Raw genomic sequence first — 55,647 nt, 5'->3', positions numbered from 1 at the left:
TCCCCGGCCACCAAAGCGTAGGTGACGTAGCGCAAAAACCAGCTCAGATCCCGCAGCGATTTGCGCATGTTGGCAGCTCCGTAGCGGGAGATGTTGATGGGGCGGAAATTGGGGGGAATCTCCACACCGCTGGCGCTAAAGATGTTGCGGATGGCCTCAATGAATCCGCCGGTGGATTCCACGTAGAAGGCAGTACCCAGCTTGAAGGCTTCTTTCTCGTCTTGGGTCGCTTCTGGCCGCTCCAGATAGGCCATGGGCGAGCCCCCTGTGAAGATGCGGTTGGCTGCCCGGCTGACGATGATTTCCGAATTGGCCGCAATGACCTCGGCAATCTCTAGCCGTTTCAGGCCGCTGGAGAAAAAGTCCTCGAGGCGATCCAGCTCGGTGCGTCCCAGATAGCGATCCTGCTGTTCCGCCTGGGAGATGGTCGATACAGGCACGGTTTGGTAGAGACGGGGGTTGGAAACGACTGCGCCAGCGGATACGTTGATACCCATCGATCTTTTAAACTCCGTTTTGATCGAAAAAACTGCCGACAAAGGCCGAGGACAGTGCCATCGAAGGGGGTGAAGAGGCTGACCCACGACTGGAGGAGCATCCCTCTCTGAGCTGAGAAGGATCGATGCCCGATCCCTGAGGGGGAAGCCAAGCCTAGAATACTAGGGGCACGGGCCCAGAGTGGGGAGGTTGTTGCAGTTTGTAACACTGTTTCTCATCCACAAAGACATGGCTCTCAACCCAGCTCTACCCTCCCATCTGTTGTCTTCCGCTTTTCTCCTTGAGGATTGGGAGCAGGGACATTACGAACGCGTTACCCAGGTTTTACAGCAACAGCTCGAGCAGGGATCCCCCTCTCCAGAGCTGTATTGGGAGCTGGGAGCCGCTTATCTCCTGCTGGGTCGGGAACTGGAGGCGCAGCTGGTGTGGCAAGAGGGCTTGGCGATGCTGCAAGCGGGGGGGGTGGCCGAATCCGAGGCCGTCTACCACCTGCTGAGGAGCTTGCAGGCTTTGGCGGAAAGCCTGTGGGAGAAGGGCCATTGGCCGCAGGCAGCAGCTCTGTATCGGCAGCTTCTGGAGTTGGGGGATGGGCTTTCTGGGCTGGAGCTGTCTTCTGGCCAGGCTTTGGCTGCTCACCGCATTGGCCTGACCCAAGAGCGGAGCCGGCTGTGGGCTGCGGCAGCGGAGTGGTTTGAGCGGGCTTGCCAGCAGGATCCGACGGCGGCAGAGAGTTTTTGGCGCTGGGGCTTGGCCCTGATGAAGCTGGGCCGTTTGCGAGAGGCGATTTCCCCTCTGCAGGAGGCTGCGCGGCTGCGCCCTGAGTGGGGGGATCCCTGGGTACAGATGGGCCTGGCGTGGCTGGATCTGCAGGATCCAGTTCAGGCTGTGGGGTGTTTCCAGGTGGCTGAGGCGCGGGGCACCGGGACAGCGCAGCTCTACAGCTACTGGGCGGAAGCGGAAGTGCGGTTGGCTCACCCTGAGGCGGCTTGGGAGAAGGTTTGCCGAGCGGTGGCAGCGGAACGGAATTGGGTGCAGGCGTGGTGCGAGGGCAGTGGCAGAGAAAGCCCTCTGCGGTCTGGACTGGAGCAGGCATGCAGGGGAGAGGGATCTGCGAGGATCCCCGATTTCCTGTATTCGGCTTGGCGGCAGCGTTGGGCTCCAGAAGGCGTTGCCCTTCAAGCGGACTCTTTTTCCCAGAACCCCCCCCCTACAACCGACTTCTGGCCGGTGCCAACCCAAGGCTACCTCACCACCCGGCAGTGGCATCAGGCCACGGGCGAAGGGGACTACCAACTGCTGGATCCAGGGGGGGTTCTCTGTCTAAAAGCGCCCCCTGCCGCTGATCCCGACATTTTGCAAAAGTTGCGCCCGCAGCGCATCCCCTTGGCAGAGACCTTTGTCGCCCAGATCCCCCGAGGATCCGTCCACGTGGGCCACTATCCCCGCCACCTCTACGCCAGCTTTGCCAGCGGGGTGCTCACCCGCCGGGGAGAATTGCTCGCCGATCTATCCCTGAGCTTGCCGCCGCCGGAGTTCCTCGACTGGGACTACAGGCCAGATCACCTGCGACACCACCCCCTGCTGGGCTTGCCCCATCTCCCCCCACCGATCCCACTGGATGGCCCCGTTGCCCTTTTGCCCTTGGGGGCAGTTAATTACTTTCACTGGATGGTGGATATTCTGCCGGCCCTCGATATCCTGCAGCGGTCGGGCGCCCTGGAAAAGGACATCCCCATCTTGATCCACGGGTATCAAAGAAAGCCCTTTCAGGTGCAGAGCTTGGCTGCTTTGGGGATCCCAGCCGAGCGCATCCTCAGCTTTGAGCAGTTGGGGGGATCCCATCTGCAAGCCCAGAACCTGATCGTGCCCTCGGCAGGCGCTCCGGTGGGGTGTTTGACGCCCAGGGGATTGGAGGTGCTGCGGCAACTGGCCCAGCCGAGTTTATCCATTGACCCCTTACAACCGCGGCGAATTTACATCAGCCGTCGGTCTGCCCGCTGGCGGCGGGTGATCAACGAAGCGGAGGTGCTGGCCTGCTTGCGCCCCTGGGGATTTGCACCGGTGCAGATGGAAACCCTTTCTCTTCAAGAGCAAATAGCCCTAATGCAAGGGGCAGAGGCGGTGATCGGGATCCACGGGGCGGGCCTAACCAACCTCGCCTTTTGTCCACCCGGCACCACCGTCATCGAGATCTTGCCCAGCAATGCAGTGCTTCCCTATTTTTGGAGTATTGCTCAGGTGGCAGGGTTAAGGTATTTCCCCTTGGTGGCGCCTGTTTGCGATCCGGCTTTGGTGGCTCTTCTTTCCAGCCCCGATTTGGATCGAGAAGATGCCTGGGTTCGGATCCCGGACTTGCTGAATGTGCTGGAACAGACAGGGATCAGGGGATAATGGGATCGGAGGGACTCGAACCCTCACGTTCTTGAGGAACAACGGATTTTAAGTCCGTAGCGTCTACCATTCCGCCACGATCCCAATCTGTCGGCAATAGCCGTACTACTCTATCAAACTGCTCGCCTTGGGGGGGCAAGTCTTTAAGTTGGTTCACCCAGCCCTGCAGTGGAGGGTATGAAGTAGGGGATTGCTGCCCCTGCTGATGGGATCCCTGCTGTGCCCGCTGGCTTGAAGCTCCTACAACTTCTCTTTCAAAAAAACGTTGGCCACCCAGATCCCCACCACCGCCAAGGCGGCCATCCCATAAAAGGTATAGCTATAGCTGCCCAGCCTATCGCGAATTTGCCCCGCGATCATCGTTCCCACCAAGGCCCCAACTCCATAGGCGGTAAACACAATGCCGTAGTTCTGGGCGTAGCGTTCGGGATCAAACAAGCGCAGGGTCAGGGCGGGAGCCATGGCCAGCCACCCCCCCAGGCAAAACCAAAGCAAGGAAAAGGCTACCCAATAGCCCAGAAGGGATCCCTGGGGAGGCAGGAGCATTAGCCCACAGGCCAGCAGGATCAGCCCATAGGAGCCCGTAGTGACCTGATGGGGATGTAAGCGATCGGCCAACCAGCCAAACAGAGGACGGCTGATCCCGTTGAAAATGGCGAAGAGAGCCACGCTGTTGGCAGCCGCAGTGGGATCCAGGCCGATCAGCTCTTCCCCCACGGGGCCGGAAATCCCAATGGCGCTTAAACCGATCAGAGTGCCGATGGCGTAGCAGATCCACAGGCCATAGAAGGAGGGGTTTCTCAGCAGAGGGAGAGAGCGCCTAGAAGCCGGTAGAGGGTGATCTGGGCTGTCCGTGGATTTTCTTGGAAAAGATGGGGAAGGGATCCAATCGGGGGGAGGAAATCTCAGTTGGGTTGCGATCCCCAAGATCACCGCTGCAAAGAGGATCCCCAAAATCAGCAGCGTAGGTCGAACCCCCAGCGCCTCGATCAAGCGGTTGGCTAGAGGAGCGGTAAGCAGGGGGGATAGGCCAAAGCCGACAATGGTGGATCCCACCGCCAATCCCTTGCGATCCGGGAACCAACGGGCTGCCACGGCCATTGGCACTCCATAGGCTATTCCCACACCGCTGCCGGCAATGACTCCATAGCAGAGGGCAATCCACCCAATGGAGGGGGCGAAGCTGGCCAGCCCATAGCCCAAACCCACCAAGCTGCCCCCCAGAGCCAGTACTCGGCGGGATCCCCAGCGGGGGATGACAAACCCTGTGATGGGCATGAGGGTAGCGTAAAACACGAGGGCAACGGTGTAGGGCAGCAGGCTCTCACTGGCCCCGATCCCCAGCTCTGTTTCCAGAGGCTTGCGGAAAATGCTCCAGGAATAGACGGTTCCCAGGCAAAGAAGAACCAGGAGCCCCAGGAGGATAAAAAGCCATCTCCCCATATGGGCCGGTTGTCCATACAAAGTAACGGGGGATCCAACCCTTTTCATGGGTATTTGGAGCTTGTTAGCTTGTGGGGGCGTGGGGTAGCTAAGCCCCGCACTGTAACCGTAGCATCAGTGTCGGGATACAGATACCCCCACATGGTGTATGATGGGAGTAGTTGTACAAAACGGCGTTGCCGGAATCTGGTACAACTACGCGGTAGGGCATTCCGTGTCTGCGCGTGGAGGGTTCTTGCGAAGGCTCCCCGATGAAGCGCGAAGCCCACGCTGTACCTGTAGGGTCAGCGATGGGAGTATGTCACAGCTGAGTTCAACCCATTCTCTCAGCCCTTTCGAGGATGAGCCGATAGGAATAGAATTGCTTGAATTGTTCAGCCAACCGTTGGCTAGAGGCGTTTGGCCTCTACCGTCTTGGGCAGAGACAAAGGCTCCGGCAGCTCCGGGATGGACAATTCCCAACCGTTGCTCAAGGTGAAAATGGTTTCCCCGGCCTCTGAACGGGTGGCCACAACCGATTCTTCCAGATCTTTTTTGGGAACGTAGACCATCAAATGCCCGTAGGCACTTTCGTGCAGGATGACTTTCATAGCCCTTTCTCCACAAGTTCCAGCTCTTGGGCACGGCACCCCACCACCAAGCCTTTGGCCAAGCAGTGGACGGCATAGACGTAAAACCGTTGTAGAAAGGTGCCAATGGAAATCACGTAACCTTCGTCGCCCGGAACGGCCAAGATTTTCCCCACCGGCTGGCCGAAGAAGGTGCCATCGTTGCGGATGACCTTACGGATGCGGACTTTGTCGCCCAGCTCAAATTGGGGAGGGCGATCCAGCTCCAGTTCGTCGCTCATGGGGTACCTCCTGTGATTTCTGCCAGCACCTGACAAAGCTCTTGGCGGGTTAGGCTGCGGCCTACTTGGCGCGCCCGTCGAGACACGGCTGCCAAAATGGCCTGAGATTTGGAAGTTTCCTTTCCGGACAAGCGGTTAGACAACATCGGGATGGCTCTCCTCTGGGATGGGTTCTGGAGTGTGTTGCGCCCATTGCGTCAGCGTTGCGCGGCAATAACGGGCCAGTTCCGCCGGTGGGATCGGATGCTTGCAGTGGGTGACGTGCTGCCGCACCTGTTCCAGGAGCTTTTCCAGCTGGCCAGGCGGGATCTGCTCGACAGGGATCCCCTGTTCCTTGAGGATTTGCAGCAGCAAATGCCTGCCGGAGTGTTTGCCCAACACCAGCCGCCGCTGGCTGCCCACGGCTTCTGGTGGGAAAGGCTCATAGGTCTGGGGATCCCGTAGCACCCCTGCAGCGTGAATGCCCGACTCGTGGGCAAAGGCGTTGTCACCGACGATGGCCTTCCAGGGGGGGAGGGGAGCACCGCTGGCCCGTGCCACCTGTTGAGACAGCTCCCGCAGACGGCAGGTATCCACCCCAACGTCGATCCCCAAGGTGTAGCGCAAAGCCATCACCACCTCTTCCAAGGGGGCATTGCCGGCCCGTTCCCCCAAGCCGTTGACGGTGGTGTTTACCGACTGAGCGCCGGCGCGGATTCCGGCCAAGGCATTGGCAGTGGCCATGCCCAGGTCGTCGTGGGTATGCATCTCCACAGGGATATCGATGGCCCGCACCAGACGGCGAATCTGCTTGTAGGTGCTAAAAGGATCCAAAACGCCCACCGTATCGCAGTAGCGGAAGCGCCGACAGCCCCAGCTTTGGGCCATTTGGGCCAACTCGATCACCTGCTCCAGGGGGGTGCGGCTGGCATCTTCTGCCCCCACCGAGACCCACAGCCCTTGCTCCAAGGCCATCTCCACGCATTGGCGCAACTGTCGCAGCAGCCGAGGGCGATCCCCTTGGAACTTGGCAGCGATTTGCCGATCCGAGACCGGCACGGAGATGTGGATCCGCTTGAGGCCGCAACGAATAGAGGCGAGGATATCGCTGGGCACAGCCCGGTTCCACCCCAGCAGCTGAGCCCGCAGCCCCAGGCTGAGCATGGCGCGAATGGCTTCCGTTTCCACGGCGCCCATGGCCGGGATCCCCACCTCAATTTCGGGTACGCCAATGGCATCCAAGAGGGCGGCAATGGAGATTTTCTCGGGGATTTGGAAGGCTACCCCTGCCGCTTGCTCCCCATCGCGCAGGGTGGTGTCGTTGATGGTGATAGAGGAATTCATGGGATCCATCCTCCAAGGCCTACGGCCTGACAAGGCAATCGGTAACCGTCGATGGTGCTCCGCACCGCTGGCGCGACCCCGGTTGCGTCAGGGCAATCATGTCCAGGGTAGAAAGCTCAACCGAAGTTCTGGCAGAATTCATCAGATTCCTGTAAGGCTTGGCTGTTCCTCTTAGCGGGGTGGAGTCTTTGGAGCAGGGGATCCTTGACAAGATCTATCTAGCCTCTGGGATCCCCCTACTCCGGAAGCTAACGAATTAAGTCGAAGGAAAAATCGGTTTTGCCGGGGATGATGCTGCGCCGATCTGCCTCATCCAGAATGGTGTTGACAATCCAGTTAAGGAGGTTGAGCGCCCCCACATAGCCATAGGTGGGATAGCGATGCAGATGGTGGCGGTCGAAGATGGGGTAGCCGATGCGCACCAAAGGCGTGCCCGTATCCCGCCACAGGTATTTGCCGTAGGAATTGCCGATCAGCAGATCCACCGGCTCGGTGAACATCAGAGAGCGCAGATGCCAGAGATCCTTGCCCCCCCAGACGGTTGCCCCCTGTCCATAGGGACTGGAGGCCAGCAGTGCCCGCGCCTCGGCTTCGAACTCCTCGTTGCTGTTGGTCACCACCACATGGATCGGCTCCGCTCCCAGCTCCAGCAACAGGCTGAGCAAGCCCATCACCAGATCCGGATCCCCATACAGGGCTACCCGCTTGCCGTGGATCCACGCTTGGGAGTCCGTGAAAGCATCCACCGCCCGGCCCCGTTCGATCTCCAGCTCGGCGGGAATGGGCTTGCCCGTTAACTGGGATAGCTGCATCAAAAACTCATCCGTGCCCCGAATACCCACTGGCCGCGCCGTCAGGGTGGGCCGACCCGAGGCCTCTGCTAGAAACTCCAGGGTCTTGGGCGTGGTGTAGCGCTGGAAGGAAAAAGTAGCCTCGGCGTTGAGGCATTGGGCGGCCACCTCCAGAGGGGTTCCGCCGGGATACATGTGGAAAGTGCCGTCGTTGGGCGAATCCAAATAGTCGGAGTTGTCCGCCAGCAAAGTCAGCGGGATCCCAAATAAGCCGAAGATGCGCTTGATCTCCCGCAAGTTGCCCACGTAGGTATCGAAGCCAGGGATGACGTTGATGTAGCCATTGCTACCCGTGCGGCCCACCGGCTCGGTGAGGGTGCTGAGAATGCTCTTGAGCATGTTGTCGTAGCCGGTGATGTGGGATCCCACAAAGCTTGGCGTGTGGGCATAGGGCACCGGGAAGTCGCGGGAAATCACTCCCTCATTTCTGGCCGTGGTGATGAAGGCCCCCAGGTCATCCCCGATCACCTCCGCCATGCAGGTGGTGCACACGGCGATCATCTTGGGCTTGTAGAGGGCGTAGGCATTTTCCAGTCCCTCGATTAGGTTTTTGAGGCCGCCAAACACCGCCGCATCTTCCGTCATCGAGGTGGAGACCGCCGAAAAGGGCTCCTTAAAGTGGCGGGTGAGATGGGTGCGAAAATAGGCCACACACCCCTGGGATCCATGGACGAAGGGCAAAGTTCCCTCGAAGCCGACAGCGGCGAAGATGGCCCCCAAGGGTTGGCAGGCTTTGGCAGGGTTTATCGTCAAAGCTTCCCGCTGAAAGTTTTTCTCCCGGTATTCCCAAGATTTTGTCCATTCGGCCACCCGGGCCACTTCTTCCGGGGAAGGGAGATCTTCAAAGGTTTGCTTGCACTGCAGAAGCGCCTGATATTCCGGATCTTGAAACAGGCGGGCATGATCTTTGATGTCTTGGATATCTTGCGGCATGGTCGGTCTCCTAATGAGGGGCAGGGGAAGGAAGGGCCGTTCGCGTCTGGGATCCCGGCGGCAAGCTAGGATTTCCAGGGGGCTTTGACCAGATCCCAGGTGGGGCTATTCAAAGCCAAATCCATATCGCGAGCGAACACGGCAAAGCCGTCGTAGCCGTGGTAGGGGCCGGAGTAGTCCCAAGAGTGCATCTGGCGGAAGGGCAAAGCCATCTTTTGAAAGACGTACTTCTCCTTGATGCCGGAGGCGATGAGATCTGGCTTCAACCTCTTGGCAAATTCTTCAAACTCGTAGCCGGACACGTCATCGTAGATGAGGGTGCCATCATCGATGTACTGGGTGGTGCGCTTGTAGTCGTCGCCGTGGCCGAATTCGTAGCCGGTGGCAATCACCTCCATGCCCAGCTCCCGGAAGGCCGGGATGACGTGGCGGGGCCGCAGTCCGCCCACCATCAGCATCACCCGCTTGCCCTCCAGGCGGGGACGGTACTTGGCAATGATGGCCTCGCTCTGGGGCTTGTACTTGGCGATCACCTGCTCTGCCTTGGCCTGGATGGTCTCGTCGAACCGCTGGGCGATGGCCCGCAGCGACTTGGCAATTTGGGTGGGGCCAAAGAAATTGAACTCCAGCCAGGGGATCCCGTAGGCTTCCTCCATGTGGCGGCAGATGTAGTTCATGGAGCGGTAGCAGTGGATGAGATTCAGCTTTACCCGGGGGGCAAGCAACATCTCGTTCCAGGTGCCATCGCCGGAGAACTGGGTCACCACCCGCAGGCCCATCTCTTCCAGCAAAATCCGGGAAGACCAGGCGTCGCCGCCGATGTTGTAGTCCCCAATCAGGGCCACATCATAAGGGCCGGGCTCAAAGTTGAGGGATCCCTCCTTGGCTTTCTTGTCAGCAATGGGCAGAACCCAGTCCCGCACTGTATCGTTAGCAATGTGGTGGCCCAGGGACTGGGAAACCCCCCGAAAGCCCTCGCAGCGCACCGGCACCACCGGCTTGCCAATTTCTTTGGAAACTCTCTTGGCCACTGCCTCGATGTCATCCCCGATCAAGCCGACGGGGCATTCGGACTGGATGGTAATGCCTTTGGCCAAGGGGAAGAGTTCGCTGGCTTCCACCAAGAGTTTGGCCAGTTTTTTGTCCCCCCCGAACACCACATCTCGCTCCTGAAAATCGGAGGTGAACTGCATGGTAACGAAGGTATCTACCCCGGTTGTGCCGACGTAGTAATTGCGCCTTCCCGACCAGGAGTAGTAGCCGCAGCCCACGGGGCCATGGCTGAGGTGGATCATGTCTTTGACCGGCCCCCACACCACCCCCTTGGAACCGGCATAGGCACAGCCGCGAGTGGTCATGACGCCGGGGATCGACTTGATGTTGGACTTTACTCCGCAATCCGTTTTGCCCTTGTCGTAGACGTTGAGGTGTTTGGCTCGCTTTTGCTTGGCCTTTTCCGGATAGGTTTCCAGAACTTCTGCAATAACTTTTCGGTTTTCCTCTTTGAGGGCGCTTTTTGGAGTAGTCATGGGAAGAGCCTCATCTACTGGATTTTTTTGAGAAAGAAACTAGGGGGAACCGAGGGCCGAGGGAGGAAGGGATCCACCCCCAGCCCATCTTTAAGTTCACACTGGGGCCAACTCTTTTTCGGTTTTGCCGATGAGGTGGGCGATTTTCTGGTCGTCGTCCAAAACGCCGAACTCTATCAACAACTGTTCCAGCTCATCCATAGAGATGGGGGTGGGGATCCTCAGATCCGTGTTGTTGATGATCTTTTTGGCCAAGGCCCGATACTCGTCAGCTTGGTTGCAGTCGGGGGAGTACTCGATCACCGTCATGCGGCGCAATTCTGCGTGCTGAACCACATTGTCGCGGGGGATGAAGTGCAGCATTTTGGTGTTGAGCTTTTCGGCCAGAGCTTCGATCAGCTCGATCTCGCGATCCACTTTGCGGCTGTTGCAGATCAAGCCACCCAAGCGCACGCCGCCGGAGTAGGCGTATTTCAGCACGCCGCGGGCGATGTTGTTGGCCGCATACATGGCCATCATTTCGCCGGAGCAAACAATGTAGATCTCTTGGGCCTTGCCCTCCCGAATGGGCATGGCAAAACCGCCGCAGACCACGTCCCCCAGCACGTCGTAGCAGACAAAGTCCAGATCCTCGTAGGCTCCGTTTTCTTCCAAGAAATTGATGGCGGTGATGATGCCTCGTCCGGCACAGCCAACACCAGGCTCGGGGCCACCGGATTCCACGCAGCGCACCCCTCGGTAGCCGGTGAGAACCACTTCTTCCAGCTCCACGTCTTCTACGGATCCCCGCTCAGCAGCCAGGTGAAGGACGGTGGTCTGGGCTTTGCAGTGCAACATGAGGCGGGTGGAATCGGCTTTCGGGTCGCAGCCGACGATCATGATCCGCTGTCCCAATTCGGCCATACCGGCAACGGTATTCTGACAGGTAGTGGATTTGCCGATACCGCCTTTGCCGTAGAATGCAATTTGTCTCATGGTTCAGTTCTCCTAATGAAGACTTGAGGAAAAACTTGAGGGCGACTTAAGGGTTAGAAATCTCTTGCCAATGGGCGCAACTGGTCGCATTAGCGAGACGGGATCCTTACTGCAAAGGATTTCAGCTCGCGGGAAGGCAGCCTTGGATCCCTTGGAATCCAAAAGCAAACCGGTTGAACGGTGGGGCTCTCCCGAATCGAGGCAGGAGATGGGGGAAGCGACGGGGAGTAACAGTGGGGCAGATCATAGGGCTCTCAGGCTTATCGAGAATGGGGAACTAGAGGGCATGCACGGTTAAAGTGGGCCACACCTGTTCTTGCAGGCGGGTTTCGATGAGCAACCGCAGGGTGTTTTGCTGGCTGGGGCAGGTGGTGCAGGATCCCTTGAGGCGCACCCACACCTGATCCCCTTCCAGGTCGTACAGCTCCACATCGCCGCCATCGGCCAACAGCAGCGGGCGAACTTCCTCCTCCAGGACGGCCTGAATGCGGGCGATCTTTTGCAAGGTGGTGAGGGGAGAGGGAGCAGCGGGAGAGGGCTCTGTCTGGTTTTGGGAGTTCCCTTTTGAATTTCTTGAATCTTCTGAAGGGGTTGCGTCAGTCTCGGCCAGAACGGCGGCAATCAGGTCTTCAATCTGGGCCAGGCAGGAACCACAGCCACCACCCGCTTTGCTGTAGGCTGTTACTTCCTCAGCGGAGGTGAGGTGGTTTTCCCGGATCAAGCGGCGGATCTTTTGCTCGCTGACGCCAAAGCAGGAGCAGACCAAGGCGCTGTCATCATCCGTATGGTCAGGTAGGGGAAGGCCGCGATAGCTGTAGATGGCTGCCTCCAGAGCCTCTTGCCCCATCACCGAGCAGTGCATCTTGGCGGGGGGCAGGCCGCCTAGGTAGTCAGCGATTTGGCGGTTGTCGATCCGCAGGGCTTCATCCAGAGTGAGGCCGGTGATCAGCTCCGTCAGGGCCGAGGAAGAGGCAATGGCGCTGGTGCAGCCGAAGGTTTGGAAGCTGGCAGCCAAGATGCGCTCGCTGGCCTCGTCCACCTTTAAGTAGAGCCGCAGGGCATCGCCACAGGTGATGCTGCCCACTTCTCCCACCACCACCCGAACACCAGGCTCGGAGCTGGGATCCATTGCCCCTTGGTTTTTGGGGTGGTAGAAGAGTTCCAAAACTTTTTCGCTGTAGTCCCACATGGCTGGATCCTGAGTTGAGGATGCTAACGGTCGAGGGAAGATGAGTTTGAGGGGGGTCAGCGGCGAGCCAGTTCCCGTTCCTGCTGTTGCAGCCAGTCTTCCGCCTCGTGGCTGAAGGGGGAGATGGCCCGCAAATGCTCAATGATCCCCGGCAAAACCTCCAGCACCCGCTCCACCTCTGCCGGCTGGGTAAAGCGAGAGAGGCTGAAGCGGATTGAGCCGTGCAAAACGGTGTAGGGCAGGCCCATGGCCCGCAGCACATGGGAGGGCTCCAGGGATCCGGAAGTGCAGGCGGAGCCGGAGGAGGCGCAGATGCCGTATTTGTTCAGCCAGAAGAGGATCGCTTCCCCTTCCACGAACTTGAAGCCCAAGTTGGTGGTGTTGGGCAGCCGCTGAGTGGGGTGGCCGTTAACCTGGACATCCGGGATCCGCTGTAGCAAGCCCTGCTCCAAGCGATCCCGCAGCAGCCGCTCATGGGGATCCCCGAGGTGGGCTTGGGCCAGCTCAGCCGCTTTGCCCAGGGCGATGATGCCCGGCACATTTTCCGTTCCGGCGCGGCGGCCTCGCTCCTGATGCCCTCCCAGCAGCAACGGACGGAAGCGCAAGCCCCGCCGCACATAGAGAGCGCCGATCCCCTTGGGGGCATGCAGCTTGTGCCCGGAAAGGGTGAGGAGATCCACCGGCAGGCGCTGCAGATCGAGGGGGATTTTGCCCACCGCCTGCACTGCGTCCACATGGACAACAGCCCCGTAGCTGCGGGCCAGGGATCCCACCGCCTCGATGGGGAAAAGCACGCCCGTCTCGTTGTTGGCGGCCATGCAGCTCACCAGGGCAGTATCGCCGGTCAGGGCTGCTTCCAACTCCAGCAAGTCCAGGCAGCCTTGCTCATCCACCGAGAGGTAGGTGACGCGGTAGCCTTGTTTTTCCAGGTGCTTGCAGACGTTGAGCACCGAGGCGTGCTCTACCTGCGTGGTGATGATGTGGCGCTTCTGGGGTTGGGCTGCCAAGGCTGCATAAATGGCCGTGGTGTTGCCTTCGGTGCCGCCACTGGTGAAGACAATCTCCGTCGGATCCGCTCCCAGAAGGGCTGCCACCTGTTCGCGGGCTTGGTTGAGGGCACGCCCCACCTGGCCGCCAAAACTGTGCATCGAGGAGGGGTTGCCGTAGAAGGTCTGCAAATAGGGCAGCATCGCCTCCAGAACCAGGGGATCCACGGCGGTGGTGGCGTTGTTGTCCAGGTAGATCACGGGGTTCATACAGGCTCCGAATCGATACAAGGTAGGGGTTGGGCAACGTTAAACGGCTTGCGGAGCGTGGGAATGGCACTGCTTTGGGCAAATGCGGGCGCAAGCCTGACAGCCGATGCAGAGGGCGGCATTGAGGATGGTCATCACTTTGCGCTCACTTTCTTCTTCCTCTTCGTTTTCGACAAACTCGCCGTCTTCGTTGAGGGCTCTGAGGGCGAACACACCCCGGCCACAGACCTTGAGGCAACGGCTACAGCCGAGGCAGCGGCTGATATCCAAGCTTTCGATAAACTGTGGGATCCAGGGCAGTCCGCCTTTGGTGAGAGCAGTTGCAGTAGCCATAGCCGCGTCTCCAAAAGATGAGGTCTCAAGATCGGGAAGATTTGCTGTCCAGGGCCTGGTTGACCAACCAGGTGCGGTAAAACTTGAGGGCCACCGTTTCAATGAGGTCGTAGTCTTCCACCACTTCGATGCCGGCCTCGCGAATACGCTTCATGGGGCAATCGCCAATCTTGGAGACCAATACAGCTCGGCAATCCCGGATGAGATCCAGAATTTGCTCTAGGTTGTTGTCCTCGCCGGATCCCCCGTGGCAGTACTGCGGGATCTTGCGGTGGCCGACAAACTGCGCCCCACGGGCGTTGACCTCGTAGATCAAAAACTCCCGCGCATGGCCGAAGTGGCGATTGACCAAGCCACCGCCTTTGCTGGCCACGGCCACCAGGATGGAGGGGCTGTCGGGAGGCAGGTCGGCTGTCCAGTGGGTTGGGGTTGACTGCTGCTGAGCTTGCAGTTGGGCAATGCTTGCCTGGACCTGGCGGCGTTTTTCGGGGTCGTACTCGGGGGTCATCTGCATAAAGCGCTCCTTGGTGAACTCTTGGCTGCGGTCTTCCCCCAGAAGGCCCACCGCGTCCGCCCGACACTGGCGACAGTGGCGCATCATCCGCATGTTGCCGGAGCACCGATCTTGCAGGGCTTTCAACTCCTGAGGGGTGGGGCCCCGCTGGCCGATAAGGCCGAAGTAGGTGCCGTGTTCAGGCGCAGAGATCAGGGGCATGATGTTGTGCAAGAAAGCCCCTTTCTCCTGGATCACCCGGTTCACTTCCAAGAGGTGGGTGTCGTTGATGCCGGGAATGAGAACGGAGTTGACTTTGCAGAGGATGTCTGCCTCCCGCAGCAGATCCAGGCTTTCCATCTGCCGTTCGTGCAGGATGCGGGCTGCCTCCACCCCTCGAATGCGCTTGCGCCGCCAGCGGATCCAGGGGTAGATCTTGGCTCCGATCTCTGGATCCACCATGTTGATGGTCAGGGTGACGTGGTCGATGTTCAGCCGTTTGATCTCGTCGATGTAGTCCGGCAACATCAGGCCGTTGGTGGAAAGGCAGAGCTTGAGATCCGGGGCTTTCTCGGCGATGCGGGCAAAGGTTTCGAAGGTTTGCTTGGGGTTGGCCAAGGGATCCCCAGGCCCAGCAATGCCCACCACCGTCAGTTGCGGGATCTTGCCGGCAATCACCAGCACTTTGTGGGCGGCTTCCGCCGGGGTAAGCAGCTCGCTGACCACACCGGGCCGGCTCTCGTTGGCACAGTCGAACTTGCGGTTGCAGTAGTTGCACTGGATGTTGCAGGCGGGGGCTACCGCCACGTGCATGCGGGCGTAGTGATGGTGAGCTGCTTCGCTGTAGCAGGGATGGGTGGCGATGCGTTGCTGCAGATGAGGGGGGAGGGCCTGGCGGGGGCTGCTGCTGCAAGCGCAGGCCGATGGGGAAGGGGATCCCTGGCGGGGCGGAGTTGAAAGGGGCGGCATAGTGGGGTCAACCAGGGGATAGAACGTTACTGGCGGTTATATCAACCGCCCTCTGCCCGCTCCGTTGCACTCAGCCCGGTAGAACTGATCGAGTTTATTGGCTTTGTACTCAAGACCTGCAAAGCCTGATGGCAGGCCAAATCCAACTTTTTTTAGGGGTCAAGGGTCTGGTTTTTCAAGGCCGGGGATGCCGTATTTTGACCCAAAGGGGCGGGGGATCCGGCTGTGGGGAGGATCCCCGGAATCCCTGATTCGACAAGGGCTTGGGGCAATGCTTAAGAAATACTAAAAATCTGCTCAGGTGCACTCAAGCGCCGCAGCCTCGGCTGCGTTTTGCATCAATTGCTACGATTTAATATCGTATCAGCCCAAAAGTGTATTGAAAATAGCCGTTTGAGTTTGAGGAAAGATCCCCCTGGGGCAAAGTCCTCGCCAAGGAAGTGAAGACTATTGCGGCGGCAGGCCGTCGGACTTTCTTGTTGTGACAGGGGGGATGTACTCGCTCAAATACCCATACCCTTCCCCAAAAATACCGGATCCCTGCGGGCAAAAGACTCAACCCCCTGCCCTCAGAAAAACTTTTTTTGCCCTCTGGGCCAAGCTTCCAGGGTTTGAGTACATCGGCAATAACTCAATCAATCCTGATCGCCCGCTGCCAAGCCTGAGCCACCGCAGCCGCTTGCTATAAGCGGGGGATATAAGCGGGGGAACAGAACCCCAACGGTTCTGCCCCTCTGTTGAGACTCGCCCCCTGCTTCCCAACCGGTGAGCTTATGTCCCCCCTTGTTTCTCCCCCACCGAAAACGGCTGAAGTGCTGCAGGTGCCCCGTTGCGATCGCTGGCGGATTCTCTACCGTCTGCAGGAGCTGGATTTGACCTGTGGCTGTACCCCGACCGGCCAACTGTGGGTGATGATTCGCACCCCCACCGAAGCCCTCCTCGTCCACAGTGTGCTCCGCCTTTTCACCCTCAACCGCTCTGGCTGGCTGAGTTGGTTGGATCGCTGCTGGTCTCTCCAGACCTGGGATCCCCCTGAGAGATCTGCAGGAGGGGATGACCACCCCTGAACCTCTGCCGTTTGCCTTCTTGCTTCTCCTGTTCACCTCGTTTTGGTAGCGCCAATGACCACTCCATCCCCCTCAACTCGCTCCTTCCAACAAGTCCGAGACAACCCCGTTCACCTGGGACGGGAGATCACGGTTCCCATCTGCGAGGGCCTCAACCTGGCTTGGGCCAGTCTTCAGGGGCTGTATTTGCAGTATCTGAAGCACCATCTGGTTGTCGAAGGAGCAGAGTTCTACTCAATTCATCAATTTTTCAACGAAAGTCTACAGGAAGTTCAGAACCACGCCCATGAGGTGGGGGAGCGCCTGAACGGCCTGGGTGGGATCCCGGCCTCCAGCTTTGCCAAGCTGGCGGAGCTGTGCTGCTTCAGCCCAGAAGGGGACGATGCGTTGGCTGTGCGGCCCATGCTGGAAGCGGATTTGCGGGCCGAGCAAAGCCTAATCGATCTGCTGCGTCGCCAGGCGGCTCTGGCGGAAAGTGTTGGGGATCGCGCCACCCGTCAACTCTACGAGCAGATTTTGCTGCGGACGGAAGAACGGGCCTTTCACCTGGCCCACTTTCTGGCTGCCGACAGCTTGGTTTTGGGCTTGTCCCCATCCTAGCTTGCCCATCTACGCCCACCCCTTGTTTTGGGAGACTCTGCCATGCTTACCCCCGATCGGGCGCCGCTGCTGCAGTTTTTGCAAGTTGAGCTTGGGATCCCGGAATCCGCCCTCACCTTCGCCCTGAAACGGCATGGGTGTGAACAGGGCCCTTTGCCCATGATTCTTTGGCATTACGGGCTGATTTCCTTGGAGCAACTGGAGCAGATTTTTGAATGGTGTGCTCCCCCTCCTCTTGTTACCAATTCTACCCATTCGGAGGTTTAAGCCATGACTTATCCCTACCCTTCTCTTCCCTTTCCCAGAGTCGGCAACCCTTTGGGATGGCTCGGCCTGGTTTTGAACTCAATTTTCAGATCCGCCCTGAAGTGGCCGCGCCGCTGGCTCAACAGCATTGAAATTCGGGGATCCCGGCAGGCGCGTTGGATTTGTCGTTTGATCCCGGCTTCCTGTCCCTTTGAGCGGGATATCCGACTGGGATCCCGCACCGTCCACATTCCGGCCCTCTGTCGCATCAACCCCCTCTACGAGGAGATCATCGCCCTGCGGCTACGGGCGGCGGCTTATCTGGCCGAAGCTGCGGCTCAACCCCAGCCCCCCTCTTCTCAGGAGATCCCATCATGCCCATGATCAGCCGGACTAAAGTGGCGGAGCTGCTCAACGAGACCGCCTGCGAGCACAACCACAAGAAAGACGGCAAAGGCAAAAACAAGGTCTGTGCCGAGCAAGCCAAGCCAGGAGGAGCGCAGGGAGGCTGTGCCTTTGACGGGGCTTCGATTGCCCTGGTGCCGATCGCCGATGCCGCCCATCTAGTACATGGGCCAATCGCCTGCAGCGGCAACTCTTGGGGGACGCGGGGCAGCCTCTCTTCTGGCCCCCAGCTTTATCGGGTGGGCTTCACCACCGATCTGAGCGAGAACGAGATCATCTTCGGGGGGGAGGAAAAGCTGTTCCAGGCCATCCTTGACTTGCAGGCCAAATACCAGCCTGCCGCCATTTTTGTCTATCTCACTTGTGTAACTGCCCTCATTGGCGACGATGTGGAGGCCGTGTGTCAGCGGGCCAGCCGACAGCTTGGGATCCCGGTCATTCCGGTGAATGCGCCCGGCTTTGTGGGCAGCAAAAACCTAGGCAACCGTCTGGCCGGAGAAGCCCTGCTGGACTATGTGATCGGCACCGCCTCCCCGGAGTACACCACTCCCCGCGACATTAACCTCATCGGCGAGTACAACATTGCCGGCGAGCTGTGGGATGTCTTGCCTCTGTTTGACGAGCTGGGGATCCGCATCTTGGCCAAGATCACCGGCGATGGCCGCTACCACGAGATCTGTACCGCCCACCGGGCCAAGCTGAACGTTCTCATCTGCGCTAAAGCCTTGCTCAATGTGGGCCGCAAGATGCAGGAGCGCTATGGGATCCCCTACATCGAGGCTTCCTTTTACGGGCTGCAGGAGATGAACCACTGCCTAAGGGCCATTGCCCAAGGGCTGAAGGATCCGCAACTGCAGGAGCGTACCGAGGCCCTCATCGAGCGAGAAACTCGCGCCGCTGAGGCGGCTTTGGCCCCCTACCGGCAGCGGCTGGCGGGCAAACGAGTTGTCCTTTATACCGGCGGCGTGAAAAGTTGGTCGATCATCTCTGCTGCCCGAGATCTGGGGATGCAGGTAACGGCCACCAGCACCCGCAAAAGCACCGAAGAAGACAAAGCCCGCATCCGCGAGCTGCTCGGCCAGGATGGCATTCTCTTGGACAAGGGCAGCCCTCAAGAGCTGCTCAAGGTGGTGGAGCGCACGAAAGCGGACTTGCTCATCGCCGGCGGACGCAACCAGTACACCGCCCTCAAGGCCCGCATCCCCTTTCTGGACATCAACCAGGAGCGGCACCACGCTTATGCCGGCTATCGCGGCCTGGTGAACTTGGCGCGGGAGATCGATGCCGCCCTCCACAGCCCCATCTGGGAGCAGTTGCGACGGCCTGCCCCCTGGGAGACTCCAGCCGAAGAGGAGGTGGGATGATGGCCCAGCTCATCCAAGAACGCAAGCCTCTCAGCGTCAACCCCCTCAAACTCAGCGCTCCGCTGGGAGCGGCCCTGGCCTTTCTGGGGATCAAGGGCTGTCTGCCGCTCTTCCACGGTTCCCAAGGCTGTACGGCCTTTGCCAAAGCGCTGCTGGTACGTCATTTCCGCGAGGCCATTCCCATGTCCACCACTGCCATGTCCGAAGTGGACACCATCTTGGGGGGGGAGGAGAATGTCGAAGCTGCCATCCTCACCTTGGTGGAGAAGGCCCAGCCGGAGCTGATTGGTCTTCTGACCACCGGCCTCACGGAAACCCGCGGGGACGATATGCCGCGCATCCTGCGGGAGCTGCGCCGGCGCCAGCCGCAATTGCAGGATCTGCCCATCGTCTTGGCCTCTACGCCTGACTTTAAAGGATCCCTGCAGGACGGCTATGCCATCGCTGTCCACAGCTTGGTCAGCACCTTGCCAGAGCCGCCGTCGGGATCCGTCCACCCTGCTCAGGTAACGGTGCTGTGCGGGCCTGCCCTCACCCCTGCCGACGCCCAGGAGATCAGGGAAATGGTGGAAGCTTTTGGCCTGGAGCCAATCTTGGTGCCGGATCTCTCAGGCTCCCTAGATGGCCACTTGGGCACTGGCTTTAGGGCAACCCCGGACGGCGGCACCAGCCTCGAGCAACTGCGGCAGCTGGGGCGATCCGGCCTCACCTTGGCCATTGGGGAGAGCATGCGCCCTGTCGCCCAGCTCCTGGCCCAGCGTTTCGGCACCCCCTATCGGGCTTTTCCCCACCTAACCGGCCTCAAGGCTGTGGATCCCTTTTTGGCAACCTTGGCCGACTACAGCCAACAGCCGGTGCCCCTGCGCTACCGCCGCCAGCGCAGCCAAGTCCAGGATGCCCTCCTGGATTGCCACTTTTTCTTCGGCAACCAGCGGATTGCCTTGGCCCTAGAAGCCGATCTGCTCTGGGGGTGGGTGGACTGGCTGCTGGATATGGGCTGTCAGATCCAGGCGGCCATCAGTCCCACACCGGATCCCCACTTGACCACCCTTCCCATTGAGGCAGTGCGGGTGGGAGATCTGGGGGATCTGGAGGAGCTAGCACCCGGGGCTGACCTGCTGGTGGGCAACTCCCACGTGGCGCGCCTGGGCAAGCGGCTGGGGATCCCGGTGCATCGGATGGGGATCCCCATCTTCGACCGGCTGGGGGCCAACCACCTCTGTCAGGTGGGCTATCGCGGCACCCTATCCCAACTGTTTGCTGTCGGCAACCTGCTGATGGAGCAGGAGGAAGCCCGTCACCCCAGCCCACCCCAGGTTTCTGGGCATGGATTCTAAGGGATCCAGAGCTTCGAGCTAGATCCCCCTAGCTCCCCTAAACCCTCAAGTTCACGGTTCTAAGGAGAACGCCTATGCAAGTGGCCTTTACAACCCGCGACGGCAAGCACGTCAACGCCCACTTTGGCTGGGCCAACCAGATCGACCTCTACGAAGTCACCCCCGAAGGCTACCGATTTTGTAAGACCCTCACCTTTGGGGGCAACTTGGAGGCAGACGGCAACGAGGACAAGCTGGTGCCCAAGCTGCAGGCTTTGGCCGATGTCACCCTCATCTACGTGGCTGCCATTGGCAGCAGTGCCGCCGCCCGCCTGATCAACCGCCGCATCACCCCCATCAAAGTGCAGTCGGAAGAAGAATCCATCGAGAGCTTGTTGCAGCGCCTGGTAACCACCCTGCACAATCCTCCCCCCTGGCTGCGCAAAGTGCTCTTGGCCGAGCGCGTCAGCAGACCGGAGTCCTCAACTCCAGTTGTGGAGGCTCAGCCATGACCGTCACCCCTCTCTCTCCCTCGACCAGTCCCATCCTGCAGGAGATCGTCCGCCAGCTGCGGGCGGCGGATCCCTACGGCACCTACCGCGCCTGGAGTGATGAGTTGCTGCTCAAGCCCTTTGTCGTCACCAAAGCCCAAAAACGCCAGATATCCCTCGAAGGGGAGGTGGATCCCGGGGTGCGGAGCCGCATTCTCATCTACTACCGCGCCATTGCCGCCCTGATTGAAAAGGAAACGGGCCTCCTAGCTCAGGTGGTGCTGGATCTCAACAGCGAAGGCTTTGGTTGGGTGCTGGTCTTCTCGGGGCGGCTGTTGTTGGTGGTCAACACCCTGCGAGACGCCCATCGCTTCGGTTTCGAGTCTCTCGAACAGCTCACTGAAAAAGCTACTGCCCTTATCGACAAAGGGATCCAACTGGCCCGAACCTACCCCGAGGTGGGCCGGCTGTAGCCGCCTGCCTCCCCTTTTGTCTGTGCAGCAATTTCTTTAGCCATCAGGAGTGCCTTGCCCATGTTGAATGAGAGTGACGTTGAGAATGTTGTGAACGGCCTGGATTTCGAGCCCTTTGAACACCTGTCTGCCGACCAGCTCCGCACCGAGATCAAACGACTAAACAGCAAAGCAGGCCAACTGAAAATGGATCTGCACGATCTGGCCGAGGGGCTACCCGACGGGTTCGAGCGACTCCCCGACTTGGCAGCCCGCACCTATGCCCTGTTTGCCCGGCTGCACACCCTCAGACAACGCTTGAAAACCCTGGAGACCTGCCGATGAGTTGGAACCACAACCGCCGTTGGAAAGACTTCCAAGCCCTAGTCAATGCCGAGGATTATTTCGCTTTTTTCGAGCTCCCCTACGATCCGCGGGTGGTCAACGTGAATCGCCTGCATATCTTACGCAAATTCGCTCAGTATCTAGGCCCTCTGGAGTGTTTCCAGGGCAGCGAAGAAGAGCGATTGGAGCAAGCTCGGCAAGCGCTGGAAAAAGCGTACCAAACCTTTCTCACCTCTACTCCGCAGCAGGAGAAGCTATTCCGAGTCTTTCAAGACTACGGTTGTCCAGATGCTGTCGGCGGCTGTGCCGGCTGCAGCTCTTTGGGAGAGCGGGGCGAATGCAGCCCTGGGATCCCTGCCTAAGATCTCTTGTTTACCCCTCGTCAGCTCTCTGGAGACTCCATCATGGCTACCTACACAGTTCACTTGGTTAACCTAAAACGACAGCTTGATACCTATATCTCAGTAGATGAAGATTCAACCATCCTAGAAGCGGCTGAGGATCAAGATGTGGACTTGCCCTCTTCCTGCCGCTCCGGTAGTTGTTCCTCTTGCGTGGCCAAAGTGGTAGAAGGAGAAGTCGATCAATCGGAGCAAACCTTTCTGGATGAGGAGCAAATAGCCAAAGGATTTGTGCTGCTCTGCGTGGCTAAACCTCGCTCCAATTGTACGATTCGCACTCACCAGGAAGCTTACTTGGTTTGATAGATCGCTGCTTCCAAGCTGCTCGCAAATGGACTCGGGCAAGGCTCAAATGGCCTCTTCTAAGATTAGGGATCCCTATATGTTGGCACCGCCCACCGTCCCTAAGATCTCAATAACCATATCTCCTCTCCAACTCATGAAGGTTGGAGAAGAAGGTCGCATCTACCAACTGCGCGGATCCGAAGCTGTTTGCACCCAATTGCAGCAAATGGGTCTCACTCCAGGTACCTATCTCCAGGTTATCCAACGTCACCCTGAGTGGATCCTACTCCTACCCAGTGGCCAACTTTCCCTTCCTGCTCATTTAGCTAAACCCATCTGGGTTTACATGGATCCCCGTTGCGCCTTGATGTCTACCCAAGAACCGAATAAGAAAACAATCTTAAATTTGCCAAGAGCCTTCTAAAATGTAGTCTATTTACCCAATTTTTAACCTGTAATGAGGGACACTCAAAGTAAGGGAAGCTCATCTCTTCATAACCTATCTTGATTTGGGAGCAAAGCCATGAACACCTGTTTGTTGCACCTGGGCTCCATCCTTAAAGCTGCTGAAGAGCTTAGCCTTGTGGAAAAGCCTTTCCCCAAGTTGCAACACATCCAACTCTGCACAGGACTAAGCCCAGAGGAAATCGTGCGGGCGCTGGAGCTAGAACCCAATCCCTTGGGTTGGCATCTGGAGCCAAGCCACAACCTGGCCGATGAATCGGCGTATTGGGTGGGCGGACGACCTTGTGTCGGCTTGGTTATTGAGCGTTTTGCCTGACACTTGCTGCAGTTCGGATCCCCAAAAGGCTCTCAAGGGGGAGGAGTAGCCTGCAAAGCCATCTCAAAAGTTCACTGTAAACATTAGAAGTTAAGAGAAAACAAAGCTTTCCAGAAGGTTCACCCTAGACCAAATCTCCCTGGCCTGCCGGGGATCTTTTGAGGTATCTTTCAATCCAGTTCACGAATTGAGGAAACTGACCTTAAACTAAGGTCTCTCGCCGGGCTGCCACGGCTTTGCGAGGAAGGTCTCCATGGCCGGGTTTAGGGTTTTGCAGATGCGATAGCAGGTGTGAACGAGGGAGAGCTACAGGGAAACGTTATGGAGTTTGAGGGCTATGGCTTATCAAATCTCAGGGGATTGTATCGGTTGCAACGCTTGTGTAGATAGCTGTCCTACGAAAGCTATTGTTGTTCAGGATGGGGAATACTGGATTAATCCTCTGTTGTGCAATGACTGCGAAGGTTTCTTCCCAGAACCTCAGTGCGTTAGCCTGTGTCCCGGTTCTGCCCCGCAGCCTTATGAAGCCATGAAGGGGCGCAACCGCACGGTCACGGCCCGCATTCGCAGCAGTCCACCTCTATTTTTGAACGGCCATAGCCAGGCTTTTGCTTCGTCAATTGTGGTCTGGGAAGCTTGCAATTTCCTATCTCAATTTCAATCTCTCAATCTGCAAAAGCAGGGAGATAACCAGGTTTGCTATCAGAAATCTGTTGGCCACAACCAGGGATCTCTGACCCTAACTCTATGTTTGGACGGGATCCCACAAAGTGCTCCGATCGATGTGCGAACTGCCTGTTTGCATCTTATTTTTGCTGCCTATGCCGCCGGGTTGGATAGCCCCTGGAAGGAATCCTTTGTTTTCACCGACTCACAATTGGAGTCCTATTTGGGCTGGGATAAACGTAAAGATCTGAGCAAGATGACCCGTCTCCACCTGTTCATGACCTGGATAGAGCAGCTCTGTCGGATTCAAGTCTCCATCGATTGGCCGGATCAGGGGCGGGTGAAGGGGTTTTCGGTACCGGCTGGCCCTCTGTGGAGGCTGCTCAAGATGCATCGCCACTTTCAAAAAGATGAGCAGGGCTGCAACCATCTGGTGGGCCTGACTTGGGCGATTCAGCCCGGCGAATGGACACGGTACTTTCTCAATCGACAAGGGTGCCGCCAGGGGCAAGCCTTTTATCAGTACAGCAGCCTGCCCCTATCCCTGCTGCAGGCCGTGATGAGCCATTGGCAACACCATGAAGGAGCCATGCGCCTGCTGCTGTGGCTGTTGTTCAAAGTGAGGATGGGGCGGCAACAGCGTCTGACGGTGCCCACCCTGATGCGAGTGGCCTACGGGGAAGAGCGACTGCAGGAAGCTTATCTCAATCTCCAAGAACGCAAACGGCTGGTGCGCACCTTTGAAAGCGATCTGGAGGTTCTCAACCACTACGGCCTCAAGCCGGAGTTCGATCCCCTCACCTATCCTTCTTCCATTCAACCCCTGTGGGCTCGCCTGGAAGCTGTGCCCGAGGATGCGGACGAGGCATTGAACTTTTGGATTGAAGATGCCAACAACGGTGGCTTGCTGACGGCTGCCGGGCCGCGGGGCAAGTGGGGACTTTTGATGCAGGCTCGCATTCAGCGGTTTCATCCGCCCTCCGACTGGCATCGTCGAGTAGTTCAAGAAGCCAGATCCCCAACCCGAGAATCGGGATCTCGGCGGCAGCGTAGGGCAAAGTCTGCGCCTGTTGCAACAGACTCGGATCTCCCTGGCCCTCCCGAAAACCCAAAAGACTTCCCCTCAAGCAAAGCTTTGCGTGGAGCGGATATCTCGGCGGCACGCCAGCAAAAGGGAATCAGCCAGCGGGAATTGGCCCAGAGGCTGGGGCGCAGCCAGAGCTGGGTGCGGGATGTAGAGAATGGGCGGCTTCAGATCAGCCTAAACGATCGCCAGCGCCTTATCAAAGCCCTGTATTTGGATCCCAGGCAACAGCAAGTCTAGGCCAGTCACTCAATTTGCTAATCCACCACTAATCCACGGCGATGACCACATCTGAGGCTTTAATGGCAGCATACGCTTCTTTTCCAACTGCTATACCCAACCGTTCGGCAGAGTGCTTAGAAATAATGGCTGTTATTTCTATGCCTGGTGCAACTTCCAGAACAATTTCGGCATTGACCATGCCCACCTGGAAGCTTTTTACAGTTCCTTTAAACAAGTTGCGAGTGCTGATTTGCATGATTTCTCCTTTGTTGAACAAGCAGAGCAACAGGGGTGTTGACCGAACTGAACAAGAGAGGAGCTTGCCGGATGGTCATTCAACACCGGTTTCAATACTATCAGATGCTTATCGTTGCCTCTGGGGAGGAAGGGCTGCCAATAGTCTAGATTATGTATCTTAAAGATACAAACTGCAACCTCTAATGGTCAAAGTACCGAGCGATTGGTGGATTTTCCTGTTCTGAAAGTCGTCACGGGTCAAAGAAGAATGGCTATGAAACGAAGAACTGCAATGTTATTCCTGGGGATCCTGGCCGCTCTGGCTTTGAGGTGGGGGTCGGCTCCCGGCTTGGCGCAATCTCAGCCCATTTTGGTGGGGGCTGCGGTGAGCTTGCAACCGGCTTTAACGGAAATCGACCGGTTGTTCACCGCCCGCTATCCCGACATCAAGGTTGAGTACAACTTCGCCAATTCCGGCTCTCTCCAGCAACAGGTGGAGCAGGGGGCTCCTTTGGACGTGGTATTTTTCGCAGCCGCCTCTTTTATGGACGCCCTTGCCCAGCAAAACCTGCTGGTGGCAGGATCCCGGCGGGATCTTCTCAGCAACCGCATGGCTTTAATTGTGCCTGCCAATGCCAGAACCAAGGTTCAGGATTTTGCCGACTTGGTGGCGGAAGAGATCCGGGTTCTGTCCATTGGGGATCTGCAGGCCATGCCTGCCGGACGCTATGCCCAGGAAATTCTCACCGAGGCGGGGGTGTTTGAGACGCTGCGGCCCAAGATGGTGTTTGCCAGCACGGTGCGGGAAATTTTGACGGCGGTGGAGCAGGGCAATGCCGACGCCGGGATCCTGTTTACCTCGGATGCTCAGCTTTCAAATCGGGTGCGAGTAGTGGCTACGGCGGATCCCATTACGCCAATTATCTACCCGGTGGCATTGGTGCGCGATACTCCCGCCGGACAGTCTTACTTGGAGTTTTTAACCTCAGAAGAAGCAGCAGAGGTGTTTGTGAAGTACGGCTTTATCCGCCTGTGAGGGATCCCTCTGCAATGGCGCGGATGAGTTACTCCAAATGAGCGACTACGACCTATCCCCGCTTTGGATCTCCCTACGGATTGCCGGCTTGGCCACAGCTATCACCTTTGGGGTGGGGACGCTGGCGGCTTACGGGATGTTGCACTACCGAGGTCGGTGGCGCTCTCTCCTCGAGGCCATCTTATTGGCGCCGCTGGTGTTGCCGCCCACCATGGTGGGGTTCCTATTGTTGCTGCTATTTGGTCGGCGAACCCTTCTGGGACAACTTTTGGCCTCGCTGAACCTATCGGTCATCTTCACCTGGTATGCCGGGGTGATCACGGCAGTGGTGGTGGCCCTGCCCCTGATGTACCGCACGGCTTTGGGAGCTTTCCAGCAGATTGACCCGACGCTGGTGGCGGCAGCCCGCACGCTGGGGGCAAGCAGGGCCAAGATTTTTACGCAGGTGCTGATCCCTTTGGCCTTACCAGGGATCCTGGCGGGGATTACCCTCAGTTTTGCCCGCGCTCTGGGGGAGTTCGGCGCCACCTTGATGCTGGCAGGCAATATCCCGGGCCGCACGCAAACCCTATCCATGGCCATCTTCTTTGCCGTTCAGGCGGGGGACATGCGGGGGGCAGCCATTAGCTCGGCCTTGGTCTTGATGTTGTCCTTGGGGGTGATGACGGCAGTTAACCTTTGGTTTCAGCGACGGCCCTGGCAGCGACCTCCCTCTCGTCCTCTACAGGTTCTCACCAGAAGGGATCCGGATTTCTCAACTCCGGCCCCTCGCCTCTGGGTAGACATCTACAAGAAGCTGCCCCAGTTTGAGCTTCAGGCACAACTGAGCTGCGATGGGCGACCCCTGGGCTTGCTGGGGGCCTCTGGATCCGGCAAAAGCCTGCTTTTGCGCTGCATTGCCGGAATTGAAACCCCGGATGGGGGGCGCATTTTGCTCAACGAGCGGGCCCTGTTCGACGCCGAACAGGGGATCCGGCTGCCTCCGGCTCAGCGGCGGGTGGGGGTGATCTTCCAAAACTACGCTCTGTTTCCCCACCTCACCGTTGCCCAGAACATTGCCTTTGGGATCCCTGCGGGCTTGAGCGAGGCCGAAAAACAGGAGCGGATCCAGGCCCAGCTCCAGTTGGTCAAGCTGAAAGGCTGGGAAAACCGCTACCCCACCGAGCTCTCTGGAGGACAGCAGCAGCGGGTGGCCTTGGCGCGAGCGTTGGCTTCTGAGCCGGAGATCTTGCTGCTAGATGAGCCTTTTTCTGCTTTGGATGCCCACCTGCGCAGCCATCTGGAGCAGGAGATGGGGGAGATCCTAGCCGACTACAAGGGAGTCACGCTTTTGGTAACCCACAACATCGAGGAAGCCTTCCGCCTCTGCGGGGATCTGGCTGTAATGGAGCAGGGACGAATCATTGTCCAGGGGGACAAGCACCAGCTTTTTGAGGCTCCCCCCTGCCTCAGCGTGGCGCAACTGACGGGCTGCAAAAACATCTCTCGGGCCAGGCCCCTGGGCTCTCAGCGAGTGCTGGCCTTGGACTGGGGCTGTGAGCTGCAGGTACAGGGATCCCCAGCCGGAGAATACATCGCCATCCGCGCCCACCACCTCACCTTCCGGCCAGACGGGAGACTGCCCAACACGTTTCCCGCTTGGCTGGTGAAGTGGAGCGAGACCCCCCACCGGCTGACCCTCTTCTTTAAGCTGGGCAGCCCTCCTGCCCACAGCCAGGACTACCACCTGCAAGCCGAGGTGTGGCGGGAGCGCTGGCGAGAGGTGGAAGGTTGGGGATCCCCGTGGTGGCTGCAGTTGGATCCCCGGCATCTGATGGTGTTTTGAGTCTGGGCTTAACACCCGTCAAGTGGGTTCTTCGCCCAGGCAATAGCCCCGCGGGGTAATCAGCCGGTCTCCATGGCGAAAGGTCTGAGAGTTGCCGATAAGAACCAGGGTGAGCATGTCCACCTGCTCTGGATCCAGCTCCCCTAGGGTGGTGAGGTGGAGGGTTTCGCCGGGGCGGTAGAGGTTGCGGGCCAAAGCCACGGGGGTATGGGCGGGTCGGGCCTGCAGAAAGATCTGTAGAGCCTTGAAGAAGGGATCCACCCGCTGCCGGGAGCGGGGGTTGTAAAGGGCCACCACAAAATCGGCAGCTGCAGCCGCCTGCAGGCGTTTTGCAATCACTGGCCAGGGGGTAAGCAGATCCGAGAGGGAAATGGCGCAGAAGTCGTGCATCAGCGGAGCCCCCAGCCGGGCAGCAGCCGCCTGGAAGGCAGAGATCCCCGGCAGCACCTCCAGAGAAGGGCGGATCCCATCCCAGCCAGAGCGGGCCAAGCACTCCAACACTAGCCCCGCCATGCCGTAAATGCCCGCATCCCCCGAAGAAATCACCGCCACCTTCAGCCCCTGCTGCGCCCAAGCAATCGCCCGTTCGGCTCGCTGCAGCTCTTGGGTAATGGGAGAGGCCTCCCGGATTTGGCCGGGGTGCAAAAGGGGATCCACCAGATCCAGATAAAGCTGGTAGCCAACAACCACATCGGCCTGAGTTAAAGCCATACGGGCAGCCAAAGTCAATTGACCCAGATCCCCAGGACCAGTGCCGATGAGCCAGAGGTGGCCGCTGCGAGGGGAATACTCCTGCGCCGCGCGGGCAATGGCCAGGGTACAGGCCCCTTCGGTTTTCGAGGTGAAGACCTGCTTGGGGCAGAGGAGGGTTGCTCCCCCAAAGGGCTCTACCTTCTCCGCAACACAGGATGGCCTCTCAGGAACCTTGTCACCTCTTCCCCAAGTCTGACAAGTCTGAGCTGCCAAGAGGGCAGCCGCCTCCGCTACCGAGGGGGTGCCCACCGCCTGCCGCACCGCCTCCGAAGGGTGGGGCACTGGGATCCCAGCCAAAGCCTCTGCCGGGAAAAACTCAATGGGCCAGCCGTGGGCCTGAGCCAGCTCCAAAAGACCCGGCTCGTCTTGCTTGAGCTCTAGGGTGGCCAGGCCGGCAATGGCCTCGAACGCCAGCCCCTGGGCCTGCAACAGGCGGCGCAGGGATCCCTCTAGCCAAGCGCGGGTGGTGCCCCGCTCGCAGCCCACCCCCACCCAGAGCACCCGCGGATGCCAGTGCACGGTTGGGATCCCCGTGGCAGGGGAGAGGTATTCCCCAATCCAGATCTGGGCAACGGGATGGGGAGGAGAGGAGGCCACTAGGGGATGATCTGCCGGCCAAGCTTGTCGCCAAAGCCGCGTGCCGCAGGTCTGGTGAACGGCCACCGGCTCTCCCCGCGTCAAGGCGGCTGCCACCCCGTTCCAATCTCCAGCGCCCCGCCGCCAGCCGTAGGGATCCCCCAGCAAATCCAAAGGCGGGATCCCCAGCCCCTCGGAAGCAGAGGTGAGAACCGGCTGGGCTCCCAAGGTAGCGGCCACCTGCCGCGCCAGGGCATCGGCCCCCCCCACATGTCCCCCGCACAGGCTAATAGCCCAGCGACCGGCTTCGTCCACCACCACCACCGCTGGATCCCGCTGCTTGTCCTGCAAGAGGGGGGCAATGAGCCGCACCACCGACCCTGCGGCCAAGATGAAGAGACAGCCCTGCACCTGGGGCCAGGTTTGGGCAACGGCTTCTGCTAGAGAGCCTGGCGCTGTGGGATCCTTGGGATCCCCGTAAGCCTGCCAGGGGGAGGGCAGCCCCTGCGGGTCAGCTTTGCTCCAGCAGCTCACCTCCTTGCCCAAGAGCGGGATCAGAGAGTTGGCCAACCGGCGGGCGCGCGGGCTGGGGGCAAACAGAGCAAGCTTCATCGAGCGTGGGCCAAGGCCAGGATTCTCCCCGGATCCTATACTGGACATAGAGCCACCCGCGAAGGGACAAGTGCCGATGGTCATCCCACCTGGACTGATGCTGCCCCTAATCCCCCTGGAGGTTTTGCTCTCCACGAAGGGGCTGATGTTTTTGCTGCTATCGGCCTATGGGGGGGCCATGTGGACATTCTTAAGCGGCGCTCCCCGCGTCCACACCATCATCGTGCCGGACTTGGAGCAGGCCAGAGGGTTTTACGAGAAGGTGTTGAAACTGCCGGAAGCGGAGCTGCCCCTGCAGTACTACTACGGCTACGAGCAAAGCATGGTCGGCTACAGCCTAGGATCCGCTTACTTTCCAGGGGATATTGGCCTCAGTCCCCGCTTCGATGCCAAAGCCCGTCCCACCTCTGGGCCCACCCAATTGGATACCCCCGGACTTTGGTACCAACTCTCCGACAATGTTCAATTGCACGTGATCCCTGGCTCTACAGATCCCTATGCGGGGTCCGGTTCCTACGGCAACGCCTCTAGGCCTAGCTCCTCATCTGCTTCTGCTTACGGGACTGTACCGGCAGCGGGCCGCAGCAGCGGCGTTCGCTATCGCCATGTCAGCTATGAGCGGGAGTCCCTTAAGGCCCTTCTGAAGCGAATCAACAAACAAGGGATCCGCAACAGCATTCGCTCCGAGAAGCCCTTCGTCTTTTGGGTGCGGGATCACCAGGGTCAGATTATCGAATTTGCCGAACTGAAAGCCTGACGGGATCCCCTAAGATTGATAAAGGAAAGCCAAAAGTCGGCAGCGGGGGGATGCCAACGATGAAACGGGTGCTGCTGTTGGTGCTGGGCTTGCTGTGGCTTGGGGTGTGGGGCGGCCAGCCGACCATAGCTCTATCGCGGGCCAAAGACAATCCGGTGGTGAGCGTGCAATCCCCAGCCAAGGACTTCATCACCACCGAGTCGGGATTGCAATACTACGATATTGCTCAAGGCAGTGGGCCTTCGCCTCAGCCGGGGCAAACGGTGGTGGTCAACTACGTGGGCAAGCTACAGGATGGCACCATCTTCGATAGCTCCTACAGGCGCAATCAGCCTTTTATCTTCACCTACGGAGTAGGGCAGGTGATCCGTGGCTGGGAGGAAGGGCTGGCCACCATGCGGGTGGGGGGCAAGCGCTACTTGCGCATTCCGCCGGAGTTGGCCTATGGCAGCCGCGGGGCAGGCGGGGTGATCCCCCCCAATGCCACCTTGGATTTTGAAGTGGAGCTCCTGGCCATCCAGTAGATTCAGATCTCGCAGAGACCGAATATCCAGGCGGCATTGGGCTTGTGCAGGAACTCCCTTCCCCGGAACTGTCTTCTTCTTGGCGGCCCAGTTCTCTAGCAGCAGATCCTGCCCTAGAAAAAGCTCGCCTGCGCCAGCATTTTCGCCAGGTGCGGCAGGGGTTGGACAGATCCCTTATCAGTCAAAAGGTAGTGGCTCACTTGGCTTCTTGCCCCCAGCTCTTGGCTGCCAAAACCATCCTGGCTTACGTAGCTTTTGGCTCCGAGGTAGATCTGGGATCCCTGTTTGCCCTTTTTCCAGAGAAGCAGTGGGGGATCCCCCGTTGTCTGCCGCGGCGGCAAATGCAGTGGCACCGCTACCAGCCGGCTGAGCTTGTCCCCAACTGCTGGGGCTTGCTGGAGCCTTCTCCCGGCAGCACAGTTATCGACCCTGGCAAGGCGGATTTGATCCTGGTGCCTGCCCTGGCCTGCGATCGTTGGGGAAGGCGTTTGGGCTATGGCGGCGGCTATTACGACCGCTTTTTGGCCGCTTTGCCGGATCCCAGTGTGCCCAAGTGGGGCATTGTCCCCCAAGCCTGCCTACTGGAGCAGCCTCTACCTCAGGATCCTTGGGATCAGCGCCTGGATGGGATCCAAACCGAGGAGAGGTTCTACGAGACGGGGATCCCCTAGACTAAAGAGGGTGGGCCTTGGAGGAAAAACGATGAGCCAAGTTTGGAAGCCGGCGCAGTGGCTAACCCAAAAGCTGCGTCTTGTCTGCATGAGCTTTGGCTGTGTGGCATTGGCGGTGCTCTTGATGGGCTTTGGGGCGATCCCCCTGCAACTGAAGGATCTCCACGTCACCCCCTGTCCCGATACCCCCGAATACACCAACCTGGTGACCAGCAACGGCAACCCCATACCGGCCAGGTGCCTGTTCGTCGAAGGCACAGTGGTCAACCGCTCCAAAAATACCCTGCTGAACGCGGATGTCTTCGGTCGGCTTTACGATGCCAACGGCAACGAGGTTCTGCCGGAGCGTACCCGCCTGGGGGCCATTGCAGAAGTTCCTCCCGGCGAGAGCCCTTTTTCAATTCGCATCTCGGTGCCCATAACCAGCCCCCTGCCCCTAACCCTGGAGCAATTCAAGGCCAGCGGCTTCAGCGGTACCGTGCGCCGATGAGGTCCAAAGCTGGCGGCTGAACTCCACCTGGGTGGGGCGCTCAGGCAAATGGAGCTGGGCAACCACAGGCGGGGTTTGGGCGATCAGCCGGCCCCGGCGGAAGACATACAGGCAAGCTGGTTTCAGGCGAATGGCTTCGACGGCATCGGCGGCCTGGAGCACCACCAGATCGGCATAGCAACCGGGTTCTAGGCCGTAGCCTTCCAACCCCAGAATGCGGGCCGGATTCTCCGTAACCGCCAAGAAACACTGGCGCATCTGCTCATAGCCTGTCAGGTGGGCGGCGTGGATGGCCATGTGGGCCACCTCCAGCATGTTGCCGCTGCCCAAAGGGTACCAGGGATCCATCACACAGTCATGACCAAAGGCCACCGTCAAGCCTGCGGCCATCAGCTCGGGCACCCGGGTCAGCCCCCGTCGCTTGGGGTAGGTATCGTGGCGACCTTGGATGACCATATTGACCAGCGGGTTGGCGATCACCCCCAGCTCTGCCTCGGCCATCAGGGGGATCAGTTTGCTGACGTAGTAGTTGTCCATCGAGTGCATGGAAGTTAGATGGGATCCGGCTACCCGCCCCTGCAAGCCCAGCCGCAGCGTTTCGTAGGCCAAGGTTTCCACATGGCGCGAAAGCGGATCGTCGGTCTCGTCGCAGTGCAGATCCACCCGCAGACCCCGCGCTGCTGCAATTTCACATAGGGCCCGCACCGAAGCCGTCCCTTCGGCCATCGTCCGCTCGAAGTGGGGGATTCCGCCCACCACCTCTACCCCCAAATCCAGAGCCTTCTCCAGGAGCTGCACCGCCCCTGGCGAGCGATAGTAGCCATCCTGGGGAAAAGCCACCAGTTGCAAATCCAAGTAGGGAGCCACTTTTTGCTTGACTTCCAGCAGCGCCCGCACCGCCAACAGGTTGGGATCGCACACATCCACATGGGTGCGGATGGCCAGGATCCCACGCGCCACTGCCCAGTCGCAATAGGTCAAGGCCCTCTCTATGACTGCCTCGGGGGTCAACAGCGGCTTCAACTCCCCCCAGAGGGCGATCCCTTCTAGCAAGGTGCCCGACTGGTTGACGCGCGGGATCCCATAGGTGAGGGTGGCATCCATGTGAAAGTGGGCATCCACGAAGGGGGGCGACACCAAGCGGTTGCTGACATCAATTTCTTGGGGGGCAGTGGCTTGTAAGTTGCTTTCCAGAGCCACAATGCGATCCCCCTGGATACCGATATCGATTCCCTTGCGGCCATCCGGCAAATTGGCCCGGCGCAAAATGAGATCCATATGTTGTGGCTATTTGTTTGAACTTAGGATGGAAAGAAGCAACTACAGTTGACTGAATGATAGGCCAAATCAGATAAAGATGTCTTAAATTACCTCAAAGCCCGAATTTAGGAAACCAGTTGATTGGGTTATTGCTCACTTTATAAAAGAGGGCTGTAGTCCCCAACAGCATCCGGTTGTGCAAGATATCAACCAAGTAGTCAGAGGGATAATCTATCGAGAGCTGATTTGAGAGGACTTGGCCCTTACATCCATTCCAACCGTCAGCGAAACTTCGTTGTCCATTACAAACAAGCTCCTTCTCAAAAAATTGTATTTCAGGATACATATTTTCAGGGATCTCCCCCTTAGGATAAGCCGAGCAGTAACCCGATCTCGAAGTAACCTCAACAGAAGCGACTATGGCACGTTTAGAACTCTCCCGGCGGGACTTCTGCCTGCGTTCTGGGGCTTTCGTGGCTGGCTTGATGGGGAGCCGCTGGTTGGTTCGCGATGCCGCGGTGGCTCAAGGAACCAAGCTGAAGGTGGCCGGGGTTTATACGGTTCCCATTGAGCAGCAGTGGGTGAGCCGGATCCATAAAGCGTTGATGGCTGCCCAGGAGCGGGGGGATATTGACTATACCTGGTCGGAGTCAGTTTCCAACACCGACTACCCACGGGTGCTGCGTCAGTATGCCGAGAGCGGCGTCCAACTGCTGGTGGGTGAGGTCTTCGGGGTGGAGCGGGAAGCGCGGGAGGTGGCCAAAGACTATCCTAAGGTCAGCTTCTTGATGGGATCCAGCCTCAAGCCGGATCCTGCCCTGAGCAATTTTGCCGTGTTTGACAACTACATCCACGAGCCTTCCTATCTGACGGGAATGGTGGCCGGGGGGCTGACGCGCTCCAAAATTATCGGCATGGTGGGGGGCTATCCCATTCCAGAGGTGAACCGCCTCATGAATGCTTTTATGGCAGGGGCGAGGGAACTGCAGCCGGAGGTGAAGTTTTTGGTCACCTTTATCGGCAGTTGGTTTGATCCCCCCAAAGCCAAAGAGGCGGCTTTTGCCCAAATTGATGCCGGGGCGGATATTCTCTATGCGGAGCGCTTTGGGGTCTCTGATGCTGCTAAGGAGCGGAAGATGTTGGCCATTGGCAATGTGATTGATACCCAGCCGGACTACCCAGAAACGGTGGTGGTCAGCGCCCTGTGGCACATGGAACCCACCATCGACAGAGCCATTGCCGCGGTGAAGGCCGGAGAGTTTAAGGCAGAGGACTACGGGATCTACAGCATGATGAAATATGGGGGATCCAGCCTCTCCGACTGGGGAACCTTCGCCGACAAGGTTCCGGCTGAACTGAAAGCTAAGGTGATGCAGAGGCAGGCAGAGATTCTGGCAGGGTCTTTTGTTGTAGCCATCGATGACAGCGAACCCAAGTCCACCCTCTGACGCGCCTTTGGCTCTGAAGGTGGTGGGCATCACCAAGCGCTTTGGCGCTCTGCTGGCCAACGACCAGATTGATCTTGAGCTGCGGGCCGGGGAGATTCTGGCCATCTTGGGGGAAAATGGGGCGGGCAAAACGACACTGATGAACATCCTGTTTGGGCACTATGTTCCCGATCAGGGTCAGGTGTGGGTGTTTGGTCGGCCCCTCAAGCTGGGATCCCCGGCGGCTGCCCTGGCGGCAGGGATAGGCATGGTGCATCAGCATGTGGTCTTGGCCGATAATCTGTCGGTGCTGGACAACATTCTTCTGGGCACTCAGCCCCTGTGGCACCTGTGGTCTCGGCGGCGAGAGGGACGGCGGCGCATCCAAAAGCTGGCCGAGGAATTGGGGTTGGCCGTGGATCCCGAGGCCCTGGTGGGATCCCTGACCTTAGGGGAGCGGCAGCGGGTGGAGATCCTCAAGGTGCTGTATCGAGGGGCGCGGATCCTGATTTTGGATGAGCCTACGGCGGTGTTGACCCCACCGGAAATTGAGCCGTTTTTTCACACCCTACGGCAGATGGCCGGTCGCGGGCTGGGGATCCTGCTGATTTCCCACAAGCTCCAGGAGGTGATGCGCATCAGTGACCGGGTGATGGTGCTGCGCTCAGGGCGGGTGGTGATGGCGGGCAAGACGGCTGAGATCCATCCCACAACTCTGGCGGAAGCGATGGTGGGGCAGCGGTTGGCGGCGGTGGTCAAAGCGCCCTTGTCTGTTGGGGAGACGATCCTGGAGCTGCAGCAGGTCTCCTGTCGGGCAGGGCAGCAGCATCTGGAGCAGGTTTCTCTGACGGTGCGGCGTCACGAAATCGTGGGTATTGCCGGGGTGGCGGGCAATGGGCAGGCCGTTCTGGCAGATCTGGTCTGTGGGGTGATCCGGCCCCACCAAGGTCATCTCCATCTGCATGGCCGAGTCCTGCGGCTGATCTCTCCTGCTGAGATGGTGCGGCAAGGCATGGCCCGGATCCCAGAAGACCGCCACAAAACTGGGCTGATTGGTTCCCTTAGCCTGTGGGAGAATTGGGTGATCGAGCGCTATCGGGATCCCGAATTCTCGCGGTGGGGGATCCTGCGTCACCGCCAAATCTATCAGCAGGCCCACACCTGGCTACAGACCTACGACGTGCGGGGACTCCAGAGTGGGGATCCGCGGCAGGCGCTCCAGATGCCAGTGCAACTGCTGTCCGGCGGAAATATGCAAAAAGTGATCCTCTCGCGGGAGCTGTGTCGGGATCCCCAGGTGATTGTGGCTCACCAACCGACGCGGGGACTGGATCTGGGGGCTGTGGCCTATGTGCATGCCCAACTTCTGGCAGCAGCCCGGGCTGGAGCCGGGATCCTGCTCATTTCCGAAGACCTGGATGAATTGCTGAGTTTAGCGGATCGAGTGGCGGTGCTCTATCGCGGTCGGCTTTCCTCGGCAGTCCCGACCCAAACCACAACGGTGACCGCCTTGGGGTTGCGTATGGCCGGGCAGGAGGTGGCTGATGCGTGTTGAACCCCGTTCCACGGTGCCCCTTTGGCTGATCCTGAGCGCGCCGATGGCAGCCATTGTCCTGGCTTTCCTCTCCTGCAGCCTGCTGATCCTGTGGACGGGATCCCCAGTTTTGGCAGCCTATGGAGCTTTGCTGCGGGGAGCGGTGGGATCCCCCTTTGCCCTAAGCGAGACCTTGACTCGGGCCGTTCCCCTGATCCTGACGGGATTGGCGGTGGCGGTGTGTTTTCGGGCTAAGTTGTGGAACATCGGTGCAGAAGGCCAGTTTTATGGCGGGGCTCTGGTTGCCAGCCTCTTGGGCACCGGTGGGCTTTTGCTGCCGCGCCCATGGTTGGTGTTGGTGCTGCTGCTGGCGGGCTGGATTGCTGGAGGGCTGCTGCTGTGGATCCCGGCCTGGCTCAAGACCCAGTTCCAGGTGGACGAAGTGGTGACCACCTTGCTGCTCAATTTTGTCATTCTTCTCGGGATTAGCTATCTCCTGGAAGGCCCCCTCAAAGATCCTCTGGCTCTGGGTTGGCCCCAAGGTCGTGCCCTTGTGGATGCTGCCCTACTGCCGCGGCTGATCCCCCGCAGTCGTCTCCATGCCGGTTTGATCATTGCCCTGCTCGCTGCCCTGGGGGTGTGGGCCATAGAGCGGTTCACCGTTTGGGGCCTAGAAATGCGAGCCGTAGGCGCGAACCCGGAAGCGGCCAGGTTTCTCGGCATCCCAGTCCAGGGAGTTATTTTGTATACCTCACTGCTGGGAGGGGGGCTGGCAGGCTTGGCGGGAGCTTGTGAACTTCTCGGGCTCAAGGGCTATCTCACCTTGGATTTATCCCCGGGCTTTGGCTACACCGGCATTGTTGTTGCCCTGTTGGCCCAACTGCATCCCTTGGGAGTGGTGGGGGCCGCAGTTTTCATTGCCGGGGTTTATGTGGGAGCCGATACCATGGGGCGTAGCTTGGGCGTTCCCACCTATCTTGCCGATGTCATTGTTGCTGCTGCCCTGCTGTGGATGTTGGTCTGCATGGGATTGGCCCGTTATCGTCTGCGCTGGGACTGAGCACCCGTGTCTGCACTCCTGAGTCTAATCAGCTTAATCAGCACCACCAGCTTTTGGGTGGCCACCCTGCGCATTGCCACTCCCTTGCTCTTTGGCACTTTGGGCGAAGTCCTCTGTGAGCGGGCCGGCGTTCTCAATTTGGGCATCGAAGGGATCATGACCCTGGGGGCCATGACCGGTTGGCTGGTGGTCTATCAGGGATCCGGATTGTGGTGGGGCGTAGCCTTTGCTGCCGTCCTCGGTGCAGGTGTGGGCTTGATTCACAGCCTGTTGACCGTCCGCCTTGGGGTTTCCCAGCACGTCACCGGCATTGGCATTACCCTCTTGACCATCAATGCTGCTTATTTTGTTTATCGCATGGCCCTGCCCCAGGTCACCTCTCCCCCCAAAATCGTCCCCTTCAGTCCTTGGCCGATCCCCGGTCTCTCCAGCCTGCCCTTTCTGGGAGAAACCCTGTTTACCCAGCCGCCCCTCACCTACCTCAGCCTTCTCCTGGTGCCCCTCATGGCCTACATCCTCTACCGAACTCCGCTGGGCCTGGCCGTGCGCATGGTTGGAGAAAATCCCCAGGCTGCCGCTTCCCAGGGGATCCCGGTCTATGCCGTTCGTACCGGAGCGGTGATGGTGGGCAGCGCTCTTATGGCCGTGGCCGGTGCTTTTTTAACCCTCTCTGCGTTCGATGCGTTTTTCTTCAATATCGTCAATGGGCGGGGGTGGATTTGCATTGCTCTGGTGGTTTTTGCCGCTTGGGATCCCTGGCGAGCCTTAGGAGGAGCGTTGCTGTTTGCCGGGTTTGATGCTTTGCAATTGCGCCTTCAGCAGCTTTGGGGTAGCCGGATCCCCTATCAGTTTTTCTTAATGTTGCCCTATCTGCTCAGTATTGTGGCGTTGATTTTGGTCTCTCGCCATGCCAAAGCGCCCCGCGCCCTTTTGATCCCCTTTCGCCCTGAAGAACGGATTTGACTACTGGACTTTCAAGAAGCCGAAAATTACTCCCATTGAGCCTTTGCCCTTGCCCCAGAAGCCTGTATGTCTTACGTCAAGACGATTGTCTGTTTCGCCAACTCCAGAAAAATGGCCGGTCGCTGTATTGCCGGCAAGGAATGGCAGAACGGAGAGCCAGGAGAATGGGTGCGTCCTGTCAGCAGCCGCCCGTCACATGAGGTCTCTGAACATGAGAGGTACTACGAGAGCGGTGGCGACCCAGAACTTCTTGATATTCTCTGTGTCTCTTGTGATACACCTCAGCCACTACCTCACCAGAGGGAGAACCACGTTATCAATCCAAAGCACCGCTGGAAAAAAGTTGGCCACCTGCCTTGGGAGGATATCAACAGTTGGCTAGACAACCCTGAGAATCTCTGGGGCACTGGCGAGAGCAGCTATGCTGGGTGGAACAACCGGTTAAGTGTCGGGCGAGAAAGCGGAGTTTCTCTTTACCTTGTACCGGTCGAGCATTTGCGTCTGTTGGTTGGTTACAAAGCACCAGGATACCCGAATTCTAAGCGTAGAGTACGCGGCGAGTTTGTATACAAGGGAGTAAAATACTGCATGGATGTTACCGATCCTGTGATTGAACGGGATTTCCTAATGGGCGAAGACGGTCAATATGACATCCCCGATCCGGTGCTGTGTGTTAGCCTTAGCGATCCCTACTTGGGCTATTACTACAAGCTGATAGCGGCTGTTCTCTACTCAGGTCGACTCATATGAAATCAGAGATCTACACGATTGGTCACTCAAACCACGAGATTGATTTTTTCATAGACTTACTGCGCCAGTACAACATCACCGGTATTGGCGACGTTCGCTCACGTCCATATAGCCTTTACGTCCCTCAATATTCACAAGAAAAGTTGAAAAGTGCTTTAGCGGCAGCAGGTATTGCTTACGTCTTTCTGGGCAAAGAATTGGGAGGACGTAGCGAAAATCCGAGCTGCTATGATCAGGGTAGGATTCAGTATGAACGACTGGCAAATGAGCCAGCCTTCCTCGAAGGGATCGACCGTCTGATCCAAGGTTCTAGTCGGTATCGGATCGCACTGATGTGTGCTGAGAAAGACCCTATTGAATGTCATAGATCGTTGCTGGTGGCGCGTAAACTTTTTCAAAGTGGGATTCCGGTCAACCACATCTTGGCCAATGGCTCTTTGGAGACTCATGAGGCTCTAGAATCTCGTCTTCTTGCCCTTTGCAAACTTCCAGAGGGGGACTTGTTTAGAAGTCGGGAAGAGTTTATAGCCGAAGCCTATCTCATTCAAGGCAGGCGTGTCGCCTATCGAGATGAGAAAATGTCAAAAAATGATGAGCGGAGCGCGAGGCCATGAAGATATTTACGATAGGGTTTACGAAGAAAAGTGCAGAGCAATTTTTTAATCGCTTAAAACAGCCTGGTCTGGTTCGAGTTGTTGATACTCGACTTAATAACACCTCGCAACTGGCGGGATTCACGAAAAAGAGGGATCTAGAGTTTTTTCTTCACGAGATCTGCAAGCTTGGATATGTTCATTTGCCGGAACTTGCACCAACTCAAGAGATTCTCGATGCTTACAAAGCCAGTGGTGAATGGTCTAACTACGAGAGACAGTTTTTGTCGCTGATGGCCGAGCGTCGCATTGAAGATCAAGTGGATAAAAGTATTCTCGATGGAGGATGTCTGCTTTGTAGTGAAGCTACACCTGAGCACTGTCATCGTAGGCTGGTTGCTGAATATTTGCGCAGAAAATGGGGTGATGTTGAAATCGTGCATCTATGATAACTAAGAGCTGGCACTACGGATTTTTCCGATTTATGCAGCTACTCCGAGTTGCAGCAGGATTCCGGCAACACGGAGCGAAAGGGATCCCTGACTGCCCAACCGATTTGGAAACTCTCTCACCGACAGCAAGCTCAATACAGGGATCCCCGCTTGGGCAGATCCAACACATTGACATCTTTGGGGTTGACCTTGAGCAGATGATGGGCGAGCAGGAAGCCTGTGATCGTCTGGGTTTGGCTGCCCCATGCGTACCTCTGTTGGGTCATGGAAGTATTCCGCCTACTTTTGTTCGGGAATGACCTTGGTTTGAATGTTGCACCCGTTGCTGATGACATCGCCGTACTGTTGCCCCCGCAACACTGGGCCAGTGTTTGCCGCCGTTGCTTTTGGATCCCAAGTTCCTGCGGGCAGCTAGCGTGTATGGTAGATGAAAGCTTGTTTTTGGGCCTTTCCCCGTCCCTATGCCCAGGGCTAGCACCTCTCGCCATCAGACCGACCCCCGCTTCAGCTCTGCTATCGCTACGCGAGGCTTTCGCGAACAGGCCAAAGGGTTAAAGCCCCACCAACAAAAGCAACTGCAACGGCTTTACCAACTGCGCCTACCCCCCAACCGCCTGGTGACGGTGGAGTTTGCCCAACGGCTGGGATCCCTGACCCAAGAGTTGGAAGGCCGGCCCATCAGCGTTTACCTCAACCGGCGCGGCCAGGTAATCCGCGTAGGGGTGGGATCCCCTTTTGAAACCCAGATTCCCGCTTGGGAATTGCCCCGCCAGGGGGCCGAGCGCCTATCCGGGATCCGCTGCATCACCACCCAAATGGGGGAGGGGGGCCCCGGTCAAAAAGCGCTGACGGCCATGGCTTTGCAGCGTTTGGATGCCCTCATCACCCTTTCCGTGTCCAAGTCAGGAGGGCACCGACGCCGGGGAGGAGCGGCTACGGGCTTTGTTCACCGGGCCTATCTGGCCCATCTGCTGCCGGAGGGAGAGCGCCGTTGGCAGGTTTCTGAGCCTTTGCCTTTGGGGATCCTGGCAGAACAGGATCTGCAGGAGCTGGTGGCGGAGCTGGAGGATGGGTTTCGGCGCCAGTTGACCGCCCGCCAGGTGGATCTGGATCAGGATCGGGCCATCCTGGTGGGGCTGCAGGAGTCCGGGCAGAGCTACGAGGATCTCATGGATGGGTTGGCGGAGCTGAGCCGCCTGGTGGAGAGTGCCGGCGGACAGGTGCTGCAAGCCCTCTGGCAGAGGCGGGAAGGCCCCAATTCGGCCACGGTAATCGGATCCGGTAAGGTGCAAGAGCTGGCTCTGCTGGTCCAGGATCTGGGCGCTAACTTGGTGGTGTTCGACCGGGAACTCACCCCCAGCCAGGTGCGCACCTTGGAAGAGGCGGTGGGGGTGCGGGTGGTGGATCGCAGCGAGGTGATCCTGGATATTTTTGCCCAGCGGGCCAGAACCCGGGCCGGAAAATTGCAGGTGGAGCTGGCGCAACTGCAGTATTTGCTGCCTCGCCTGGCCGGTCGAGGGCGCACCATGTCGCGGCTGGGGGGTGGGATCGGTACTCGGGGCCCGGGGGAAACCCAACTGGAAATGGAGCGGCGGGCCATCCAGCGGCGCATCAGCAAGCTGCGGCAAGAGGTGGAAGAGCTGCGCCGCCACCGCCAGCGGCTGCGCCAACGGCGCGAGGCATCCCAAATTCCTGTGGTGGCCCTGGTGGGCTACACCAACGCCGGCAAGTCCAGCCTTCTCAACGCCCTCACCCATGCTGAGGTGTACGCCGCCGACCAGCTCTTTGCCACCTTGGATCCCACCACGCGGCGGCTGGATCTGCCCGACCAGCAGGCGGTGCTGTTGACCGACACGGTGGGATTTCTAACCGAATTGCCAGACCAACTGGTGGATGCCTTTCAAGCCACCCTGGAAGAGGTGACGGAAGCCGATGCCCTACTACATGTGGTGGATCTCTCCCACCCCAACTGGGAGGGGCAAATCGAGGCGGTGGAAACATTGCTGGACGAGATGCCCTTGGCCACCGGCCCCCGGCAACTGGTGTTTAACAAAATCGACCGCCTGGATCCCGAATGGGTGGAAGACGTCCGCCTGCTCTACCCCAAAGCCCTGTTTGTTTCCGCCGCCACCGGCCAAAACCTGGATCAGTTGCGCCACACCCTGGCCCAATTTGCTGCAGTTCTAAGCCCCAACCCCTTCGATAGTCAGGAACCCAGAGATCCCTAAAAGCATTCCATAAGGATTTCCAAACCTGCATAGCTCATCTTCATCCGCCGTCAACATAAACATTCAGTTACATTGAGATCAGGATTGTGACCCGACTTAAAGTTAGGGAGAGAACATGGCCACCACTGCAGTTGCACCTCAAGTCGCACCTCGCCTGGCCCAGCCCCATCTGACGCTGCAAACTCTGCCCATCGGGGCCGACACCCTTGCCATTCGCTCCCAAGATTGGGATCGGGATCGATTTGATATCGAATTTGCTCTGGAAAACGGCACCACCTACAACTCCTTTTTGATTTGCGGCGAGAAGGTGGCCCTCATCGACACCTCCCACGAGAAGTTTCGCCAGTTGTACCTGGATTGCCTGCAAGGGATCCTAGATCCTGCCCAGATCGACTACCTGGTGGTCAGCCACACCGAGCCAGATCACAGCGGCCTGGTTGGGGATCTGCTGGAGCTGGCGCCCCAGATGACGGTGGTGGCCTCCAAGGTGGCGGTGCAATTTCTGGAAGATCTGGTGCATCGGCCCTTCCAGCGGCTGGTGGTGAAACAGGGAGATCGCTTGGATCTGGGCAAGGGGCATGTCCTGGAATTTATCTCTGCCCCCAACTTGCACTGGCCCGACACCATCCTTACCTACGACCACGGCACCCAGATCCTTTACACCTGCGACGTGTTTGGGATGCACTACTGCGACGATTTCGCCTGGGACGAACATCCCCACCTGTTGCAGGCCGACTTCAAGCTCTACTACGACTGCCTCATGGGGCCCAACGCCCGCTCGGTGTTGTCTGCCCTGAAACGCATGGAAGCCTTGCCTCCCATCGCTGCCATTGCTACCGGCCACGGCCCCCTGCTGCGCCATCACCTGTCCGACTGGGTGGAGCACTACCGCACCTGGAGCCTGGAGCAGGCCAAAGCCGAGCGCCTGGTGGCAGTGTTCTACCTGTCCGGCTATGGCCAGGCGGAAACCTTGGCTCAAGCCATTGCCCGCGGGATCCAAAAAACCGGCATCCAGGTGGAGCTGGCAGATTTGCGGCTGGTGGATGCCCACGAGGTGCGGGAGCTGATGAGCTTGGCCGCCGGTGTGGTGATAGGCATGCCGCCCCAATCAGGGCCTGAGGCCGCCACCACTCAAGTGCTGCTGAAAACCCTTTTGGCCTCTGCCCACAGCAAGCAAGGCTTTGGTCTGTTTGAGTCGGGCGGCGAAGATGATGAGTCGGTGTACCTCTGCCGCAACACCCTGCAAGAAATCGGCGCCAAAGAGGTGTTTGCCCCCATTCTGCTCAAGCAGCCTGCTGGCGAGGCCCTGCTGCAACTGGCCGAAGAAGCAGGTACCGACCTGGGGCAGTGGCTGACCCGGGATCGCAGCATTCAGCAGATGAAAGCCTTGGATGCCGACCTGGATCGCGCCCTGGGCCGCATTAGCAATGGCCTCTACATCATCACTGCCCGCAAAGGGCAAGCCACCAGCGCTATGCTCGCCTCCTGGGTAGCCCAAGCCAGCACCGATCCGCCAGGGATCAGCATTGCGGTGGCCAAGGATCGGGCCATCGAATCCTTCCTGCAGGTGGGAGATACCTTCGTGTTAAATGTGCTGCAAGAAGGCCATTACCAACCCTTGATGCGCCACTTCCTGAAGCGATTTCCACCGGGAGCCGACCGCTTTGCCGGGATCAAGACCTACCCTGCTGCCAACGGATCCCCCATCTTGGCCGATGCTTTGGCCTACCTGGAGTGCCGCGTGGTGAGCCGCCTGGAAACCAGCGATCACTGGGTGGTGTACAGCACCCTAGAAGCTGGTCGGGTCTCCAGCCCAGAGGGCCTCACCGCCATCCACCACCGCAAGGTAGGGAATCATTACTAATACTGATAGTGAGCAGTGAGAAGAGAGAAGTGAGAGATAATTTCTCACTCCCAGCCCTTCTCCCTGGGGAAGCTGGGATCCCTGTAGCGAACAGACTCACAAATTCAATAGGACTGCCGATAGACCAAGCCATCGGGATGTAGGAAGAAGGGGCTGTCTTCTCCCAGGCGGATCCCGCTCTGCTCCAGCTGTTCCCCTTGGCGGGTCGCAGGCCCTAAGGGCAGCCCCTCTGTTCCCTGTTGAATCCTTTGGGATCCCTGCTGGGCTGGCCGATAAGGGACGTTGTTCAAACCTGAGGAAAAGGGATCCGAGGGGGCATACCTCTGTCGCCAGCGCTGGTAGGGGCTGACTTGGATCCCTGCCTTGTCCATCTGGGTTGTCGAGAGGGCAGAGGCAGGTGCTGACACCTCTGACAACTGCAGTGAAGAGGGCAGAAGGGCAACCGCCGGACATGGCTCAGCTTGTGCCCAAGCCCCCGGCGCAAAAAACAAGGCCAGAAGGCAGCCGCTCCAGCAAAAGAAGATGGCACGCCGCACGGGAAGATCCCTCCATAAGCTCAACCCAGCCGCTTCTCAGGCCATTTTCTGAAGAGGCAGGACTGAGAGCGCAGCTCCCATCTTGTCGATGCCGCCTTGAAGGCCGGGTGATCGGGATCCCCCCAGTTGAGTGATCTCGATCAGATCAGCAGACCTACTCTAGAAATGGAGTCTAAAGCCCTGCTCTACCGCTGCGCAGTTTGCCTTGGCTTAGCCAGCCAGTAGAGCAAGGAGCATGTCAAGAAACGGCGGATTTGCCAGGATAGTCTGCGCTGCTGACCCGTACATAGGCGTGCCAAGCCAAGTCCAGCAGGCCATCCAACACCGCTGCAGCCACTGCCGGGCCTCCTTTGCGTCCCTCAGTGCGGATGTGGGGCACCATGGAATCGGCTAGCTCCTGCTTGGCTTGCACCACGTTCACAAACCCAGCCGGCGTGGCGATGACCAGAGCAGGGGCCACCTCCTTCTTTCTAATCAGCTGCACCAAGGTGGAGAGGGCAGTCTGGGATTGGCCAATCACAAAGATCGCCTCAGGGTAGCGTTGGGCCAGGGTTTCCAAGCCCCAAGCGGAGCGGGTCTTGTCCCTTTGGGGACGGGTAATCGCTTCGCTGCCGCAGTAGATGGGGTTGGAAAAGGTGTTCTGAACAGCCCAGGCAATGCCCACCTGTACCATCGGCTCATCGACCACAATGGTGGTACGCGCTGCCAAGGCCGCCGCCCCAGCCTGTAAGGCTTCGTTACCAAAACGGATGAGGTTCAAGTACTCAAAGTCGGCAGTAGCATAAATAACCCGACGAACCACCTCATACTCAGCAGGAGAAAGCTCGTGCTTGCCCACCTCCTGGTCGATGATCATCAAACTCTCTGCATCGGTTACGTGCCACTCCATCGATCCCAGACCCCGCCCGCCGTTTATCCTCAGTAATGACAGGATTGTACCTGCAGAGGCTCCAATGGGTGGGAAAAACCATCGCTCAACCTGGGGGCCAGCCCATCCCCCGACCGCCCAGAACGTGAATGTGGAGATGAAAGACGGTTTGCCCGCCGTCTTCTCCTTCGTTGATCACCAATCGGTAGCCTTTATTTAAACCTGCCTCGGCAGCCACCCGCTGAGCGGTCAGCAGGAGATGTCCCAGCAATGCCTCATGTTCGGGCTTGGCCTGGGAAATGCCGGGGATGGGCTCTTTGGGCACCACCAAAATGTGGACAGGGGCTTGGGGGGCAATATCTTTGAAGGCCAGGGCTCTATCGTCTTCGTAAACGATTTGTGCAGGGATCTCCCTGCGAATAATCTTGCCGAAAACTGTGTCGCTCATGGGTGCTCACAAATTAGTTCTGCCCTTAGCCTACCTGCTAACCGCACATTCTCCCACCCAGGTGGCGAGAGTGGCGCTCGGCACCTACTGCTTCAGCAGCCATTCAAATTCCTGCCGCAGTGATTGAATATGCCCCACTCGCGAGACCAACAGCGCATCTCGCCCGGCATCGCGAAAACGAGAGCGCCACATACTGACCAAATCGGGGTTGCTGCACCAAAAGCGGATAACAGCGTCGACCAACTGATCCAAGTCCCAGCCGCGCCGGGCCGGCACTTCCTCCAGGGATCCCAGTAACGCATCGAGGGTGCAGGAGCTGGTACCCAGGTATTCCACCCCACAGGGCCGCTGGGCCAGCTTCTGTTGCTGATGAAAGAACTGTAGAGCAGGGGCGATGCCGATGATCTCGAAGGTGTAAACCATGTTGCTCCGCAACGCTGACGCGACTGGGCTCAGTCCTACAGAGTTTTTTGCGAAAGATTCTAAAAAGGGGGCTAGCAGTCTCAAAACCAAATCAAGGTTGGGATCCCTTCCCAACTATCCTCGATCTGATCCTGGATGTTAGGTATTGATTATACTCAACTTGGGCAAAATGCCAAGGCAAAGGACAGGCAGATCCCTGCGTGGCGAAATACTTTTGCGCCACAGAGGAAGGCTTTGCCTGATGGGCACTCCCTCGTTCAGCTCTGTGTAAATAATCTGTGCAGAAATCTGTGCAGATAAGAGGTAAAGCTGCTAGCAAACACAAGTGAGGACTGCTAGCATCCAATGGGATCTTTTGCTAATTGGCTTTAGCTACACAACTACAGCCCACTAAGGGACCACGGGATACGGTTGTATGGTCATTCTAGGCTAATTGAGACACTCCCCAAGCGTTCCGCGCCGCTGCCGCGACCACCCCCAGCCCCTCTCCCAGAGGGAGTCATCCCTCACCCCCAGCCCCTCTCCCAAAGGGAGAGGGGAGTTAGGAAGCAATACAACAGAATCTTTCAGTCCTGTTTAAAATGACTATAAACCTGCTTGTTTTAAACCTCGTTGGGGTCAAGCCTCGTAAACACGATTTTTGTATCCCCCAGTTTGTGAACAGGCTGTATTGTCACCTGCCTTTTCTGCAGACATTGAAGCAGACATTGAAGATTGTGACTTGAGGCAAGCAAAAGCACAGGCATCAAAAAACTGGCGTGGCCGCATTCTCCGACCGCGCCACCAGCTCAAGCCCTCTCCTCTACCCAAGTCGGTATTGTGTCTTGGGTCTTTTCTTGAGTGGGGGGGAGTTGAAACTGAATGCGCGGCTGTCCCACTCCATAGGTGAGGGTGTAGCTCCACTGCAGGCAGCGCAGCCACAGGCGGGGGTAACGCGCTTCTAGCCAGGGCTGCAGGCGACGCAGCAGATTTGGAAGCCAGCCCCTGAACAAAGCAGAGGTCAAGGCCAGGCCGGTATAGCTGAGGTAGGTGGGTAGCCACTGGGCAAAGCCTTTGGCCCCTACGGCCTCCCAGATCCACAGCAGCAGCCGTGGGTTTTGTAGGGCAGCTTTGATGGCCATGCGGTTAAACGCCAGCCAGCCGGCCCGGTCTTTGATGAAATCGTCCACCACCTCCGGCGGCTCGGTGGCGAGAATGCCAAAAAAGCTGTTGAGGGTGGCATTGATGCGCTCGGGGGGCAGCACCTTGCCGGTGGGCACCATCATCCCCCGCGAGAAGAGCCAGGTGACGGCGGAGTTGCCCTGGTAGGCCCGGATCTGGGCTAAGTCCGCCGCCCTGAGCAGGTCGTGGCGCAGCGCCGTATCCAGGAGATCGCACAGGCGGGGGCAATTGCGCACCAGGGATCCAAACCCGGTAAAGCTAAGGGGCGATTGCATAGCCGCCGCATCCCCTATGAGCAGTATCCGGTCAAAGGGTTCCGAAGACTCCGCCCCGCTGCCGCGAACAGGGTGCCGGGGCTGGCCAAATCGTCCGGGGATATAGCCGAAGGTCGCTTTTTTCCACTGCAAGCGCTCTGGGTCGCAGCGGCGGTATTCCGGCAGAATAGTGAAAAAATCTTCGTACAGTTCCAGCAGGGATCCGGGGTTTTCTGGATGCACCTGGTGGTAGTGGAACAGGTAGAAGGTGAGATCTTCGCCTGGGCCGGGGAACAGCTCCCAAATGAGTTGCCGACCGCGGCTGATGTCCCCGTGGCTGGCCAGAATGTCCCCAAACTGGGGATCCCATACCCCTGGCTCAAACCCCCCCGCAATGGTAGCCCCCACCGTGGGGCAGACGCTATCAAAAGCCCGATGGCGGTAAAGCTGCTGGGCAATGGGAGAGACTGTTCCCATAGCATCCACCACAAGGCGGGATCCCAGCCGAAACTCCTCGCCGGTGGGCAAATCCTTCAAAACCAGCGTGACGCCTTGTTCGCCAACATAGGCCCGCTGAAACTCGGTGCGCTCGTAGATGGCTCCCCCACAGGAAGTGAGGATCTGGCCACAAAGCTGCAGGAGTTTTTCGGCATCAATGGCCAGATTGAGTACCGTGGGCGTGTGCAGGACAGGGGCGCGAACCGGGCTATTGCCGTCAAAAAACTTGTTGAACCCATCCGTGTATTCCCGCAGGATCAAGCTCTCCATCTGCTCGGCGCTCAAAAGGCTCAAATCCACCAGGGTTTGCAGCTCCCGCCGGGAGATGTTCCACTCGCGGTTCATGCGGCCAAAAGGGAGTCGCTCCACCAAGGCCACGCGGTAGCCCAAGCGAGCCATGGCCGCTCCATAGATGGCTCCCAGCGCTCCTCCCACGATGGCCAGATCCCACTCCACTGGGGCCGGCTCAGGGCCAGGCTGGCAAAACAAGACCGGCTGAGCAGGGCGGTGGGCTGCGTGGCAATGTTGCACTTCTTCCCGCCAGCGCTTTTCCCACCAGTACACCCGCTGCAGGTCAAATTCTCCATTGGGGATCCGCCGAAAATACTTCACCGTTTGCGGGTAGAAAGGCTCAAGCTGATCGAAGATGGATCCCCGGTTCAGGTCGATCTGGGGCAACTGCGGGTAGCAGTGGGGAAATTGGCTTTGAATGGCCTGTTCCAGCTCTCCCAGCCAGCGAGCTTGGCGGGGGAAGGGCTGTTCCGACCACTGGAACACCTTGAGATAGGTGGTGTTCAGCCCCGACCACAAGAAAAGGGCCAGCTCAGCGCCGGATCCCTGTAGGCGCAGGCCCGTGGGGGTAAGAACCTTCTGGCTGCCTTGGGGCAGGGGGATACACTCCTGTAGCCAGCGCAGCACTTGAGCACTATCGGGGCAAGGGATCTCGCGGTAGTAAAGGGAAGTAAGCACGGCGCCGAGATAAGAAACCGAGCAAATCTTTACCCATTGTGACATGAGGGGATCCCTCCCTTTGCCGATCCCAGGGATCACCCCCTACCCAGGTTTCCCCCCAGCTGCAGATCTGCAGGGGTGTTGCAATTGGTGAGCATCCTCTCAAGGGACTCCGTCCCGCTGTCGGGAACGGTCAGGGGCAGGATGGCTGTTGGCACCTGGGATAGCCAGACCTGAAAGGATCTTCCCCCCGCCTGCAAGAAACTCTCCAGGGAGCCTAGCTGCGCCAGGCGATAGAAGCCACACAGGGGCTCCCAGCCCCGCTGACTTTTGGGCAGGGCGGCCACCGTCTGAGGGGGCAGGGTGGCAAGGCGCTGTCGCCAATCCCCAAGAACCTGCTCCTGCAAGCAGGGCAGATCGCAGGCCAGCAGCAGGATCCACTCCGGGGGAGCAGCCAAGGTTTGTAGCCGCCGGATCCCCTCTTGAAAGGCCAGCAGCGGGCCTCGGTGTTGCTCCGCAATGCTGTCCCGACCACGTGGGTCTTGCCCGACCAGGGGGGGAACGTTTTCCCGCCAGAGGTGCCAACCGGGATCCACCACCGGCGCATAGCGCTCCGGCCAGGGGGTGAGGATGTAAACCGCGTCGGCGCAGGCTGCTGCCACCTGAGCCACCCGTCGCAGCAGGGGGATCCCATCCCAAAGCACCAGGGCTTTGTCGGATCCCATGCGGCGGCTGTTGCCCCCGGCCAAGATCAGAGCCACGACCGCAGGCGGGGAATCTTCAGGCATTTTGGACATCCAGTTTTCCACAACGAGCAGCAGGTATTTGTGGAGGAATAGGATAGGGATCCCATCCTCTCCTCACTCTAGCCGCTATGTCTGAGCCCTCTGGTCGTCTGGTTTGGAACCACTCCACCCACATCTCAGGGTTGATCCCTGTTTTGGAACGCCTGACCCGGCAGGCGGGCATTAAAACCGTGACGCCGGGCGCTCTGTCCTGCAGCCGTGGGCGGATCCCCCAGTTGCAGTTGCGGGTTTCGGTGCCGATCCGGGGCGGGTACAAGCTGGTGGCCCGCAAGGGAAGCAGCGTGCAAGAGGTGTTTGTGGTAACGGATCTCAGCCAAACCGAGCTAGAGGCGGCTATTCTCCGCTGTTTGTAGTCAACTGTTTGTAGTCAACCGAGCCTCGTTATTGCTCCGCAACGCTGTCCCGACCCAGAACTTCGTCCTGCTGGGGCAAATGGCACATCAGTTGAGGATGAGTTAGCTATGTCTCGTGCTAGTCTCAAGCCCGCCCGTATCAGCGCTGTTTTACCCGGATCCCTGGCAGCAGAAGTGGGCATCCAACCTGGAGAGGCCCTGGTCAGCATCAACGGCGAACGCCCCCGCGATCTCATCGACTACCGCTTCCTGATCGCTGAGGAGTGTGTAAGCCTGGAGATCTTGAATAGCCAAGGGATCCCGCGCACAGTTGAGCTGGAGAAGGGGATCGACGAGGATCTGGGGCTGGAGTTTGAAACGGCCCTGTTCGATGGCCTGATCCAATGCGCCAACGCTTGCCCCTTTTGCTTCATCGACCAACAACCCCCGCAGATGCGGGCGACGCTGCACCTCAAGGACGACGACTACCGCCTCAGTTTTCTCTACGGCAGCTACCTCACCCTCACCAACTTGCCTGCCGCCGAATGGGAGCGCATTGCCCGCCTGCGCCTTTCTCCCCTCTATGTCTCGGTACATGCCACCGATCCCGAACTGCGCAGCCGCCTGTTGAAGAATCCGCGGGCCGGGCTGATCCTGGAGCAGTTGGCCTGGTTTCGCCAACACCGCTTGCAACTGCACGCACAGGTGGTGGTCTGCCCAGGCTGGAACGATGGGGATCACCTCACCCGCACACTCCTCGATTTGGCCGCCTTTCGCCGGCCCGTAGACGGGATCCCCACCGTCCTCTCGGCAGCAGTGGTGCCGGTGGGGTTGACGCGCTTTCGCCCCCCTGGTGATGAGCTGGTTCCTGTCGATGCGGCCAAGGCCCGAGAAGTGATCCAGCAGGTGGAAACTTTGCAGGTCGGGTTTCGGCAAACATTGGGATCCACCTTTGCCTGGCTGGCCGATGAGTGGTATTTGCTGGCGGGGTGGGAACTGCCCCCGGAAGAGCACTATGAAGATTACCCCCAACTGGGGAATGGCGTGGGATCCCTGCGGCTTTTCCTCAGCCAGTTCGAGCAGCTCAAACTGCCGCCTGAGCTCCCTTCTCCCCTCAAGGTTCTGTGGGTGGTGGGCAATGCCGTAGAGCAAGCCTTCCAGCCTGTGGTGGAGCAGATGAACCGCATCCGCGGGCTGCAGTTGGATCTTTTGCCTATTGCCAGCCAATTTTGGGGACAAACCCTGACGGTAACCGGGCTGCTGACGGGCCAAGATGTCTTGAATGCCTTGAAATCGGTTGAAAACTTGGCGGCCTACGATGGGCTGCTGCTACCTCAGATTGCCCTTAAGGATGGGGAGCGCTTTTTGGACGATCTGACCTGGCAAGAGGTGCAGGCCCAGGTGGGGATCCCGGTGGTGCGGGTGGACGGCGGGCCGGCAGGCTTGGTGCAGGCGGTGCAACAGCTAGAACAGGGCTATGCCTACGGCACCCTGTGTTGTTCCGCAACGCTCGGGCGAAGGGAAACTGCACCGCTGACGCGACCAAGAACAGCTTTGAGCCGAGGATCCTGAGGCGATGCAGAGGTTGCGGCGAGGATTGTTTCTGCTGCTGGGGGTGGGGCTGGGGATCCTGGCCATCACGGCTTTGGCCTCTTTCTATGTAGATCTGGCTTGGTTTGCCGAGCTGCATGCTCTGCCGGTGCTGTGGACGCGGGTAATTGCCCGCTGGGGGCTGGGCCTGGGCGCTTTCCTCTTTGCCCTGGCGGTGGTGGGATCCAACATCTGCTCCTGCTGGCGGGGGGCAACCTTGGCTGGGGCCTGGGCGATTGCCACAGGTTTGAGTGTTTTCTTTGCTTGGTCTCTTTCCAATCACTGGTTCACGCTGTTGCTCTGGCTCAACCAAGGGCCCGTCGGGGAGTCAGATCCGATTTTCAACCGCGATCTCAGTTTTTTTCTCTTCAGCCTGCCTTTCTGGGAGACGCTGCAGCAGTGGTGCTTCAACCTGGTGCTGCTCACCTTGATTGCCGTTGTCCTCATCTACTTGGTAGAGCTGGGGCTTTCCGAGCAACGGCTGACCTTGGCCCTTTCTCTCTATGCCCAGCGGCACTTGCTGATCCTGGGGGGATCCCTGTTTCTCATTCGGGCTTGGGGCCATTGGCTGGATCGCTACGAGCTGCTCTATTCCACCCGCGGCGTTGTGTTTGGGGCCGGTTTTGCCGATGTGCATGCAACTCTGCCGGCCACGACCTTGATGAGCGGGGTGGCGGGCTTGACGGCAGTGGGGTTCTGGGTTTTGGCCCGCCAAGGGATCCGCCTCAACCTTCCTTTCCTCAAGTCCTGGTGCCCTTCCTGGGCCAGCTCTCTCCTGGCGCCGGCCATCCTCTGGGGAGCCTACCTGGGGTTTGGGCTGCTGACCACCCAACTTTACCCCCAACTGGTGCAAACTTTCTTGGTGGCCCCCAACGAGCTGGAGCTGGAACGCCCTTACATCGAGCACAACATCCGCTTTACCCGCGCCGGTTTTGGCCTTAGCCAGGTGGAAGTGCACCCTTTCCCAGAAGAGGGATCCCTGACCTGGGAGATCCTGCAGCAAAATCAACCCATCCTGAGCAACGTGCGCCTCTGGGATGCGGAGCCTCTATTGGCCACCTATCGACAACTGCAAGAAATCCGCCCCTACTATCAATTCCCCTATGTGAATGTGGATCGCTACCGCATTGGGGGAGAATTGCGCCAAGTTATGCATGCCGCCCGCGAGCTGGACTTTGCCCAGGTGCCCCCCGCCGCCCAAACCTGGGTTAACCGGCGGTTTTTCTACACCCACGGCTATGGCCTCACCCTCAGCCCGGTGAATGTGGTGACCCCTGAAGGCCTGCCGGATTTTTTCCTATCGGATATCCCGCCGCGGGTTTCTCCCCGCTACCCTGAGGTGGCCCCCGTCTTGCGGGTGGAGCAGCCGGCCCTCTACTACGGCGAGCTGACCACCACCGATGTTTTCGTGGGTGCTGAGGCGCGGGAGTTGGACTACCCTGCAGCAGAGCGCTATGTGTACAGCAGCTATCAGGGCAGCGGTGGCGTGCCCATTCCCCACCTCTGGCAGCGGTTTCTCTACGCCTGGCATTTTGGCGATCTGCGCATCCTTCTCAGCCGCGAGCTATCTTCTACCACCCGCTTTCTCTATCGCCGCCAAATCCGCGAGCGCATCCGTCGGGTGATGCCGTTTTTACTCTACGACCGGGATCCCTACCTGGTCATTCAAGGCGGCAAGCTCTACTGGTTTTTCGATGCCTATACCACCAGCAGCCGCTACCCCTACTCGGAGCACCTGCCCGGCTTTCCCTTCAACTACATCCGCAACTCGGTCAAGGCGGTGATGGACGCCTACAACGGCAGCATCGATTGGTACATTGCCGACCCTCGGGATCCCCTCATCCAAGCCTACGCCCGCATCTACCCCACCCTCTTCAAGCCTCTGGAGGCAATGCCGGAGCCGCTGCGGCAACACATCCGCTATCCCCAAGACCTCTTCCGCCTGCAAGCGCAGCAGTTTGCCACCTACCACATGACGGATCCCCGCCTCTTCTACAACCGCGAGGATCAATGGCAGATCCCCGGCCAGTTCCGCAACCGGCGGCGCATCCCCATGCAACCGCAATATCTCATCCTCACCTTGCCGAGGGATCCCCAAGAGGTTGCCAATCACACTCCTGAGTTCGTCCTGCTCTCCCCCTATACCCCCGTTAACAAACAGAACATGGTGGCTTGGATGGCGGCCCGCTGTGACGGGGAAAACTACGGCAAGCTGCTGGTCTACGAATTTTCCAAGCAACGCCTCATCTATGGCCCTGAACAGGTGGAAGCGCGGGTCAATCAGGATCCCTTGATCTCCGAGCAAATTTCCCTCTGGAACCAGCATGGGTCGCGGGTGAACCTGGGCACGCTGCTGGTCATCCCCATCGAGACTTCTTTGCTCTATGTTCAGCCCCTCTACATCGAAGCAGAACAGGGCCGCCTGCCCCAGCTCACCCGGGTGATCGCCGCCTACGAAGACCGGGTGGTGATGGAACCGACCCTCAGCCAAGCCTTGGAATCGCTCTTTTTGCCGAGGGGTAGCCGGTAGAGAAAGGGATCCCCTCCTCATTTTTGAGGCAGGTAGTTGACGAAACTTAACGGATGTTTTAAGTTTAGGTTGTCAATCTTCGCGCTTCCTTAGGGAAGTTTGTCCTCATGACTACTGTTATCCAACGTCGCTCAACCAGCAACGTGTGGGAGCAGTTCTGCGAGTGGGTCACCTCCACCGACAACCGCCTTTACATTGGCTGGTTCGGGGTGCTGATGATTCCCACCCTGCTGACTGCCACCACCTGCTTCATCATCGCCTTCATCGGGGCTCCGCCTGTGGACATCGACGGGATTCGCGAGCCTGTTTCTGGTTCTTTGCTGTACGGCAACAACATCATTTCTGGGGCTGTGGTGCCCTCTTCAGCAGCCATTGGCCTGCACTTTTATCCGATTTGGGAAGCCGCCTCACTGGACGAGTGGCTGTACAACGGCGGCCCCTACCAACTGATTGTGCTGCACTTTTTGATTGGGGTGTTCTGCTACATGGGCCGCGAGTGGGAGCTGAGCTACCGGCTGGGGATGCGTCCCTGGATTGCGGTGGCCTACTCGGCGCCGGTGGCAGCGGCCACAGCAGTGTTTTTGATTTACCCGATTGGGCAGGGGTCGTTTTCGGACGGGATGCCCTTGGGGATTTCGGGCACCTTCAACTTCATGCTGGTGTTTCAAGCGGAGCACAACATCCTGATGCACCCGTTCCACCAGTTGGGGGTGGCCGGCGTGTTTGGTGGGGCGTTGTTTAGCGCCATGCACGGGTCGCTGGTGACCTCCACCCTGATTCGGGAGACCTCGGAAGAGGAGTCCCAGAACCTGGGGTACAAGTTTGGGCAAGAGGAAGAGACCTACAACATTGTGGCGGCGCACGGGTATTTTGGCCGGTT

57 protein-coding genes and 1 tRNA gene (1 of these 58 only partly in view) are annotated in these 55,647 nt (G+C 58.8%); 34 read left to right on the top strand and 24 right to left on the bottom strand.

The window, feature by feature from the left end; genetic code table 11:
- On the bottom strand, positions 1–497 hold the start of the coding sequence (locus NW842_RS04415) for a phycobilisome rod-core linker polypeptide (RefSeq protein WP_414417553.1). 2,197 nt of this gene lie to the left of the window's left edge; the window shows 497 of its 2,694 coding nt (coding positions 1–497); it begins with the start codon at positions 495–497; its stop codon lies off the left edge, out of view.
- Positions 498–690: 193 nt separating this feature from the next.
- Here NW842_RS04415 and NW842_RS04410 point away from each other — a divergent pair, with 193 nt between their 5' ends.
- Positions 691–2,889, top strand: a complete 2,199-nt coding sequence (locus NW842_RS04410; RefSeq protein ID WP_414417552.1) for a glycosyltransferase 61 family protein — start codon at positions 691–693, stop codon at positions 2,887–2,889.
- Here the strand turns inward: NW842_RS04410 and NW842_RS04405 are convergent.
- The 13 genes from NW842_RS04405 to nifB form a co-directional block, all read right to left on the bottom strand.
- A tRNA-Leu gene (locus NW842_RS04405) sits at positions 2,890–2,973 on the bottom strand.
- 156 nt (positions 2,974–3,129) lie between these two features.
- On the bottom strand, positions 3,130–4,332 hold the full coding sequence (locus NW842_RS04400) for an OFA family MFS transporter (protein WP_414417551.1): 1,203 nt from the start codon (positions 4,330–4,332) through the stop codon (positions 3,130–3,132).
- A gap of 389 nt (positions 4,333–4,721) precedes the next feature.
- Positions 4,722–4,922, bottom strand: coding sequence for a putative nitrogen fixation protein NifT (nifT, locus tag NW842_RS04395; RefSeq protein ID WP_011430645.1), 201 nt, complete (start codon positions 4,920–4,922; stop codon positions 4,722–4,724).
- The gene (locus NW842_RS04390; RefSeq protein WP_011430646.1) at positions 4,919–5,182 is read right to left on the bottom strand and encodes a nitrogen fixation protein NifZ; all 264 of its coding nucleotides are present in this window, start codon (positions 5,180–5,182) and stop codon (positions 4,919–4,921) included. The genes nifT and NW842_RS04390 overlap by 4 nt, the downstream gene beginning before the upstream one ends.
- Positions 5,179–5,328, bottom strand: coding sequence for a hypothetical protein (locus NW842_RS04385; protein WP_011432085.1), 150 nt, complete (start codon positions 5,326–5,328; stop codon positions 5,179–5,181). Before NW842_RS04385 ends, NW842_RS04390 begins: the two co-directional genes overlap by 4 nt.
- Positions 5,318–6,505, bottom strand: coding sequence for a homocitrate synthase (nifV, locus tag NW842_RS04380; protein WP_414417550.1), 1,188 nt, complete (start codon positions 6,503–6,505; stop codon positions 5,318–5,320). The genes NW842_RS04385 and nifV overlap by 11 nt, the downstream gene beginning before the upstream one ends.
- Positions 6,506–6,753: 248 nt before the next feature.
- The gene (gene nifK, locus NW842_RS04375) at positions 6,754–8,289 is read right to left on the bottom strand and encodes a nitrogenase molybdenum-iron protein subunit beta (RefSeq protein ID WP_414417549.1); all 1,536 of its coding nucleotides are present in this window, start codon (positions 8,287–8,289) and stop codon (positions 6,754–6,756) included.
- Positions 8,290–8,354: 65 nt separating this feature from the next.
- Complete coding sequence (gene nifD, locus NW842_RS04370) at positions 8,355–9,818, bottom strand: nitrogenase molybdenum-iron protein alpha chain (RefSeq protein WP_099813105.1); 1,464 nt, start codon at positions 9,816–9,818, stop codon at positions 8,355–8,357.
- A 96-nt stretch (positions 9,819–9,914) separates the two neighbouring features.
- Complete coding sequence (nifH, locus tag NW842_RS04365; RefSeq protein ID WP_011430651.1) at positions 9,915–10,793, bottom strand: nitrogenase iron protein; 879 nt, start codon at positions 10,791–10,793, stop codon at positions 9,915–9,917.
- 277 nt (positions 10,794–11,070) lie between these two features.
- On the bottom strand, positions 11,071–11,982 hold the full coding sequence (nifU, locus tag NW842_RS04360) for a Fe-S cluster assembly protein NifU (protein ID WP_414355673.1): 912 nt from the start codon (positions 11,980–11,982) through the stop codon (positions 11,071–11,073).
- Between the two features lie 56 nt (positions 11,983–12,038).
- Positions 12,039–13,238, bottom strand: coding sequence for a cysteine desulfurase NifS (gene nifS / locus NW842_RS04355; protein WP_414373896.1), 1,200 nt, complete (start codon positions 13,236–13,238; stop codon positions 12,039–12,041).
- Positions 13,239–13,277: 39 nt separating this feature from the next.
- Positions 13,278–13,571 carry a ferredoxin III, nif-specific gene (gene fdxB, locus NW842_RS04350; RefSeq protein WP_414355671.1) on the bottom strand — a complete coding sequence of 98 codons (294 nt, stop codon included), beginning with the start codon at positions 13,569–13,571 and terminating at the stop codon, positions 13,278–13,280.
- 25 nt (positions 13,572–13,596) lie between these two features.
- Complete coding sequence (gene nifB / locus NW842_RS04345) at positions 13,597–15,033, bottom strand: nitrogenase cofactor biosynthesis protein NifB (RefSeq protein ID WP_414417548.1); 1,437 nt, start codon at positions 15,031–15,033, stop codon at positions 13,597–13,599.
- 773 nt (positions 15,034–15,806) lie between these two features.
- Between nifB and NW842_RS04340 the strand changes: the two genes are divergently transcribed.
- The 14 genes from NW842_RS04340 (at position 15,807) to NW842_RS04275 (ending at position 24,776) form a co-directional block, all read left to right on the top strand.
- Complete coding sequence (locus NW842_RS04340; RefSeq protein ID WP_099813101.1) at positions 15,807–16,100, top strand: Asr1405/Asl0597 family protein; 294 nt, start codon at positions 15,807–15,809, stop codon at positions 16,098–16,100.
- A gap of 54 nt (positions 16,101–16,154) precedes the next feature.
- The gene (locus NW842_RS04335) at positions 16,155–16,700 is read left to right on the top strand and encodes a ferritin-like domain-containing protein (RefSeq protein ID WP_414417547.1); all 546 of its coding nucleotides are present in this window, start codon (positions 16,155–16,157) and stop codon (positions 16,698–16,700) included.
- 42 nt (positions 16,701–16,742) lie between these two features.
- A complete protein-coding gene (locus NW842_RS04330; protein WP_011430659.1) occupies positions 16,743–16,967 on the top strand; it encodes a DUF2949 domain-containing protein in 225 nt (74 codons plus the stop codon).
- A 3-nt stretch (positions 16,968–16,970) separates the two neighbouring features.
- Positions 16,971–17,330, top strand: a complete 360-nt coding sequence (locus tag NW842_RS04325) for a Mo-dependent nitrogenase C-terminal domain-containing protein (protein WP_011430660.1) — start codon at positions 16,971–16,973, stop codon at positions 17,328–17,330.
- Positions 17,321–18,715 carry a nitrogenase iron-molybdenum cofactor biosynthesis protein NifE gene (nifE, locus tag NW842_RS04320; protein WP_414416374.1) on the top strand — a complete coding sequence of 465 codons (1,395 nt, stop codon included), beginning with the start codon at positions 17,321–17,323 and terminating at the stop codon, positions 18,713–18,715. Before NW842_RS04325 ends, nifE begins: the two co-directional genes overlap by 10 nt.
- Positions 18,712–20,052 carry a nitrogenase iron-molybdenum cofactor biosynthesis protein NifN gene (gene nifN, locus NW842_RS04315; protein WP_414417546.1) on the top strand — a complete coding sequence of 447 codons (1,341 nt, stop codon included), beginning with the start codon at positions 18,712–18,714 and terminating at the stop codon, positions 20,050–20,052. Before nifE ends, nifN begins: the two co-directional genes overlap by 4 nt.
- 74 nt (positions 20,053–20,126) lie before the next feature.
- The gene (gene nifX, locus NW842_RS04310; RefSeq protein ID WP_414373904.1) at positions 20,127–20,543 is read left to right on the top strand and encodes a nitrogen fixation protein NifX; all 417 of its coding nucleotides are present in this window, start codon (positions 20,127–20,129) and stop codon (positions 20,541–20,543) included.
- Entirely contained in the window at positions 20,540–20,995 is a 456-nt protein-coding gene (locus NW842_RS04305; protein ID WP_011430664.1) for a NifX-associated nitrogen fixation protein, read from the top strand. Before nifX ends, NW842_RS04305 begins: the two co-directional genes overlap by 4 nt.
- A gap of 60 nt (positions 20,996–21,055) precedes the next feature.
- On the top strand, positions 21,056–21,319 hold the full coding sequence (locus NW842_RS04300) for a CCE_0567 family metalloprotein (protein ID WP_011432070.1): 264 nt from the start codon (positions 21,056–21,058) through the stop codon (positions 21,317–21,319).
- The gene (gene nifW / locus NW842_RS04295) at positions 21,316–21,681 is read left to right on the top strand and encodes a nitrogenase-stabilizing/protective protein NifW (RefSeq protein WP_414355663.1); all 366 of its coding nucleotides are present in this window, start codon (positions 21,316–21,318) and stop codon (positions 21,679–21,681) included. Before NW842_RS04300 ends, nifW begins: the two co-directional genes overlap by 4 nt.
- Positions 21,682–21,723: 42 nt before the next feature.
- Positions 21,724–22,023, top strand: coding sequence for a 2Fe-2S iron-sulfur cluster-binding protein (locus NW842_RS04290; protein ID WP_414373907.1), 300 nt, complete (start codon positions 21,724–21,726; stop codon positions 22,021–22,023).
- Positions 22,024–22,051: 28 nt separating this feature from the next.
- Positions 22,052–22,429 carry a ferrous iron transport protein A gene (locus NW842_RS04285; protein ID WP_414417545.1) on the top strand — a complete coding sequence of 126 codons (378 nt, stop codon included), beginning with the start codon at positions 22,052–22,054 and terminating at the stop codon, positions 22,427–22,429.
- Positions 22,430–22,528: 99 nt separating this feature from the next.
- Complete coding sequence (locus NW842_RS04280; RefSeq protein ID WP_011430669.1) at positions 22,529–22,786, top strand: hypothetical protein; 258 nt, start codon at positions 22,529–22,531, stop codon at positions 22,784–22,786.
- A 337-nt stretch (positions 22,787–23,123) separates the two neighbouring features.
- On the top strand, positions 23,124–24,776 hold the full coding sequence (locus NW842_RS04275; protein ID WP_414373909.1) for a helix-turn-helix domain-containing protein: 1,653 nt from the start codon (positions 23,124–23,126) through the stop codon (positions 24,774–24,776).
- A gap of 28 nt (positions 24,777–24,804) precedes the next feature.
- On the opposite strand, the gene NW842_RS04270 is transcribed toward NW842_RS04275, so the two are convergent.
- On the bottom strand, positions 24,805–25,014 hold the full coding sequence (locus tag NW842_RS04270; RefSeq protein WP_414373910.1) for a TOBE domain-containing protein: 210 nt from the start codon (positions 25,012–25,014) through the stop codon (positions 24,805–24,807).
- 255 nt (positions 25,015–25,269) lie between these two features.
- Here NW842_RS04270 and modA point away from each other — a divergent pair, with 255 nt between their 5' ends.
- Positions 25,270–26,031, top strand: a complete 762-nt coding sequence (gene modA / locus NW842_RS04265) for a molybdate ABC transporter substrate-binding protein (RefSeq protein ID WP_414373912.1) — start codon at positions 25,270–25,272, stop codon at positions 26,029–26,031.
- A gap of 37 nt (positions 26,032–26,068) precedes the next feature.
- Positions 26,069–27,856, top strand: coding sequence for a molybdate ABC transporter permease subunit (modB, locus tag NW842_RS04260; protein WP_414417544.1), 1,788 nt, complete (start codon positions 26,069–26,071; stop codon positions 27,854–27,856).
- A gap of 18 nt (positions 27,857–27,874) precedes the next feature.
- Here the strand turns inward: modB and cobJ are convergent, their stop codons facing one another.
- Positions 27,875–29,797, bottom strand: coding sequence for a precorrin-3B C(17)-methyltransferase (gene cobJ, locus NW842_RS04255; protein WP_414417543.1), 1,923 nt, complete (start codon positions 29,795–29,797; stop codon positions 27,875–27,877).
- A 76-nt stretch (positions 29,798–29,873) separates the two neighbouring features.
- Between cobJ and NW842_RS04250 the strand changes: the two genes are divergently transcribed.
- From NW842_RS04250 to NW842_RS04235, 4 genes are read left to right on the top strand one after another with little or no spacing between them, the layout of a single operon-like run.
- Positions 29,874–30,554 (top strand): hypothetical protein, encoded by a 681-nt coding sequence (locus NW842_RS04250; RefSeq protein WP_414417542.1) that lies wholly within the window; start codon positions 29,874–29,876, stop codon positions 30,552–30,554.
- Positions 30,555–30,613: 59 nt separating this feature from the next.
- Positions 30,614–31,078 (top strand): FKBP-type peptidyl-prolyl cis-trans isomerase, encoded by a 465-nt coding sequence (locus NW842_RS04245; RefSeq protein ID WP_414416381.1) that lies wholly within the window; start codon positions 30,614–30,616, stop codon positions 31,076–31,078.
- A gap of 44 nt (positions 31,079–31,122) precedes the next feature.
- A complete protein-coding gene (locus NW842_RS04240) occupies positions 31,123–31,749 on the top strand; it encodes a 5-formyltetrahydrofolate cyclo-ligase (protein WP_414417541.1) in 627 nt (208 codons plus the stop codon).
- 31 nt (positions 31,750–31,780) lie between these two features.
- Positions 31,781–32,239: an FxLYD domain-containing protein gene (locus NW842_RS04235; protein WP_414332474.1), complete on the top strand. Its 459-nt coding sequence runs from the start codon at positions 31,781–31,783 to the stop codon at positions 32,237–32,239.
- On the opposite strand, the gene NW842_RS04230 is transcribed toward NW842_RS04235, so the two are convergent.
- Positions 32,186–33,517 (bottom strand): amidohydrolase family protein, encoded by a 1,332-nt coding sequence (locus NW842_RS04230; RefSeq protein WP_414417540.1) that lies wholly within the window; start codon positions 33,515–33,517, stop codon positions 32,186–32,188. The two genes, NW842_RS04235 and NW842_RS04230, sit on opposite strands and share 54 nt — an antisense overlap.
- A gap of 401 nt (positions 33,518–33,918) precedes the next feature.
- On the opposite strand from NW842_RS04230, the gene NW842_RS04225 reads away from it, so the two are divergent.
- From NW842_RS04225 to NW842_RS04195, 7 genes are all read left to right on the top strand, one after another.
- Positions 33,919–34,947, top strand: a complete 1,029-nt coding sequence (locus NW842_RS04225; protein WP_414417539.1) for a BMP family protein — start codon at positions 33,919–33,921, stop codon at positions 34,945–34,947.
- The gene (locus tag NW842_RS04220) at positions 34,919–36,481 is read left to right on the top strand and encodes an ABC transporter ATP-binding protein (protein ID WP_414417538.1); all 1,563 of its coding nucleotides are present in this window, start codon (positions 34,919–34,921) and stop codon (positions 36,479–36,481) included. The genes NW842_RS04225 and NW842_RS04220 overlap by 29 nt, the downstream gene beginning before the upstream one ends.
- Positions 36,471–37,520, top strand: a complete 1,050-nt coding sequence (locus NW842_RS04215; RefSeq protein WP_414355655.1) for an ABC transporter permease — start codon at positions 36,471–36,473, stop codon at positions 37,518–37,520. The genes NW842_RS04220 and NW842_RS04215 overlap by 11 nt, the downstream gene beginning before the upstream one ends.
- 6 nt (positions 37,521–37,526) lie before the next feature.
- Entirely contained in the window at positions 37,527–38,483 is a 957-nt protein-coding gene (locus tag NW842_RS04210) for an ABC transporter permease (RefSeq protein ID WP_099812064.1), read from the top strand.
- Between the two features lie 66 nt (positions 38,484–38,549).
- On the top strand, positions 38,550–39,233 hold the full coding sequence (locus NW842_RS04205; protein WP_011432051.1) for a dual OB domain-containing protein: 684 nt from the start codon (positions 38,550–38,552) through the stop codon (positions 39,231–39,233).
- Entirely contained in the window at positions 39,230–39,847 is a 618-nt protein-coding gene (locus NW842_RS04200) for a DUF488 family protein (protein WP_414417537.1), read from the top strand. Before NW842_RS04205 ends, NW842_RS04200 begins: the two co-directional genes overlap by 4 nt.
- Positions 39,844–40,275 carry a DUF488 family protein gene (locus NW842_RS04195; protein ID WP_414400650.1) on the top strand — a complete coding sequence of 144 codons (432 nt, stop codon included), beginning with the start codon at positions 39,844–39,846 and terminating at the stop codon, positions 40,273–40,275. Before NW842_RS04200 ends, NW842_RS04195 begins: the two co-directional genes overlap by 4 nt.
- Before the next feature lie 134 nt (positions 40,276–40,409).
- On the opposite strand, the gene NW842_RS04190 is transcribed toward NW842_RS04195, so the two are convergent.
- Positions 40,410–40,544: a hypothetical protein gene (locus tag NW842_RS04190; RefSeq protein WP_414355651.1), complete on the bottom strand. Its 135-nt coding sequence runs from the start codon at positions 40,542–40,544 to the stop codon at positions 40,410–40,412.
- Positions 40,545–40,739: 195 nt separating this feature from the next.
- Here NW842_RS04190 and hflX point away from each other — a divergent pair, with 195 nt between their 5' ends.
- Both hflX and NW842_RS04180 read left to right on the top strand, forming a co-directional pair.
- Positions 40,740–42,506 (top strand): GTPase HflX, encoded by a 1,767-nt coding sequence (hflX, locus tag NW842_RS04185; protein ID WP_414417536.1) that lies wholly within the window; start codon positions 40,740–40,742, stop codon positions 42,504–42,506.
- Positions 42,507–42,621: 115 nt separating this feature from the next.
- Positions 42,622–44,370, top strand: a complete 1,749-nt coding sequence (locus tag NW842_RS04180; protein ID WP_414417535.1) for a diflavin flavoprotein — start codon at positions 42,622–42,624, stop codon at positions 44,368–44,370.
- Between the two features lie 104 nt (positions 44,371–44,474).
- Here the strand turns inward: NW842_RS04180 and NW842_RS04175 are convergent, their stop codons facing one another.
- The 6 genes from NW842_RS04175 to NW842_RS04150 form a co-directional block, all read right to left on the bottom strand.
- Positions 44,475–44,906, bottom strand: coding sequence for a hypothetical protein (locus tag NW842_RS04175; protein ID WP_414417534.1), 432 nt, complete (start codon positions 44,904–44,906; stop codon positions 44,475–44,477).
- Between the two features lie 238 nt (positions 44,907–45,144).
- A complete protein-coding gene (locus NW842_RS04170; RefSeq protein ID WP_414342089.1) occupies positions 45,145–45,795 on the bottom strand; it encodes a precorrin-8X methylmutase in 651 nt (216 codons plus the stop codon).
- An 85-nt stretch (positions 45,796–45,880) separates the two neighbouring features.
- The gene (locus NW842_RS04165) at positions 45,881–46,222 is read right to left on the bottom strand and encodes a histidine triad nucleotide-binding protein (protein WP_011432043.1); all 342 of its coding nucleotides are present in this window, start codon (positions 46,220–46,222) and stop codon (positions 45,881–45,883) included.
- An 84-nt stretch (positions 46,223–46,306) separates the two neighbouring features.
- Positions 46,307–46,645: a hypothetical protein gene (locus tag NW842_RS04160; protein ID WP_414373935.1), complete on the bottom strand. Its 339-nt coding sequence runs from the start codon at positions 46,643–46,645 to the stop codon at positions 46,307–46,309.
- A gap of 788 nt (positions 46,646–47,433) precedes the next feature.
- The gene (locus tag NW842_RS04155; RefSeq protein WP_414417533.1) at positions 47,434–49,572 is read right to left on the bottom strand and encodes an NAD(P)/FAD-dependent oxidoreductase; all 2,139 of its coding nucleotides are present in this window, start codon (positions 49,570–49,572) and stop codon (positions 47,434–47,436) included.
- Between the two features lie 32 nt (positions 49,573–49,604).
- Entirely contained in the window at positions 49,605–50,306 is a 702-nt protein-coding gene (locus NW842_RS04150; RefSeq protein ID WP_414417532.1) for a molybdenum cofactor guanylyltransferase, read from the bottom strand.
- 77 nt (positions 50,307–50,383) lie between these two features.
- On the opposite strand from NW842_RS04150, the gene NW842_RS04145 reads away from it, so the two are divergent.
- The 4 genes from NW842_RS04145 to NW842_RS04130 all read left to right on the top strand — a co-directional run.
- The gene (locus NW842_RS04145; RefSeq protein ID WP_011432039.1) at positions 50,384–50,668 is read left to right on the top strand and encodes a DUF2103 domain-containing protein; all 285 of its coding nucleotides are present in this window, start codon (positions 50,384–50,386) and stop codon (positions 50,666–50,668) included.
- A gap of 108 nt (positions 50,669–50,776) precedes the next feature.
- Positions 50,777–52,219 (top strand): TIGR03279 family radical SAM protein, encoded by a 1,443-nt coding sequence (locus tag NW842_RS04140; RefSeq protein WP_414417531.1) that lies wholly within the window; start codon positions 50,777–50,779, stop codon positions 52,217–52,219.
- 4 nt (positions 52,220–52,223) lie between these two features.
- Positions 52,224–54,767: a UPF0182 family protein gene (locus tag NW842_RS04135; RefSeq protein WP_414417530.1), complete on the top strand. Its 2,544-nt coding sequence runs from the start codon at positions 52,224–52,226 to the stop codon at positions 54,765–54,767.
- A 107-nt stretch (positions 54,768–54,874) separates the two neighbouring features.
- Positions 54,875–55,647: photosystem II q(b) protein (locus NW842_RS04130; protein WP_414417529.1), on the top strand; the 773-nt coding region annotated here is incomplete at its 3' end.

The organism is Synechococcus sp. R55.4, assembly GCF_047461935.1.
Lineage (GTDB): Bacteria > Cyanobacteriota > Cyanobacteriia > Thermostichales > Thermostichaceae > Thermostichus.
The sequence above is the reverse complement of the archived record's forward strand: the minus strand, read 5'-3'. Positions and strand labels throughout refer to the sequence as shown.

Excerpts from the sequence above, each read along its gene's own strand:
- NW842_RS04400 (WP_414417551.1), bottom strand. The coding sequence starts at position 4,332 with ATGGGGAGATGGCTTTTTATCCTCCTGGGGCTCCTGGTTCTTCTTTGC.
- nifT (WP_011430645.1), bottom strand. The coding sequence starts at position 4,922 with ATGAAAGTCATCCTGCACGAAAGTGCCTACGGGCATTTGATGGTCTAC.
- NW842_RS04390 (WP_011430646.1), bottom strand. The coding sequence starts at position 5,182 with ATGAGCGACGAACTGGAGCTGGATCGCCCTCCCCAATTTGAGCTGGGC.
- NW842_RS04385 (WP_011432085.1), bottom strand. The coding sequence starts at position 5,328 with ATGTTGTCTAACCGCTTGTCCGGAAAGGAAACTTCCAAATCTCAGGCC.
- nifV (WP_414417550.1), bottom strand. The coding sequence starts at position 6,505 with ATGAATTCCTCTATCACCATCAACGACACCACCCTGCGCGATGGGGAG.
- nifK (WP_414417549.1), bottom strand. The coding sequence starts at position 8,289 with ATGCCGCAAGATATCCAAGACATCAAAGATCATGCCCGCCTGTTTCAA.
- nifD (WP_099813105.1), bottom strand. The coding sequence starts at position 9,818 with ATGACTACTCCAAAAAGCGCCCTCAAAGAGGAAAACCGAAAAGTTATT.
- nifH (WP_011430651.1), bottom strand. The coding sequence starts at position 10,793 with ATGAGACAAATTGCATTCTACGGCAAAGGCGGTATCGGCAAATCCACT.
- nifU (WP_414355673.1), bottom strand. The coding sequence starts at position 11,982 with ATGTGGGACTACAGCGAAAAAGTTTTGGAACTCTTCTACCACCCCAAA.
- nifS (WP_414373896.1), bottom strand. The coding sequence starts at position 13,238 with ATGAACCCCGTGATCTACCTGGACAACAACGCCACCACCGCCGTGGAT.
- fdxB (WP_414355671.1), bottom strand. The coding sequence starts at position 13,571 with ATGGCTACTGCAACTGCTCTCACCAAAGGCGGACTGCCCTGGATCCCA.
- nifB (WP_414417548.1), bottom strand. The coding sequence starts at position 15,033 with ATGCCGCCCCTTTCAACTCCGCCCCGCCAGGGATCCCCTTCCCCATCG.
- NW842_RS04340 (WP_099813101.1), top strand. The coding sequence starts at position 15,807 with ATGTCCCCCCTTGTTTCTCCCCCACCGAAAACGGCTGAAGTGCTGCAG.
- NW842_RS04335 (WP_414417547.1), top strand. The coding sequence starts at position 16,155 with ATGACCACTCCATCCCCCTCAACTCGCTCCTTCCAACAAGTCCGAGAC.
- NW842_RS04330 (WP_011430659.1), top strand. The coding sequence starts at position 16,743 with ATGCTTACCCCCGATCGGGCGCCGCTGCTGCAGTTTTTGCAAGTTGAG.
- NW842_RS04325 (WP_011430660.1), top strand. The coding sequence starts at position 16,971 with ATGACTTATCCCTACCCTTCTCTTCCCTTTCCCAGAGTCGGCAACCCT.
- nifE (WP_414416374.1), top strand. The coding sequence starts at position 17,321 with ATGCCCATGATCAGCCGGACTAAAGTGGCGGAGCTGCTCAACGAGACC.
- nifN (WP_414417546.1), top strand. The coding sequence starts at position 18,712 with ATGATGGCCCAGCTCATCCAAGAACGCAAGCCTCTCAGCGTCAACCCC.
- nifX (WP_414373904.1), top strand. The coding sequence starts at position 20,127 with ATGCAAGTGGCCTTTACAACCCGCGACGGCAAGCACGTCAACGCCCAC.
- NW842_RS04305 (WP_011430664.1), top strand. The coding sequence starts at position 20,540 with ATGACCGTCACCCCTCTCTCTCCCTCGACCAGTCCCATCCTGCAGGAG.
- NW842_RS04300 (WP_011432070.1), top strand. The coding sequence starts at position 21,056 with ATGTTGAATGAGAGTGACGTTGAGAATGTTGTGAACGGCCTGGATTTC.
- nifW (WP_414355663.1), top strand. The coding sequence starts at position 21,316 with ATGAGTTGGAACCACAACCGCCGTTGGAAAGACTTCCAAGCCCTAGTC.
- NW842_RS04290 (WP_414373907.1), top strand. The coding sequence starts at position 21,724 with ATGGCTACCTACACAGTTCACTTGGTTAACCTAAAACGACAGCTTGAT.
- NW842_RS04285 (WP_414417545.1), top strand. The coding sequence starts at position 22,052 with ATGGACTCGGGCAAGGCTCAAATGGCCTCTTCTAAGATTAGGGATCCC.
- NW842_RS04280 (WP_011430669.1), top strand. The coding sequence starts at position 22,529 with ATGAACACCTGTTTGTTGCACCTGGGCTCCATCCTTAAAGCTGCTGAA.
- NW842_RS04275 (WP_414373909.1), top strand. The coding sequence starts at position 23,124 with ATGGCTTATCAAATCTCAGGGGATTGTATCGGTTGCAACGCTTGTGTA.
- NW842_RS04270 (WP_414373910.1), bottom strand. The coding sequence starts at position 25,014 with ATGCAAATCAGCACTCGCAACTTGTTTAAAGGAACTGTAAAAAGCTTC.
- modA (WP_414373912.1), top strand. The coding sequence starts at position 25,270 with ATGAAACGAAGAACTGCAATGTTATTCCTGGGGATCCTGGCCGCTCTG.
- modB (WP_414417544.1), top strand. The coding sequence starts at position 26,069 with ATGAGCGACTACGACCTATCCCCGCTTTGGATCTCCCTACGGATTGCC.
- cobJ (WP_414417543.1), bottom strand. The coding sequence starts at position 29,797 with ATGAAGCTTGCTCTGTTTGCCCCCAGCCCGCGCGCCCGCCGGTTGGCC.
- NW842_RS04250 (WP_414417542.1), top strand. The coding sequence starts at position 29,874 with ATGGTCATCCCACCTGGACTGATGCTGCCCCTAATCCCCCTGGAGGTT.
- NW842_RS04245 (WP_414416381.1), top strand. The coding sequence starts at position 30,614 with ATGAAACGGGTGCTGCTGTTGGTGCTGGGCTTGCTGTGGCTTGGGGTG.
- NW842_RS04235 (WP_414332474.1), top strand. The coding sequence starts at position 31,781 with ATGAGCCAAGTTTGGAAGCCGGCGCAGTGGCTAACCCAAAAGCTGCGT.
- NW842_RS04230 (WP_414417540.1), bottom strand. The coding sequence starts at position 33,517 with ATGGATCTCATTTTGCGCCGGGCCAATTTGCCGGATGGCCGCAAGGGA.
- NW842_RS04225 (WP_414417539.1), top strand. The coding sequence starts at position 33,919 with ATGGCACGTTTAGAACTCTCCCGGCGGGACTTCTGCCTGCGTTCTGGG.
- NW842_RS04220 (WP_414417538.1), top strand. The coding sequence starts at position 34,919 with ATGACAGCGAACCCAAGTCCACCCTCTGACGCGCCTTTGGCTCTGAAG.
- NW842_RS04215 (WP_414355655.1), top strand. The coding sequence starts at position 36,471 with ATGCGTGTTGAACCCCGTTCCACGGTGCCCCTTTGGCTGATCCTGAGC.
- NW842_RS04205 (WP_011432051.1), top strand. The coding sequence starts at position 38,550 with ATGTCTTACGTCAAGACGATTGTCTGTTTCGCCAACTCCAGAAAAATG.
- NW842_RS04200 (WP_414417537.1), top strand. The coding sequence starts at position 39,230 with ATGAAATCAGAGATCTACACGATTGGTCACTCAAACCACGAGATTGAT.
- NW842_RS04195 (WP_414400650.1), top strand. The coding sequence starts at position 39,844 with ATGAAGATATTTACGATAGGGTTTACGAAGAAAAGTGCAGAGCAATTT.
- NW842_RS04190 (WP_414355651.1), bottom strand. The coding sequence starts at position 40,544 with ATGACCCAACAGAGGTACGCATGGGGCAGCCAAACCCAGACGATCACA.
- hflX (WP_414417536.1), top strand. The coding sequence starts at position 40,740 with ATGCCCAGGGCTAGCACCTCTCGCCATCAGACCGACCCCCGCTTCAGC.
- NW842_RS04180 (WP_414417535.1), top strand. The coding sequence starts at position 42,622 with ATGGCCACCACTGCAGTTGCACCTCAAGTCGCACCTCGCCTGGCCCAG.
- NW842_RS04170 (WP_414342089.1), bottom strand. The coding sequence starts at position 45,795 with ATGGAGTGGCACGTAACCGATGCAGAGAGTTTGATGATCATCGACCAG.
- NW842_RS04165 (WP_011432043.1), bottom strand. The coding sequence starts at position 46,222 with ATGAGCGACACAGTTTTCGGCAAGATTATTCGCAGGGAGATCCCTGCA.
- NW842_RS04160 (WP_414373935.1), bottom strand. The coding sequence starts at position 46,645 with ATGGTTTACACCTTCGAGATCATCGGCATCGCCCCTGCTCTACAGTTC.
- NW842_RS04155 (WP_414417533.1), bottom strand. The coding sequence starts at position 49,572 with ATGTCACAATGGGTAAAGATTTGCTCGGTTTCTTATCTCGGCGCCGTG.
- NW842_RS04150 (WP_414417532.1), bottom strand. The coding sequence starts at position 50,306 with ATGTCCAAAATGCCTGAAGATTCCCCGCCTGCGGTCGTGGCTCTGATC.
- NW842_RS04145 (WP_011432039.1), top strand. The coding sequence starts at position 50,384 with ATGTCTGAGCCCTCTGGTCGTCTGGTTTGGAACCACTCCACCCACATC.
- NW842_RS04140 (WP_414417531.1), top strand. The coding sequence starts at position 50,777 with ATGTCTCGTGCTAGTCTCAAGCCCGCCCGTATCAGCGCTGTTTTACCC.
- NW842_RS04135 (WP_414417530.1), top strand. The coding sequence starts at position 52,224 with ATGCAGAGGTTGCGGCGAGGATTGTTTCTGCTGCTGGGGGTGGGGCTG.